The following is a 57,671-nucleotide window of genomic DNA, read 5'->3' as shown; positions in this document are numbered from 1 at the left end:
AGGCATTTAAAAGGTAGACCAATTTATTTTCTCATCTTTTTTTAAAGGAATAAAACAGAAAAAAAGAACCTGAAAATGGAATGGACCATTTTCAGGTTCTTTTTCAAATTATTTCTCTGTGAAATAGTTTCCTGGGACTACGCTAATCGTTTTTGTTTGTGTATCCACATCTTCCACATATAATAGCGAAGTGTAGTCATCGATTGCACGACGGCCATTGAATTTTGACTCAGCAAAAACAGTAATGCCCACAAGTTCTGCTTCAAATTCTTCAATCATACTCTTCATACCATTGACGGTGCCGCCGCCTTTCATGAAGTCATCCACGACTAAAACTTTTGAGCCGCGTTTTAAGCTGCGTTTTGAAAGTTCCATTTTTTCGATACGTTCTGAAGACCCTGATACATAGTTCACGCTCACCGTTGAACCTTCAGTAATCTTAGAATCGCGACGAACAATCACAAACGGAACATTTAAGTAATAAGACACAGCTTGCGCAATTGGCACTCCTTTGGTCGCAACGGTCATTACCGCATCAATTTGTTTGCCTAAATATTTAGAAGCAATAATCCGGCCCACTTGTCTTAATAAATTCGGTTCCCCAAGTAAATCTGAAAGATAAACATAACCCCCAGGTAATAAGCGATCTTGTTCTGACAAACGATCACACAAATCCATAATCAACTGCTTCGCTTCCTCATAAGGAATTTCAGGGATAAAGCGGACACCGCCTGCAGCGCCTGGAATCGTTTCTAAAATACCTGTTCCACGTTCTTTAAATGTTTTTTTAACAATTGCTAAATCTTCACTAATGGAAGACTTGGCAGATTGGTATCGGTCAGCAAAATATGTCAAAGAAACCAATGTATGGGGATGATCTAAAAGATATTGGGTCATATCGATTAATCGTTCACTTCTCCGAATTTTCAAATTCGTCACTCCTTTTCATTCTATCGTTCCTTATTATAAGGGGTTTAACCGAAAAATTCGAGGATTTTTTTCAAATAACTGAAAATAGTTCGCCATTTCTTTAAAAAAAAAGAAATAAAGGAGAAAAACTTTCGTTTTTCTCCTTAGTTTCTTTGCATTTTTTGTTTTCGTTGGACCATGACAACCACTCGGCGATAAATATTGACTAATAAGAATAAACCAATAAAAATTAGGGTAATGCTTGCACTCGGTGGTGTTTCCAAATAATACGAGCTAGTCAACCCTGTTAGCATGCCAATCAAGCCCATAAACACACTGATGATAATCACCGTGTTGAAGCCTTTACCAATTCGCATACCTATCGCAGCTGGTAAGACCATAATTGCTGAAATTAACAAGGCTCCCGCGATCGGAATCATCACAGCAATCGCCACACCAGTAATTACATTAAAAAGCATCGACATCCAATGAATAGGTAGCCCATCAACATGAGCAGTATCTTCATCAAATGTTAAAACATACATTGGGCGTTTAAATAACATAAACAATAGAACTAAAACTACGAATAAGATTGCCAACATAACCACTTGATCCCACGTAATCGTGACGATGGAACCAAATAAATACGATTGAATACTAGCAGCTGAATTGCCTCCTGTTAAATTCATTAAAACTAACGCCAAAGCCAAACCGCCTGACATTAAAATAGCAATCGAAATTTCTGAATAGGTGCTATAAATCATTCGTAAATATTCTAGAATGATTGCAGCCACAATCACGACAATTAAGGTCATTAAATTAGGATTCCAATTAAAAAAGAAGCCTAGTGCCACACCGGCTAATGACACATGTGAAAGGGTATCTGCCATTAAAGATTGTCGGCGAATAACTAGAAAGACGCCGAGCATTGGGGCAATCACTGAGATAAACAGTGCTGCTAAAAAGGCCTTTTGCATAAATGCATAAGAAAGCATTTCTGCCATACGATTCACTCCTTACCGCTAAAATGAACACTACCATTGTAGCGACGTTTAAGCGAATTAATTTTTTAATTCCTGCTTATTTTTTAAATTTTTCCAACATTTCTTTAAGCTGTTCCTAGGCTTTCGTTATTATCGAGCCAGATAACGTTTTATTGGAAAATTTACGTATACGATTCTTCACTCATATGGAAGCAACGCCATTTCGAATCTTCTTTGCGGACAAGACGAATTTGACGATCTACATAGGTTTTGATATCTTCATGATCATGCGTAATCATCAAAATAGCTTTTCCATGTTCATGCGCACTGTGTTGCAACAATTGATAAAATTCGTTTCGCGATTGTTCATCCATACCTGTTGTTGGCTCATCTAAAATAAACAAATCTGGATCAGTCGCAAACACTCGTGCTAAACTAATTCGTTGCTTTTGCCCGCCAGAAAGCTCGCCAATTCGTTTGTGGCGCATTTCCCACATGTCCACTGATTTCAAAGCTTTTTCCACATGAAGATGATCTTTTTTCGTCAACGGTTTGAACCAACGATTTCTGGGAAAGCGACCTGAACGTACTAATTCAATGACGGTGCTAGGAAAGCCCGCATTGAAAGAAGCGACTTGTTGTGGAATGTAGCCAATGCTGATTTTTTCACCAGCACTATTTTTTTTAGCGACCGTAATTTTGCCACTTGTTGGTTTTAATAACCCTAAAGTACTTTTGATCAGCGTTGACTTGGCAGCGCCATTTTCTCCTGTTAAAATAACGAATTCCCCTGGATCAACATAATAAGAAACATCTTCTAAAACAGGTTCATCATCATAATAGAAGGTTAAATTTTCGACTTCAATATAATGCATAAGTTGGCTCCTTTCTGTTGCCAGATTAATGAATGCTTTTTTGTAAAGCAGCGAGGTTTTCTTTCATGACAGACACGTAGTTCTCGCCTGCTTCTTGTTCTTTTTGAGTTAAACTCTCTAAAGGATTCAATACGGCTAATTCGACGCCTGTCTCGTCTGCCAATGTTTTGGCTACTTTTGTAGAAGCCGATGCTTCAAAATAGATCACAGAAACATTGTTTGTTTTAATATATTTTTTTAATTCGGCTAAACGACTTGGCGAAGGTTCTTGGTCTGGAGAAATCCCAGCAATCGGTTCTTGGATCAAGTCATATTGTTTTGCCAAATAGCCAAATGCAGCATGTTGCGTCACAAAGGTCCGATTTTTAGCGCCTGCAAATGCAGCTTGGTATTCCTTATCTAGCGCAGTCAATTTTTCCAAATAAGCAGCGGTATTTTTTTCAAATACGGCTTTTTTCTCAGGATATTTTTTGATAAGCGCATCCCGAATCGCTATCACTTCTTTTTGCGCTAACACGGGATCTAACCAGACATGCGGATCCAGTTCGTGAGAATGGTTATGGCCTTCATGACCTTCTTCGCCAGATTCTTCCTCTTCTGTTCCTTGCATCAATTGAATGGATTGACTGGCTTCCACGATTGAAACTTTTTTCTTGTCCAAGTTTTCAATAACATTCGGAACCCAAGTTTCTAGCTCTTTACTATTATAAACAAAGACATCCGCATCAGTAATTTTCGCTAAGTCTTTTGCGCTTGGTTCATAATCGTGTGGTTCCGTTCCAGCTGGAATCAACAGCTCAACCTCTCCCTCATCACCAACGACTTGTTTTGCGAAGTCGTACATCGGATAAAAAGTAGTCATTACCGTGAGCTCTTTCTTCTCTTTTGGCGATTGTGTGGTTTGCCCACAACTAGCTAAAAGAAAAGCACTGATTGCTAAAGTAACGCCGATTATCAAACGGCGGTAGATTTTCGTCATGTTCTGTCCTCTTTTCGATTTACCTATTATAAACCGTAATATTTACGATTTGCCAGGAATAATGTACCAAATGGATCACGGGACGTCAAGGAATAAATTTAAAAAAACAACAGAGCGTGGGACAAAAATCCAAAGTGATTTTTGTCCCACGCTCTGTTGTTTTTTATTTATTTCAATGTCCGAACCAAATAAACTTCTTCGCAAAAGCCTTTGAGTCCATTATAAATCCGTTGTGCTCGTGTTTTCTTTTCACATAAAGCAAAGACTGTCGGTCCACTGCCGCTCATCAACGCTGCATCAGCGCCGTACTTCAGCATGCGATCCTTGATTTGTTGCACGATCGGATGTCTGGCAATCGTGACACTTTCCAACGCATTGCCGACTGTTTGGGTCATCCCAGTATAATCACCATTTTCAATAGCTATTCTTAGTCCAGCAATATCTGGATGGTGCAATTCATCTACCGCTAAATCATTAAAAACGGTACTAGTGGATACACTAATTCTTGGTTTAACTAACACAATCCAACATTGAGGCATGGTCGGTAATGCTTCAATTTTCTCCCCACGTCCGTTTGCAAAGGCTGTTCCGCCCCTTAAACAATAAGGAACATCCATACCAATTTGGCTGCCAATTTCACAGAGTTCGTCCATCGTCAACCCCAGATTCCACAGCTTGTTCAAGCCTCGTAATGCTGCGGCACAGTCACTGCTACCACCTGCTAAACCAGCTGCCACGGGGATACGTTTTTCAATATATATTTTAATTCCTTTATGAATATTATAGGTACGCTTTAATAAGTCAACTGCTTGATAGACATGATTCCGTCGATCCACGGGTAAAAAAGAGCTGTCCGTTTCAATACGAATGATGTCTTCTTCTAGATTTTCAAAAGTTAAATGATCGGCTAAATCTACACTTGCAAAAATAGATTCAACTTCATGATAGCCATCCACACGTTTATGCAGAACATCTAACCCAAGATTAATTTTCGCAGGAGCTCGTTCGATTATTTCCATCGGTTCCCTGATTCACCTTCCTTAATCTTTTGTCTACCAACATTTTAATCTTTTAGATTCTATCATATGTCCATGAAGAAGTACACCGAAGATTGCTCTTTCTCTGACGACAGATGGCTGAAATTAAAAAGAGCTTAGGAACGAAGGGCTCTTCCTTCACTCCTAAGCGGACTTTCTAAATTATACGGCTTGACCGATGAATTCGATTTCAACGGTGCGTGTTAAAACATCTGAATAGCTATAAGATACACGTTCAAATGAGTTCTCGTCTGGATCCAAGTCAACAACAAAAACAGATGGATAAGTCTCCGTTAAGATTCCTTTACGTTCTGTTTGGCGCTTTCTTCCAGTCTGAGCAACTAACATAATTTCACTGCCGATACGGCCTTCCAAATCTTTCTTAATTGACGATAACGTTGTTGGCATTGCATTCACCTCGAGAAACATTGTATCACTTTTTTTAAAAAATTTCAAGTTTATCATACTAGAAGTCTGTTTGCAACTACTTTTGCTCGACAAACCGGCTGTTTTGTCGAATTTTTATTCATTTTCTAATGTATATTTCATTTTTGCTTTGGCACGATCATAGGCACTTCGGACAGCTGAAAAAGTTCCCCCACGTACTTTAGCGATTTCTTCTAACGTGTAGCCTTTTAAGTATGCGTTTAAAATTTGTTGTTCCAACGAGGAAAGACGTGTCGGAAAAGCTGCCAATTTTTCTTGAATCATTAATTGACCTAATGGATCGGTGGCCGCTGTCCCTAAATAGTCCACTAACTCTTCACCAGCGCTTTCTAAGCGTTGTTCCAGAGAAATAGACAAGGTATCTGTTCGTCGCTTATAGGCGCATTGATGGCGAATTAAGCTATGTACGTGATTTTCAAAATTTCGTTTAAAAAACTTTCCTAATGATGCTTGTTTTTCTGAATCAAATCGTTCTAACGTCCGAAAGAAGACAATTCGCCCTTCTTGAAGCCAGTCCTCAGTATCATAATCTTTTAAATAGTATTTTTTCATGCACTTATAAATCACTGGCTGATATTGCCCATATAAAGCTTGAAATTGTTCTTGGTCTCCTGCTAATGCTTGCTGAATCTGTTCTAACATAAAAAGCCCTCCTTTTCGATAAACGTATCGAATGATTTAGGAGAGCATAGCATGTTAGAAATTTATGACTTAAGCGAACATTTGTTTAATCTTTTTTTTGAGACAATTCTTCTAGCTTCTCAGAAAGTTTTGATAACTGCTCCACGTTCCATGGAGAATTTCGACGAAATTGCTGGAAATGGATATCTGTTGCATGAATGGCAATCGTCTTTTCTGTTTTCTGGACAGCTTTGTAAAGTTCATTGGCCGAAGTCCGCAATGCACCTTGTGAAAAGACCACCCATTGTTCAGCCAAATCACTCGTTGCGACTGTTACTTGCGTTAAACGATCATTTTTTTCACCAGCTAGACGTTCAATATAACTATCTGCTGTTTCATCTTCTTTGGTGAAAACCACGGTCAAAAGGTACTTTTTGTACGTTTGCTGAATACCTGGGACTAATTGGGCATCAAAGACCACAATGATTTCCAACCCTTCATATTTGGCATAATTGGACAGACGACTAAGAAGCAGTTCACGCGCATCCTCTAAACGCTCTTGCTTTTTCAACTGGACCAATTCTGGCCAAGCACCAATCATGTTATAGCCATCAACGATTAACAATTGTTTTTTCATACAATCGCCTTCTTCTATAATGGGTTGCGGCCACGATAGACTTCATACATTAGCAAGCCTGCAGCCACACCAGCGTTTAAGCTTTGAACGTGTCCAGTCATTGGAATCGTTAATAATTCATCCACTTCTTTATGAAGACCTTGACTCATGCCACGACCTTCATTTCCGATGATTAAGGCAATTGCGCCTTGTGTATTCCAGCGACGATAATCCGTCCCAGACATATCTGTACCAAAAATCCAAAATTGATTCTCTTTTAGCGTTGCAATACTTTGCGCTAGATTCGTTACACGAGCCACTGGAATATGTTCCACGGCCCCTGTTGAGGCTTTGGTTACGGTTGGTGTAATTCCCACTGCACGATGTTTCGGAATGATGATACCGTCCACGCCTGTCGCATCAGCTGTTCGCAAAATTGAACCAAAGTTATGTGGGTCCTCTAGACTGTCTAAAATTAGGAAAAATGGTGTTGCTGTCTTTTCTTTTGTTTGTTCCAATAATTCTTCTAAAGTTAAATATTGATACGCTGTGATTGCTAAAACCATGCCTTGATGCACGCCGTGATCACTCATCGTATCTAATTTTGCTTTAGGCACCCATTTGACTGGAACCGCCTGTTCTTTCGCTGCTTGTTTTAATTGCTCAATTTTCTCGCCACGAGCATCTTCTTGTAAAAACAATTTATTCCCGCGTCCTTGCTGCAACGCCTCAACAGTGGCATGGAAACCAAAGACAAAGTTATCTGCTAGCTCTTCTGAGGTTCCATCAGCACCTGCTGTCGCTGGTCGTGGGTTCCGTTCTTTTGAACGCTTATCTGAACGCTCTGGACGTTTCTTACCTATTTTAAAAGGACGAGATTTTTCATTTTTCATTGGTTTCACCTACTTTCTTGATACACCAGTTAATTAATTCTTCTAAACGTTCTTTTTGTTGTGTTAAATGTAAATAACCCATCAAGGATTCGAAACCGGTCGCTACACGATAGGTCGTCACATCAGCATTTTTAGCAAAGGTGTGACTTTTAGCATTCCGACCGCGTTTGTACATCACTTCTTCTTCCTCCGTTAGCATTTCTCCCGCTAACATCGCTTGCATTAAGCTTGCTTGGGCTTTTGCTGACACGTAGTGTGTCGCCATGCGATGCAAAACATTCGGTTTCGTTTGTCCTAAGGAAACTAAATAATCACGAATGTAAATTTCATAAATCGCATCGCCAACATAGGCCAAAGCTAAACCGTTTAATTGTTTGTAATCTCTCATTCACTTCTTCTCCATCTCGTTCCTTGCGGAGTATCTTCTAAAACAATGCCTTGTTCTTTTAATAAATCGCGGATTTCATCACTTCGGGCAAAATCACGGTCTTTCCGTGCTTGGTTCCGTTCTTCAATTAACGCATCTACTTGTGCATCCACTAATTCTTCGTTTTTAAAGAATAAACCAAAAATAGCTAACCAGCCACTGAAAAGCTTATCCATTGCCACTAGAACTGGTTCCGAAACTGTCGCTTGTTCACTGTACTGATTCATCATCTTCGCTAATTCATAAACGACCGTAATCCCGTTAGCTGCATTGAAATCATCATCCATTTCCGTAATAAAACGTTGCTCTAATTCGTTTAATTGCGCTAAATAGTGTTCATCCTCTGGCAAACTTGCGACCGCATCTGCTTGTCTAAAACGTAAATTTTCAAACGCATTTTTCAATTTTTGATAATTGGCTGCTGCCTCTTTTAGAGTGCTTTCGCTATAACGAATCGGGCGACGGTACTGGGTGGTGGACATAAAGAAACGTAAAATTTGCGGATCCACTTTTTGAATCATTTCATGAACAGTAATGAAGTTACCTAGGGATTTACTCATTTTTTCATCGTCTTCACCAATTGTGACATAGCCGTTATGCATCCAGTAATTGGCAAAGGTATGGCCTGTTTTGGCTTCGCTCTGTGCAATTTCATTCTCATGATGTGGAAATTCTAAATCTTGTCCACCGCCATGAATATCAATCGTCTCTCCCAAGTGTTTTGTCGCCATGACAGAGCATTCAATATGCCAGCCGGGACGTCCTTTACCCCAAGGAGAATCCCAAGAAATTTCATCTTCTTTGGCACTTTTCCAAAGAGCAAAATCCAATGGGTCTTCTTTTAATTGTTGTTCAACGCCAGTTCGTTGACTTGCCCCCACTTCTAATTCATCAATCGATTGATGGCTTAATTTACCATAATTAGGGAATTTACGGGTGCGATAATACACATCACCTGCGACCTCATAAGCAAAACCTTTCTCAATTAAAACGTCGATAAAAGCTAAGATATCAGGCATGTGGTCCATCACCCGAGGATGTAACGTTGCTGGTTGGACATTCAATGCTTGCGTGTCTTCTTCAAAGGCTTTGATAAAACGCTCCGCCACTTCCGGCGCAGTAATTTTCAATTCTTTGGCTGCCTTGATAATTTTATCATCGACATCTGTAAAGTTCGAGACATAATTCACTTCATACCCACGATATTCAAAATAACGACGAATCGTATCAAAGGCGATCGCACTGCGCGCATTACCGATATGGATATAGTTATACACGGTTGGTCCGCAGACATACATCCGAACTTTATGCGCCTCAATTGGCGTAAATACTTCTTTTTCTCTGGTCAATGTATTATAAATTTTAATCATGCCCTTTTTCCACCTTTCTTCCATTTAGACGAACGACTTTCGCAGGAACACCCACAGCTGTGGCATCTGCTGGGATGTCTGAAATAACAACAGCACCCGCACCAATTTTTGAACATTCACCAATCACAACTGGCCCTAAAATTTGAGCTCGTGCCGAAATCATCGCTCCTTTTTTCACTGTTGGATGGCGTTTACCCGTATCACGACCGGTCCCACCTAACGTCACTCCGTGAAACAAAACAACATCTTCTTCTATTTCCGCGGTTTCCCCAATCACAATGCCCATGCCGTGATCGATAAAAACTCCCGCACCAATTGTGGCTCCGGGATGAATTTCTACGCCCGTTATGAAACGCCAAAATTGTGCATGAATCTTCGCCAACAAAAACAACTGATGCCTATATAAGAAATGAGACAAGCGATGCCAAAACAGGGCGTGCAAGCCAGGATACGTTAAAAGAACTTCTAGTGTGGTCCGCGCTGCAGGATCGTTTCTTTTAACAGCTGCGACGCTACGTTTCAACCAACTCATAGGGTGAACTCCTTTCTATTATACAAAAATAAAAAACGTCTTTTAAGCAACAAAAAAACGTTGCTTAAAAGACGCCCATGCGTGGTTCCACTTTTCTTCACAAGAACTAGCTCTTGCCTCGATACAGTTAACGCCTGCCGACGTCTTCGGTTACTTTTTTCACCGAAGCCACTCATAGATGCATTTCGACAAAAGATGCTCGCTGTTCTCACCACCCACAGCGTCTCTGAAATCCATCTGATTGTCTACTTCTTCTATTCTTTGTGTTTTTATAACACTTTATTTAAATGATCTAATGCTTTTTCTTTGCCTAATAATTCGATAGTTTCACCTAATTCAGGACCATGCATTTGTCCAGAAACAGCAATTCGAATTGGCATAAACAAGTTTTTGCCTTTAACGCCGGTTTCTTTTTGGACGGCTTTAATCGCTGCTTTAATACTTGGCACATCGAAAACGTCCAAGGCTTCTAATTGTTCTTTAAACGCATGTAACACAGTTGGCACTGTTTCTCCTTGCAAGAATTCTTTCGCAGCATCATCTAAAACTGGATGTTCATTAAAGAACAAGTTTGATAGTTCCACAATTTCAGCTGCATAACTCATTTGTGGTTGATACAAGCTAACTAATTGTTTTAACCATTCGATTTTTTCAGGAGATGGATTTTCTTCAACACGACCGTCAGCGACTAAATAAGGAATACACATATCTGTTAGTTCACTTAAGTCCATTTGTTTCATGTATTGATTGTTAATCCATTCTAATTTTTTCGCATCAAAGGCCGCTGGTGACTTGCTTAAGCGTTGTTCATCAAACAATTTAATCAAGTCTTCTTGTGAGAAGATTTCTTCTTCGCCAACAGGAGACCATCCTAGTAAAGCAATAAAGTTGAACATGGCTTCTGGTAAGTAACCTAATTCACGGTATTGTTCAATAAATTGTAAAATTGTTTCATCACGTTTGCTCAATTTTTTGCCAGTTTCTGAATTAATGATTAAGGTCATATGGCCAAAGACAGGTGGTGTCCATTCAAACGCTTCGTAAATCATTAATTGTTTTGGTGTGTTCGCAATATGATCATCGCCACGTAAAACGTGAGAAATTTTCATTAAGTGATCATCTACTGCAACGGCAAAGTTATACGTTGGCATCCCATCACGTTTTTGGATGACAAAATCGCCACCAATGTTATCTGACTCAAAAGTAATTTCACCTTTCACGATGTCATCAAATTTGTATTCTGTGTTACGTGGCACACGGAAACGAATCACTGGTTCTAGACCAGCCGCTTCTTTGGCTGCTTGTTCAGAAGGTGTTAAATTCGCACAAGTGCCTGCGTAGTGAGGCATTTCCCCACGAGCTTGTTGTGCTTCACGTTCTGCTTCTAATTCTTCTGGCGTACAATAACACTTATACGCACGATTGCTACTTAATAATTGATCAATCAATGGTTGGTAAATTTCTTTACGTTCTGATTGACGATATGGACCATATTCTCCCGGATGAGCAGGTGATTCATCCCATTCCATCCCTAACCATGCTAAGTTTTCCAACTGACTTTTCTCGCCGTCTTCGATGTTCCGCTTTTGGTCGGTATCCTCGATACGAATGATAAATTCTCCGTCATTGTGGCGGGCAAATAAGTAGTTAAATAATGCTGTTCTTGCATTCCCAATGTGCAAGTGTCCAGTTGGACTTGGTGCGTAACGCACACGAACTTTCGTCATGTTCATTCCTCTTTCCATTTTTTAAAAACAGACGGTTTAACGTCGTTTTCAGTTATTTTTCCAATAAAGCAACGGCAATTGCGCCGATTCCTTCTTTTTTACCAACAAAGCCCATCGTTTCCATGGTCGTTGCCTTAATGTTCACTTGTGTGACCGCTAAGTGGCAACTCGCGGCTAGATTCTTTTTCATCTCTGCCAAGTATGGGCTCATCTTTGGCTCTTCCGCTAAAATTGTACAATCAATATTGCCAATAGTAAAGCCCGACCGCCCAACTTTTTCATTTACTTTTTTTAATAAGTTTACAGAATTCGCATTTTTGAACTGCGGATCGGTTTCGGGAAACAGTTGCCCAATATCACCCAGACCAGCGGCACCAAGGATTGCATCAATAATTGCATGTGTTAAAACATCGGCATCTGAGTGCCCTAACAGACCTTTTTCATAAGGAAGAGTAACCCCACCAATAATTAAAGGTCGTTGCGGAACTAATTGATGAACATCAAAACCTTGACCGATTCGAATCATACTAAGTCCTCACTTTGCTTAATTTTTATCGTTTTTAGGATGGTTATCCTTGCGATCATTAATCCCGCGACCCGCATGCGCCGGTTTGGCAAAAATCATACGCCCAGCTGCGGTTTGTAAAGCACTTGTAACGACCACTTCGATTTGCTCATTCATGTAATGCTGGCCATCTTCTACCACAACCATTGTGCCATCATCTAAGTAAGCGACCCCTTGTTGACGCTCTGTTCCAGCTTTTACAACCATCACATTCATCGTTTCACCTGGAATCACCACTGGTTTCACAGCATTAGCTAAAGCATTAATGTTTAAAACAGGCACATTTTGAAATTCAGAGACTTTGTTTAAGTTGTAGTCATTGGTCACAACCACGCCATCTAATAATTTTGCTAATTTGATTAATTTACTGTCTACTTCAGAGATATCCTCGAAATCTCCGTCATACATCTCAACGGAGATACCTTCTTCTTTTTGTAAAGCATTTAAAATATCTAAGCCACGACGACCTCTCACCCGTTTTAAACTGTCTCCAGAATCAGCAATGTATTGTAATTCATATAAAACAAAGTTAGGGATGAGCAAAACACCTTCTAAAAATCCTGTTTTCGCGATATCGTAGATTCTGCCATCAATGATGACACTGGTGTCTAAAATTTTGTATTTATGGAAGTTGTCTTCCACTTTACGTTCCAACATTTGTCCTTCGGCGTCTTCCGTATTTGCTTTCTTTTGGCGAGGTGTGAAAACTTTTTTCCATTCCTCAATCCGTGTTGTTCCCATTCGGAAACCTAAGTAACCCAGAATAATCATAACTAGAATTGGTAGTAAACTATTCACGACAGGAATTTGTAAGTTGTACATTGGAATGGAGATAATGACGCCAATTGTTAAACCAATGATGGCACCAATACTTCCAAATAATAAATAGGTTAAACTCATTTCATTTAAAGCTGCTTCGATTTTTTTGACAGCGGAAACAATATACTTTGCTAACCCTAAAGATAAAATAAAGAAAATAATTGCACCGATTAATCCGTTCGTAAAGTTATTGTTTAACCAACTGTTATTGCCTTGCTTAGCCATTTCCCAAGCCATTGGGAAAAGAGAAATTCCTAAACTTGCACCAGCAATGATCATCAGCAACGTGATGATTCGTTTTTGCATATAGCCATCCTCCTCGTTTATTTAATAAAGACGTCTAGTGTTATGGGGCGTATAAAAATCATACGCCACCAACAACCTAAACGGATTATTTCTACTTTCATTATTTAAAAACTTTTCTTAACGTTTCACCAATTGTTGAAACGCCAATAATTTCAATCCCTTCAGGCGCTTCCCAGCCACCAAGGTTATTTTTAGGGACATAGACTTTTGTAAAGCCTAATTTTTGCGCTTCACGCACTCGTTGTTCAATACTATTCACGCGGCGGATTTCACCAGTTAAACCAATCTCACCAATGAAACATTCTGAAGATGAGGTTCCTTTTTCTTTATAGCTAGAAGCAATACTGATTGCTAACGCTAAATCAATAGCTGGTTCATTAATTTTGACTCCACCAGCCGCTTTTAGATACGCATCCTGGTTTTGTAATAAAAGGCCTGCCCGTTTTTCTAAAACCGCCATGATTAAAGAAACGCGATTAAAGTCCAACCCGGTGGTCGTTCGCTTGGCATTGCCAAACATCGTTGGGGTAACTAACGCTTGGATTTCCACCAAAATGGGGCGTGAACCTTCCATTGCTACCACAATCGAAGACCCAGTGGCTCCTTCTAAACGTTCTTCTAAAAAGACCTGAGAAGGATTCATAACTTCAACCAATCCATGTGTCTGCATTTCAAAAATACCAATCTCATTCGTTGAGCCAAACCGATTTTTGACAGCCCGTAAGATTCTAAAGGTGTGATGCTTATCTCCTTCAAAATAAAGAACCGTGTCTACCATATGTTCCAACATCCGTGGCCCTGCGATAGACCCTTCCTTCGTTACGTGTCCGACAATAAAAATGGCAATCCCATTCGTTTTTGCCAGTTTCAATAATTCGGCAGTTGTTTCTCGGACTTGACTGACACTACCAGCAACGCTGGTAACATCTGGCTGCGTCATTGTTTGAATCGAGTCAATAATGACATAATCTGGTTCTAATTTTTCAATGGCTCGTGATATTTCGTGCATATCTGTTTCTGCGTATAAGTAAAATGTCTCGTTGACGGTGCCTAGACGCTCCGCTCGCAATTTAATTTGCTCAGCACTTTCTTCACCAGAAACATATAAAACCGTGCCACCTGTGGCTGCTAATTGTTGCGATACTTGTAAGAGCAATGTTGACTTACCAATTCCGGGATCGCCACCGATTAAAACTAACGAACCTGGGACAACGCCACCACCTAAAACCCGATTCAGCTCCACTAATTCAGTTTTTACACGAGGCTCTTTTTTAGGTACGACTTCAGATAGCCGTTGTGGTTGTGTCTTTTTACCAGTCAAACTTACTCTAGCACGACGATCAGAAGTATCTTGAATAACCTCTTCCACCATCGAATTCCATTGTCCACAATTAGGACAGCGGCCGAGATATTTTGGAGACACATACCCACAGCTTTGACATTCAAATTGAACTTTTGCTTTTTTTGCCATGTAGAATCTCCTTATCTGTTGTTTATTTTAACATTTATTAAATGGTTTGAATAACGTTGCCTACTGAAAAAATGGGCTTTATTTTTGTCCAGACGAACCAAAACCGCCCGTTCTTTCTGCCTCGACTTGGTCATCATCCGCTAATAAAAACGGCTTAAAAATCCCTTGGCCAATTCGTTCACCTTTTTCAATGACAACATCTTCATATCCAAAGTTTAAAAATTGGAACATGATATGTCCTTCGTTATTCTCGTTATTATAATAATCACTGTCAATGACTCCGACACCATTCGCTAAAAGTAGGAACCGTTTTAGCGGGTTCGAAGAACGACTCACCAATTCTAAATATTCAGAATCAGGCATATACGCCTTAATTCCTGTTTTAACTAAAATTGGTTTGGGATTTTCTCCAGCTTGTTGTAACTTCCAAAGACTTGGTACAACGACCGTTTCGGCTGCTTGAAAATCATACCCCGCGGCACCTTTTGTTGCTCGTTGTGGGACACTCAAGCCCTCTTCTTGATACTTAGAAATAATCTCAAAACCACGTTGTTTCATATTCATTCTCCCCTACTGTCTAAACTACTCCTATTTTACCATAATCTCTGATACTCTGGTTGTTTTTAGTAAGTTTCTCATTTCTAAAAGCCCAGTTAATCTAGACTACGCAAAAAAGAGGAGAATTTTTGTTTATTTTCCTTCTTTTAGTCTATCATCTTCTCTTAAAATAAACAGACCAAATCCCAAAAAGTCCCAAGATTCCCTCAAAAAGTTCACACTTTCATTAAACTTTCTTTACTATTCATTATTTAGCACTTTCTAGTAGCCGCTGATTTTGTTATAATGAGTGTCAAATTTTACTGTAAAAAGAAACGAGGCACTTATGAGAAACAAACTCCAACAGGCCAAACGAATTGTGATCAAAGTCGGAACCAGTTCTCTGATTTATCCCAATGGCAATATTAACTTAAAAGCAATTGATCAATTAGCCTTTACTTTGAGTGATTTAAGCAACCAAGGCAAAGAAATTATTTTAGTTTCTTCTGGCGCAATTGGTGTCGGACTGAATAAATTAAATCTATCTGTGCGCCCAACGACAATTCCAGAACAACAGGCAGTCGCTGCAGTCGGCCAAGCAGAATTAATGAACATTTATAATCAGCGGTTTTCAACCTATAGCCAACAAATGGCACAAGTTTTATTAACTCGTGATGTTATTGAATATCCTGAAAGTCGCAATAATGTTACCAATACTTTTGAACAACTGTTAAAAATGAGTATTATTCCTATCGTCAATGAAAATGATACTGTCGCAATTGAAGAATTGGATCACTTAACCAAGTTCGGGGATAACGATCAATTGTCTGCCATTGTCTGCCAAATTGTTCAAGCTGACTTGTTAGTTATGTTATCAGATATTGATGGTTTCTTTTCAGATAACCCTACTGTCAACAAAGAAGCCACGTTATTCTCTGAAATAAATGAAATTAATGAAGACTTGTTCCAATTAGCCGGTGGTAAGGGGAGCCGCTTTGGCACTGGTGGGATGTCTAGTAAATTAAAAGCCGCTGAACGTGTGTTAGCTAATCAACAGGCGATGATTTTAGCAAACGGAAAACAACCAAAAATCATCTTTGAAATTTTAGAAGGAAAAGATATCGGTACGTTATTTATTAAAGGAGGGCATGAAAGTGACTGATTTAAAGCAACTAGGGCAACAAGCTAAAGAAGCCTCTTATACGCTAGGCTTGATGGATACTCGTCAAAAAAATACTTTGTTAAACAAAATGGCCGCAGCCATTGAAGCCAATGCGCCCCGCATTTTACAAGCAAATGCATTAGACTTAGAGCAAGCCGCTACCCACGGAATTTCTGAAACAATGCAAGACCGCTTACGTTTAACAGAAGAACGGATCACAGCGATGGCCGAGGGCATGCGCCAAGTCGCTACTTTACCCGATCCAATTGGGGAAGTAGATAAAATGTGGCGCAATGAAGCGGGGCTGTTAATTGGGCAACAACGCGTGCCTTTAGGTGTTATTGGAATTATTTATGAATCGCGGCCAAACGTGACAACAGATGCCGCTAGCCTTTGTTTCAAATCGGGAAATGCTGTTATTCTTCGAGGCGGAAAAGAAGCGTTTCACTCCAATCAGATATTGGTGACAATTTTACAAGAAGCGCTAATACAAGAAGCCGTTTCTCCCCATCTCATTCAATTTGTTGATGATACTTCTAGAGAAACAGCCCAACAACTTATGCGCTTAAATGACTACTTGGATGTCCTCATTCCACGTGGCGGCGCCAACTTAATCAAAACTGTTTTGACGACGGCCACTGTTCCTGTTATTGAAACGGGCACAGGCAATTGTCATATTTACGTGGACAAAGACGCTCAGTTAACAATGGCAACTGAAATTATTGTCAATGCTAAATGTCAACGTCCTTCTGTCTGTAACGCCGCCGAAACGTTATTAATTCATCAAGAGGTGGCTGAAGCCTTTTTACCAACAATTGAAAAAGCCTTGAAGGAGTTTCACGTGGAACTTCGGGCAGATGAACGTACGTTAGCGATTTTTGAAGAAGCCATTCCAGCGACTGAACAAGATTGGGAAACGGAATTTCTCGACTTTATCTTAGCAGTGAAAGTCGTTGATTCTTTAGACGAAGCCATCCAGCATATTAATCGCTACAATACAAAACATTCTGAAAGTATTATTAGTGATAATTACTTTGCCACACAACAATTTTTACAACAAGTGGATGCAGCCGCTGTTTATGCGAATGCTTCAACTCGTTTCACGGACGGTTTTGAATTTGGATTTGGCGCCGAAATCGGCATTAGTACGCAAAAATTACATGCCCGTGGACCTATGGGTCTAGCAGAGCTTACTTCGACAAAATATGTTATTTATGGAAATGGGCAAGCACGTTCTTAGAAAGAAAAACCCTTGATTTAAAAATCAAGGGTTTTTCTTTCTCCTCCCCAACGTGCATTTTTACACATAGGATTGTTCACAGTCCCACAATCTATTCTTGATATTTTTTTTGAATCCTCATTATACTTTCTACATATGCTTGTTTCACTTGGACTGGCTCTAAAATTGTCACTTCTTCACCAAAGCCCATAAAATAGTTGGCTAAAAATTGTGTTTCTGTTGGATGAATCTGTCCAACTAAAAAACACTCCGTGGGCGTTTCTTCCAACTGAATATTGTCAAAGCGATGTTTATAAAAAAATTCTTTGCCTTTTTCTGTAATGATTGCTTTAAATGGAATCGTACGTGCCGTCGTTTGTTGATGGCGATACGATTCTTTCAATTCTTCATTCGTAAAATCCAGTGTTTGGTTTAACTGCTGAATAGCCTCCATAAAATCACAGCGGTAAGTACGCCAAGCCTTTTTAGTCACATCATAGCCTGAACAATACCAATACCCTTCTAAAATAGTTAACCGGGTTGGTAAGATTTTTTTCGTTGTTGCTTCATATCTGGTATAGTTAAACTGAATTACTTGTTGCGCCAAAATACAATGAAACAGCTGCTCTAAATTGCCTGGTGCTTCTACTTGTTCAATTCCTTCGTAATAGACGACCTTACTCATTTGACTGATTTTAAATTGGGTTGGTTCATCTAAAGAATGCAATAATTTTTGCTTAATTTGCTGATAGGAATGACCAAACGGTGACTCTGCGACTAATTTCAGTAATTGTAACGAAAAAAAGATCGCTAACACTTCGTTTTCATTAAAATAAATCGGCGGCAACAACGGTTTGTTTAAAACTCGATAGCCACCATAACGACCATTCTCCACATATAGCGGCACGCCTAAATTTTCCAAAGCTTCAATATCCCGCAAAGCTGTGCTTTTAGAAATCCCAAAAGTTTTCATTAACTGATTTAAATTAAACTGAGGATGGGTTCTCAAGAAAAAAAGTTCCTGATTTAAACGTTCTGATTTTTTCATTTTTCCCTCCATCGGTGTCACTTTTTGACACCTTTTATTGTTATGCTTATCTTATCAATCTTAGGAGGTTCAAACAATGAAAAACACACAATTTGCCCTTTTTATGGTCTTAAATGGACGAGCAACGGAAGCCTTGACGTTTTACCAAGAAGCCTTTGCTGGTGATATTCTTTTTAAAATTACTAATCAAGAATTTAAAGAGCGCTTAAATCCTTCTTTGACCATTCCCGTTGGCGAAGAACACTGGCTTTCTCACTCGATTTTACAAATGGACACTTTTCAATTACAACTGGCTGATAATCCTTTATTTGCAGGAATGAATACCACGCCCACAGAACAATTGACCCTCAGCTTAACCGTCAATAGCCGTCACTCTGCCAAAACAATTTTTGAAAAACTCACGTGCCATCCCGAATCCTGTATTATCCAAGAACCAATTGAAAATGAATTTGCAACATTTTATGCGATTGTGAAAGATCCTTTTGGTTTAGTCACTCAAATTACTCATGAAAAACAAGCAGATCCTACCAAGAAAGGACGTTAGCCGAAGAATGCGAACCTATGAATCAAAAGAAGCCTTGATTGAAGCCATTCAAATAGCTTCACAAAAATATTTAGCTGAATTTGCAGAAATTCCTGAAACACTTAAAAATCACCGAATTGAAACAGTAGCTAAAACACCTTCAGAGAACTTAGCCTATCAATTAGGTTGGCTCAACTTGCTGCTTTCTTGGGAAGAACAAGAACAACGTGGTCTGACCGTTCAAACGCCAGCTGAAGGCTATAAATGGAATCAACTGGGCGCTCTCTATCAATCATTTTATCAAACCTATGGACAAATGAGTTTAGAAAGTCAGCTGATTGCGTTGCAAGACATCTTAGAAAAATTACTTCATTGGATTGCCTCGCTTTCCGAAGATGAATTATTTTTACCTCAACAACGGGCTTGGGCGACCACCAAAGCACAATGGCCTCTTTGGAAATGGATTCACATTAATAGCGTTGCCCCTTTTACTAGTTTCCGAACGCAAATTCGCAAATGGAAAAAAGCGTGTCTTTAAAAAGTTATCCACATTTTTTCAAAAAAAGCTTGACAAGCATTTTTAAATTCTCCACAGAAAACTTTGTGGATGAAATTTCTTATTTTTTCCAAAAAACTTTTCCACAGTGTTTATTTGTTCGACATTAAATCTTTGTAAATTCTAGAAAAAAGAAGATGAAAACGTTGTTTTAATAACGTTTTCATCTTCTTTCAACTTTATGGGTTCCTTTACTTTTAGCAAGCAGGACTTCTGAACTTGCGTCTATTTTTTTTAGCAACTCGAAAACTTATCCTTGTGGATAAACCGAGATAAAAAGCTTTTTTGTGGTTTTCAACAGAGTTATACACAAAGTTATCCACAAGGTGTTTTCAGCAATTTTTCGGAGAATATTCGTTGTTTAATCTGGTGATTTAGCATTTGAATGTCAATCTCTTACTACTAATTCTTCTTCACTCCACCCTTAGGATCCTAATAAAATTTTAAAGTTTTTCTTCTATTGGTACATCAAATAAAGAGTATGATAAACTATAGGTACTTTCGAAAAATCAGGTGAGGTTATTTATGAAAAATAAAAGTAGGCAGTTTTTAAAAAACAACTGGCCTTATATGTTAGCCAGTTTCTTCATTCCATTTTTAATTATGGCAATTATCTATTTGAGTATTGGGATTTATCCAGGAAGTAGTCGCAGTGTTTTAGCCAGCGATGCCTTTTCTCAATTTTCAAACTTTCACGCAAGCTTTAACAATGTTCTTCATGGAAAACAAAGTCTTTTCTATACGTGGAATGCTTCTTTGGGATTAAACTACTTGTCCTTAATTTCCTATTATCTTGGTGGCTTATTTACGCCGCTCGTCTTTTTCTTTAACAATCAAAACATGCCTGATGCGCTCTATTTCCTAACGTTGTTGAAAATTGGGAGTGCTGGCTTGAGTTTTTGGTTCTTGGCAAAACAAACCTTTAAGATTCCTAAATGGTCCCATGTGACTTTAAGTGTGTCTTATGCGCTAATGTCCTTCATTGTGGCCCATTCAGAATTAATTATGTGGCTGGATGCCTTTATTTATTTGCCACTCGTAATTTTAGGAATTCATCGTTTAATGGACCAACGAAAACCGACATTATTGTTTGTTAGTTATTTCTTGCTTTTCATTACAAATTATTATTTTGGCTTTATGATTGGGTTGTTTTCCTTCCTGTACTATTTTGCACGAACGTTTACAGACTGGCAACGATATAAATCTCGAATCGTTGCGTATTTTACTACTTCTCTTTTAGCTGGTGGAGCATCCATGATTATGGTCTTACCTGCTGTCTTAGATTTACGAACCAATGGTGAAACTCTTTCTGAAATTACAACCTTTAAAACAGAAGCGACTGCCTTTTTAGATATTATTATGAAAAATATGATTGGCGTTTACGATACAACCAAATATGGGTCCATTCCTTTTATTTACATTGGGTTGTTGCCTTTGATTTTTTGTCTCTTCTATTTCGTTACGAAAGAAGTTCCATTGAAAAACAAACTACTTTTTGGCAGTTTGTTTGTCCTATTGATTGCTAGCTTTTACATCACGCCCTTAAATTTATTCTGGCACGGCATGCATGCGCCGAACATGTTTCTTTTTCGCTATAGTTTCCTCTTTTCATTCTTAGTTATTTTGCTTGCAGGTTATGGTTGGGAGAAATTTGAAAAGGATGATCTCGGCGTCTTAAGCGGCTTGATTTTGATTCTTTTAGCAATTTTTGCTCTTGCAATGGGCACAAAAGGTGCTACTAGTTATACGTATGTGACTTTAACCTCTTTCGTATTAACAGCAACTTTTTTACTATTATACTTTTTCGGAATTGCTTTTTATCAATTGAAAAAAGCGCCTATGCAATACTTAGTGATTTTGTTATTGCTGCTCGTTTCTGGTGAAGCAATCATTAACACACGGGCGATGGTCACTGGTATTTTAGATGATTGGAACTACGCATCACGTAGCTTGTATTCTGAACCTTATCCTGACCTAAAAAATCTAGTCGATCAGACAAAAAAAGAAAATGATACCTTTTACCGCTTGGAAAATCTAAATGGTGTTTCGGCCAATGACGGCATTAACTATGGCTACAGTGGCATTAGCATGTTTTCTTCCGTACGGAACCGACATTCTTCAACATACCTAAACGCCTTAGGTTTCCGCTCACGAGGCACGAATTTAAATATTCGTTACCAAAATAATACCTTGTTAATGGATGCTTTGATGGGCATTAAATACAATATTGCTGAAAACAATCCAATGAAATTCGGCTTTGAACGACAAGCTGCTGCTGGTAAATATCAGCTTTATCGTAACGAAAATGCTTTGCCGTTAGGATTTTTAGCAAACAAAGAGATTTACAATGTCCGGCAACCTCTCAATGATAATTTAGGTAGTCAAACAAATTTACTAAATGCTTTAGCCAATACCAATGAACGGTATTTTACCTTTTATCAACCAACGATGACGCTTCAAAATAACGTGACAATTACGCAAAATACAGCTGGCGTAACTTTTACGGAGAAACAACATAACGTAGCCAAAGAGATTTCTTATACAGTCAATGTGCCCGCCAATACGCAAGCTTATTTGAGTTTATTCCCAACGGATTTTGCTCAATTGGAAAGTTCCACTGCGACGGTCACCGTGAACGGCTCAAGTCAGCAATCACAAATTGGCATTACTGGCCAATATTATAATTTAGGTTACTATCCCAAAGATACAACTGTTAACTTCAAAGTAAGTTTTTATGGAACCAAAGCAGTAAGTTTTGTTCAGCCGCAAGTGGTTGGCTTAAATACCAATGCATTTGAAAAAGCCATTTCCGCCGTACAAGAAAAAGGCGTTGATTTAACCACTGGCAAACGCTCTGCTTCAGGTACTTTTACCGCCGACAACGATCAAGTACTCGTCACTACAATTCCTTATGACAAAGGTTGGCGTGTCAAAATTGACGGCAAAAAAGTTACCCCAAAAGCCTTTAAAGATGCCTTTCTAAGCGTTCCTGTCAGCGCTGGAACCCATACTATTCAGTTCTCTTATTTACCAGAAGGATTGATTCCTGGCATCGTGTTATTCGTTCTATGTACTGGTGGTTTCGTTGCATACGTAACCTTGATTCCTGCTAGACGAAACCGTAAAAAAGAAGACAAATAAAAAATCACGCGATGGCTAAGTCATCGCGTGATTTTTTTAAATTTCAGTCATTGCTTCTTCCACAAGCGAAACACTTTGATGTCTTCCTTTCGTAATCAACAAGGAAAGTTGCACAAAAGCAAAGAGTACACTGGTCCGCTTAGGATAAGCAAAATAACGTGGTTGCCAACTAGTGACATATTGTTCTTTGCGCTTGCGTGTATCTTGAAACGCATAAATTTGATAACTATACTTGTAAAAAATATTAACAAAGCGTTCTTTTAAGAAAGAGTACTTGCTCTCCCCTACGTTAGCCAACGGCGCCATCCCAATATCAATTAATTGATAGCCCTGCTGTTGATAGGTTTCAATAAAATGAGTGAACAAATATTCTCTAGTAAAAGCAGGTGCTTCTGAACGAATACGTAACAAATCATACGAAATACTTTTGCCTTTTTCCATTTCTTTTCCCGTAATAAAACCAATGACCGTTTGTTTCTGTCTCACCAAGCCCACGCTACTGCATTTCAAATACTCGGGATCCAACCGTCCACCAATAAAGTAGCGCTCTTTTTGATTCCGTGACCAGTCCGCAGAAACTCGTTCTATCTCTTGATATAAGGCATCACTAATCGTTTCGGGATAAAATTCAAACTGAAAATCCGCTGCTTCTGCTGCTATTTTTTCAGTCACTGTTTCCGTCCAGGCTGTTTGATTCACTGTTGACGGCTCATCAAATTGAATCAAGCCTTCTTCCCCAACTTTCATAAATTCAAAGCCGCAATCGTGAAGATTCATAACATATTCTTCCGAGATACGATAAAAAACTAATTGATAACCTAACAAATCAGCTTGATCCATAAACGCCAGTGTCGCCGCTGTCCATTTCTCTCGTTGCCCAATTGGATCCGCCAAGACAAAGCATTTATTAAACTTCATTTGAAACCCAAAAAGTACTTGATCTTCGACTTCTTCTTGGTAATAAAAATGACCATAATCCTTTAAATATAAAAATTGACTGCCTTCGTTGCCACCAAATTTTTCCAAAAAGCGTGTCAACCGCGCTTCTTCAAACCCCTCACCTAAAGTAACAGTTGTTTCGGCTAAATATTGATACAAAAAGAATAAACCAATCAAGGAAATACTTAATCCAATCAATCCGTTAAACCAAACATCATCTGACGGAAACAACAAAAAGTGATTGATAACTTGATTGCCACCAGCTGGTCGTGCGGCGTAATAGCCAGCAACCGCATAACCGATAAACAAGCAGCCAAACAAAATACTATCTACCGTTAAAGCGCCCCATGAATAAACAAACTTTTCACGATAAAATTCTTTACGAGCCAAAATAACCGCCAATAAAATAACGGCATAAACAGCAATCAACTGCCACGAAGTCGTTCGTGCCACCGTATTTACAATACAAAATCCTAGTAAAATAATTGTAGGCCAATAAGCTTTTTTCACTTTCATAGAAATGCCTCGAGCTAAACCTAATAACAAGAATCCTACAAATAAATTCAATGTTTGATCTAAAAAATTAAAAGAAAAGGGAAGTAACACTTGGAATAAACGACTGACATTCGACAAATTCGTCACAGTCGATAATAGAACCATCATAATTCCTGCAAAATATAACGCCGCCACCAAAATAAAATGCGCCACTTTTTGTGAAAATAACCGAGGTAAATTATCAAAAAATTGATTAACTTTCATGCCTGCTTGTTGCAAGAACAAAATAACTCCTGTCATAAAGGGCGTCACATAATAGAACAAACGATAATACAACAACCAGACGACCGCTTGTGATCGATCAATCCCTAATTGTGATAAGCCCAAAATCATTAAGACATCAAACGTTCCCATACCACCAGGAACCATAGTTAACATCCCAATCAACGTAGCGATAACAAACATTGGGTAAACAGAAACCATCGAAACTGGCACCTGCATCAAGCGACCTATCATCAAGAAAGCAAACATCCCACCTAGCCATTGACCTAATGAAGCGCCGAATAAAAGGAGCACCGCTTTTGGAAAAAATGTTTTAAACAATGTTCGCCGTTTTAAATACGTGAAAAACCAGAGCGCTGGCGCAATCAGGCTGCCCAATAATAACCAAACCCAATATTCACGAAAAACATTTTGGGTTCGAATAAAAAATAAATCAACAAACGCCACAAAAGATAAAATAGATAACCCTGAAATCAAGAACAGAGCAACTTTTGAGACCGTTGCTACAACCTTGCCCCGCGGTACATCTTTTCCGTAAAAATTAATCCGTAGCGTTGCCCCAACCACGCCGCCAAAACCCGCTAAGTTATTAATGGTATTAGTGACCCAAGCCGAAGTTAACCAATCCATTCGTTTCATTGGTGGCTTACCTTCTTTTTCCAATAATTTAACGACTACATAGTCATAAAGGAGCATCGGAATAACCCCTAATAGTCCTGCCAAGACCATACCAATTAAACGCCCCGTACTTTGTTGTTCCATCGTGGAAAAAATATCCGCCCAGGTCATGCCTTGAGCGATATGTGTCACTTGGTTAGCCACGAAAACTAATACAGAACCAAGAAAAATTAGTTTCAATAATAAACTGTGTTCTTTCAACCACTGCGTTAGTTGGCTAATATTTTTTTTCATCTTATAGCCTCTTTCATATCTCTTTTCTATTCATTTAACTTTCGTTTTATCGATTTTCTTCCATGGTAGCCTATTTGCTGAAAATTTTCCAGCACGGCTAGACATTTTAGCTGAATCGTATTGTTTTATTGAAAAAAAAGAGTGAAAAAAATCTAAGACGATTTTTTCTCACTCTTTTAACTGTATTTTTTACGCCACTACTTCTGCGATAATCTCAATCTCCACCAACACATCCATCGGTAATTTAGAGATTTCAATCGTTGTGCGTGCAGGATATTCCGCACTAAAATACTCAGCATAGACTTCATTGAATGCCGTGAAATCCGCCATATTTTGTAAATAGCATGTCGTTTTGACTACATGAGCAAAATCACTACCAGCTTCTGTTAAAAGCCCTTGAATATTTTTCAGTACTTGATTGGTTTGTTCTTTAATCGTTGTCCCAACCACCTTGCCTGTTTCAGGATCCAGTGGAATCTGACCAGAAGTAATCAATAAACCATTCACAATTTTTGCTTGTGAATATGGCCCAATTGCTTGTGGTGCTTGCTTTGTTTTAATTGTTTTCATTTCTTTTCCCCCAGTAAATGACAAGTTGTTACTTTTTGTTATTTTATTTGTTTCTATTTTTCCATTGTACTGCAACCATTTTCGGAATGCTATCTTTTCTCAATTATTCCCAAGCGCTGATGTTGTGCCATCCTTTTGTAAAACAGCTTCAAAACCTTGGCGCATCCTTTCAAGTCCCTCGTGTAGTTTTGCTTGCGAACAGCCAATATTTAACCGTAAAAATCGCTGTCCATTACCGCCATAAATTGAGCCGTCCATAATGGCGACTTTCCCCACAGAAACTAAAGCCTCTTGTAAGCGGGCCACATCTGGAACTGCCGCTGATACGTCCAACCACATTAAGTAAGTGGCTTCCAGCTCCGTCACTTTAATTTTTGGCAAATATGTCTGTAAAAAATCTTTCACGTAACGTTGGTTCTCCGCTAAATAATCATTCAACTCGTCAACCCAAGTACCACATTTTTGATAGGCCGTCATGGTTGCTAGCATTCCCAAAATACTTGTTGATGATAAACCATCGGCATTTTTTAATTTGAGCTGAAAAGCGTCACGTAATTCGTTATCTGGAATTAGGGCGTAAGCAAAAATCAGCCCTGGAAAATTAAAGGTTTTCGTGCCACTGGTAATAATGGCAGATTTTTTATAACCAAATTGCGTAATTGGTCGATGAACTTGGCCTTTATTAACGATATCCATATGAATTTCATCAGAAAGTAAAAACACATCATACTGTTGGCACAATGAAACCATTCGCTCTAATTCCCATTGCTCCCAAACACGTCCTGTTGGATTATGCGGGGAACATAAAAGCAAACAGCGATTTTCTGGTTGCGCTAGTTTTTTTTCTAAATCAATAAAATCAATGCTGTAGCGCTTCTCTTGATAAAGCAGTTCATTTGCCACTACTTGCCGCTTATTTTCCTGAATAACTTTAAAAAATGCATCATACGCAGGTGTTTGTAAAATAATGCCCTCCCCTTCATTAGTTAATAATTGGATCAACGCAGAAATCCCATAGATAACGGTCGGGGTATACATAATCCAGTGTTCTTCAATCTTCGTCTGGAATCTTGTCTGGTACCACGTTTGAATTGCTTCTTTTAATTGTGGATGGTTCCACCTCGTATAGCCAAATACGGGATGTTTCAAACGCTCCTGTAATGTTGCCAGAACTGCCTCTGGCACAGCAAAATCCGTATCGGAAATAGTGAAGGGAAGCAAGTCCGCTTCCCCAAATCGATCTTCTACAAAATCCCACTGTGTACAATACGTTCCTCGTCGATCAATTGCTTTATCAAACGACACACTCTTCACCTTCTGTCTTTTTTCTAACCTAAAATCATCTCTAATTGATTACGGACCGTTGTCACTTTGGTTCCGATAATCACTTGCACATTCTGCGCATCTAAATGCACGACGCCTAAAGCCCCTAATTGCTTTAATTTGTCATCATCTACTTTATTAGCATCTGCTAACACTAAACGTAAACGCGTAATGCAATTATCAATAGCTTGAATATTCTCTTGCCCACCCAAAGCCGCTAAAATCCCAGGCGCATCATAGCCACCCGTTTTCTTATATTGAACTTCTTGATCGGTATATTCAGTCTCATCTAAGACCTTGTCTCGTCCAGGTGTTTTTAAATCAAAGGTTACAATGACTGTTTTAAAGACGAAATAATAAACAACAAACCAGATAGCGCCGACAATGAGAACCCACCACCATTTTGTATAAGTTCCTTGTAACAAGCCAAAAATAACAAAGTCCAGTAGCCCGCCATCAGTGTTTCCAATCACAACACCCAATAAAGCCATTACCATGAAACCTAGACCAGTCATAATGACATGAAACAGCCATAATAATGGACTAATAAATAAGAATAAAAATTCAATTGGTTCTGTAATGCCAGTGATAGCCGTAGCAATTACACCTGAAAGGAGTAAGCCTTTAATCTTATGTCGATTCGCCGGAGCTGCAGTATGATACATCGCAAGCGCCGCCGCTGGTAAGCCAAAAATAAAGGTCGGCATTTTCCCTTGTGACAAGAAAGCTGTTGCGCTTGGTGAAATCGGTAAATTATTTTGCAATTCTGCATAGAAAATATTTAACGCACCAAACACTTCTTTGCCAGCCACCACCGCTGAACCCCCTGCTTCAGTAAAACGAATCATGGAAACCAAAATATGATGCAACCCAAACGGCAACAGTAAACGTTCCCCTGACCCAAACAGAAAAGGCCCAAAAATACCAGAACGTTGGATAAGTTGGCCAATCGCCATAATCATTAGCGCGAAAAGTGGCCAAACTAACGGAATGACTAATCCCACGAAGGCCATCACTAATGAAGTAATAATTGGCACAAACCGTGCGCCAGAAAAGAAGGCAAAACTATCTGGTAGTTGCACCGTATAAAATCGATTATGCAACTTATAGACAATAAGCCCCGCGATAATTCCACCGAGAACGCCCATTTCAATCGTTTGAATCCCAAAAACCATTCCTTGGCCGGCTTCCCGCAACTGTTCAGGATCCACGAGGCGATTCGTCTGCACTAAATAGAAATTAATCGCTAAATTCATCACCGTATAGCCTACGAAACCTGAAAACGCAGCAATTCCTTTTTCTTTCCGAACTAACCCCAACGGAATGGCCATTGCAAACATGACAGGTAAATAGGCAAACGCAAAACCACCAATTGTCGACATAAATTGGAAAATAATTTTTACTGCGGGCTTTCCTAAAAACGGGATTGTTTCAATCATAGATTCACTGGAAAAAGAACTTCCTAATCCCAACAAAATCCCCATAAAAGCTAATAAAGCCACTGGCAACATAAACGTTTTGCCTAATCCTTGGAAAAACTCCCAGAAAGTCGCTTTCTTTTTCTTTACTGCCATTTCTTAACTCCTCCATTCATTCTTTACAAAACTAAAAATGATTGCGTTTACATTCATTGACCTCATTATAACTAGCCCAAAACAAAGAAAAAAGAGGCTACACTTTTTCTGTATCCCCTTACATCATTTAGTATGGTGTTGCATAAAATTACCGCGGCTGCTTTGCCTCTGCGTACATTAATAAAACCGTATCGAACAAACAAATGACAGCAATTCTTGAACTTAAATCCACGCGCTGATGATAACGTGTCGTCCCTTTGGCAAATAACGTCGTCGTCGACAATTTTTCCAAGGTGCTTCCTTTAGTCGAAATCAAACTAATCATCGGCACTTGCTGTTCCTGCGCTACACATGCATACGCTAAAATCCCCTTAGTTTCTCCTGTATAACTGACAAAAATGGCTAAATCCCGTCCATCCAGATTCTTAACTGCTGCCGCTTGTTCATCCCAATCAGATCGTGCATAGGCTTTTTTTCCTAAAAATGTTAGCTTTCGTGCAAAATCAGTACAAATAGGAAAACTGCCACCAACACCGAACACTTCAATCGTATTCGCGCACTCAATCATTTTTAGCATTTCCGCGACTTTGGCTTCATCCATCTGTTGAAAACTATCTTGCACGTTGGCGATCAACTGTTGCGTAATGGCTTGAAAACTACGACTATCGCTTTCTGTGCTCTCGCTCTGCACCGATTGGACGATCGCATATTTTAATTCTTGGAAGCCTCGATAACCTAAGTGTTTGGCTGTCCGAGAAATAGTGGCTGTTGAAACAAACAACGCCTGCGCCACCTCATAAATGGTTTGTGAACTAATTTCCGTCATATGCGTCAAAATATAATCCAGTACTTGATTTTCAATTTTACTTAAATCATTTCGTTTCTTTTCTAACAAAGCGATTAATCCCTCAGTCGTCATCCAATCCCTCACTTTAAATCCTTTTTTATAATTATACACCAGAATATTCTGATTATTTCAATCAGAAAGTCCAAAATAACCAACAGCGGCTCCATCATTCGCCAGAGAAAAAAATCAGCCTTCCGATGGAGGTGCTTGTTGCGCATTCTTGCTATACTCTGTATATAGAAAACAGGAAAAATTTGGAGGTAGTACGTATGAATAATCAACGACCAATGTTTATAAATATTCTTTTAGTGGTCCTTTTATTTTTAGTTGTCGGTTCACTCTTTAGTGCCGTTGTCGGTATCGTGGGAAGCTTATTGTGGCTAGCAGTAAAAATTTTAGTTCCCGTAGCGATTATCGTGTGGCTTGTTCGAACAATTTCGGGAAATAATGGCAACTGCCACCGTCGTTATTAAAAAAAACCAGGTTTTCCTTTTCGGAAAACCTGTTTTTTTACTTCTTTTATCTAAAAGCATATACAATATTGCTAATACCAAACATCATAAAGTAAAAGCCAACTAAGAAGCTTAAAGTTAATGCTGAAGACAATGGATTAAATAATAACATTACACCTAAGATAATCCCTAAAACATCAACAATTAATGTGAACCAGAAGTAACCTGTGCTTACTCGTTTAGCAAAATCTAAAGTAAATAAGCCGAAAATTGAGTCGAATAAAAACCAAATTGCAAAAACAAATGGTAACACAGCGACACCAATATTTAAGTTAAACAATAAGTAAACACCAATTAGGATATCAATAATCCCTAAGATGATTGGTGCATAAGCTTTGTAGCCTAGCAATTCTTTCATACGATTACGTACAAAAATTTCGAAAATCCCTTTAATAATAGCAAAAATCGCAAAAACCATCACAATGGCAATTAAATTACCGGCAGGATTTTGGAAGGAAATTAATGCAGTCAGAACAAATAGAATTCCTAATACTAATGAACCCCAGTCTATTCCATGATGTTGTCGTTGTTCCATGACACTCACTCCTCTATAAAATAATTTATTACACTTATTATGTTACTACTATTTTATATGTTGTCAAATATTTTTTATATTTTATAAAAACTACTCTTACAATAAACATATTTAAAAAAACAAAAAAACATTAATTATCTTTTTTTGTATAAAATTCAGACATTTTTGTATAAATAAAAGTAACATCACCATTGCTTTCCGTCAATTTATCCCACAAAAAAACCGCTACTTTTTCATCTAGTTTATAAAAAAGTAACAGTTATAAATTATTTTTTCTTTTTCCCAATCGAGAGGATCCCTCTTTTTATGACATCAAAGAAACTCAAAGATTGGACCATGTGATCTGGATCAACATATTCACGAATAGCTCGTAACACTCGCTTCGGCTCTTTTGAAGCAAACGTATACGTCCCATTTTTCTTGGTTTGAATCGCATAACGAGGAATCCATTTTCCTTTGAACATTACTGAAGCCAACACGTAATCGACTTCTTCCCACGGAATTTGGATAAACTTACGTGGATCTTTGGCATGGTAAAATTCAAACCCGCGGTCACCTATCATAATTTGTCCATAATCTGTTAATCCTGTAAATGCCGTCGCATCTATAACTAAATCAACTTTTGTGTTTAATGATTGTACCATGTTATCTGCTCCATTTCATTCGACTAATTCCTCTTTATTATACGTTTCTTTCCTGATCGAAACAAACAAAATTACATCTTTGTTTAAAAAAGCGGAAGAAAAGTTTCTCGACTTCTCTTCCGCTTTTTTTGTTCCAGAATCAAAAACTGATAAACGGCGGAAACAGAACCAGCTCCTTCGGAAATAAGCCGAAATTCTCCAAAAATTAAAGAGCAATTTTCGAAAATTTCTTCTTATTTCTCGGAGCTAAACGGTGCTGTCCCGACCTCGTCATTCTTATAATAAGCCGATTAAGTGGCCGACAACGCCGACTACGAATAAACCAAGAATGATAACGATTGGGCTAACTTTTTTCTTCAATAACCACATACATAAGAATGTAAGTAGTAATGGTGCTAGACCTGGAATCAATTGATCTAAGTTATCTTGTAAAGTAGTAACTTTCGTTGGTGAAAGCGCCAAGCCTTGGTTCACTTGTTCAAAGGCTTTATGCATTCCTTCACCGCCAGCAGGAAGTTTATCCCACTCGATATAAGCACCTTTGTCTAACTTAACTTGTGAAACAATTGGTAAGAACTTAATCGATACCCAACGTTGAACTAATGCGGCCAGTACGAACATCCCTAAAATAGAAGCACCTTTTGTAATATCTTGTAGTAAACCACCTGAAAGGTCATCAGTAATTTTAGAACCTGCTTTGTAACCAAACTCTTGTGTATACCACATGAATGACCAACGAATTAAGTTCCAAGCAACGAAGAATAAGATTGGGCCTAAGATGTTACCACCCATTGCTAAGGAAGCACCTAAAGCGCCTAACATTGGACGAACAGTAAACCAGAAAACTGGGTCACCGACACCGGCTAAAGGACCCATCATCCCAACTTTAACCCCTTGAATCGCTACGTCATCAACTGGTGCGCCATTGGCACGTTCTTCTTCCAAAGCTAATGTTACACCAAGAATTGGTGAGGCAATGTATGGGTGTGTATTAAAGAACTCTAAGTGACGTTTTAACGCCGCTGAACGTTCTTCTTTCGTTTTATATAATTTTTTGATTGCTGGAATCATTGAGAATGCCCAGCCGCCGTTTTGCATACGTTCATAGTTCCAAGAACCTTGGATAAATGTTGAACGCCAAGCTACAGCTAAACGATCTTTTTTAGTTAATTGAATTTTTTCTGCCATTTTCTTTGCTCCTCCTTCAGAATTAGTAGTCGTTTAAAATATCGCCTAATGGGTCGCCAGAGTTGCCTCCGCCATTTGAGTTAGAAGAACCGCCCATTTTAGATAAGTTCAAGTAAATAAGAGCTAAAGCGACACCTAAAGCACCTAATGCGATTAATGTTAATTGAGAAATCGCTGCGACTACGAAACCGATAATGAAGAATGGCCATACTTCTTTTGTTGCCATCATGTTGATTACTAATGCATAACCTACGGCAACGACCATACCACCACCGATAGCCATACCATCAGTTAACCAAGCTGGCATTGATTCTAAGAAATTACGAACAGTGTCAGCAGGAATGAATAGTAAAGCACCTGCTGGAATCGCAATACGAATACCTTGTAAACATACAGCGAAAATGTGTAACATTTCAACTTGTTTAATGTTGCCTTTTTCAGCAGCCGCGTCCATCATGTGAACGATTGGAACCGCAACTGTCCGAACGATCATTGCTAAGAACAAACCTGCAACCGCTAAAGGAACTGCGATGGCAATCGCTGAAGGAACACCTTTAACACCTTGGCCACCTAAAACTAAAATAATTGCTGAGGCAACAGATGCTAAAGCGGCATCCGGTGCAACGGCAGCCCCGATGTTTGCCCAACCTAACGCGATCATTTGTAAAGTACCACCTAAAACAATTCCGGCTTCTAAATTACCAGTAACTAATCCGATTAATGTACATGCTACTAACGGTTGGTGGAATTGGAACTCATCCAAAATCCCTTCCATACCAGCTAGAAAGGCAACGAGTAAAACTAAAATAATTGATATAACAGACATGATAAGCCTCCTATTTTGATTTGTATTTGGCGAGTTACGCGTTTGCTAACTCATTTTTTGCTTTTTTCAAAATTTCGTCCATATTCGCTTTTGAATCATTTGGCACTTTACGCACATCAAATTTGATGCCTTTGGCTTTTAATTCATCAAACGTATCAACGTCTTCTTGACCCATTGATAATACTTTGCTTACAACGACTTTTCCAACAGAGTGAGCCATTGAACCAACGTTTACTTCTGGGATTTCTACGCCGCCTTCAACCACTTTTAAGACGTCTTCAGGATTTTCAAATAATAATAATGCTTTTGTATTGCCAAAACGCGGATCTTTCGCTACTTCAATCATTTTACTGATTGGAATAACATTGGCTTTTACTCCTGGAGGAGCTGCTTGTTCGATTAATTTCTTACGTAAGTCATCTTTTGCAACGGCATCAGAAACAACAATAATTCTGTTTGGTTGTGTTGCTTTTGTCCAAGCTGTTGCTACTTGACCATGTAATAAACGTGAATCAATACGTGCTAGCACGAATTTAATTTTGCCATCGCCAACAACTGTACCTGGTGGTAACGAACCTTTTGGCTGTGCATCTTCTGTCGCAGCAGCTTTTGGTGCTTCTGCTGGTTGTAACTCTTCTGGTTTAACTTTGACACCATCTTTTGCTGTTTCAAGAATGTGTGTCGCAATTTCTTGTGCTGATTCCATAGAGAAACGAGAAGCATATGCTTCAATAACCATTGGTAAATTCATACCTGCAACGATTGCCCATTTGTCTTTATGATCTTCTAACAATGAGTTTGCTTGGTTAAATGGTGTTCCTCCCCATAGGTCAACTAAAAATAGTACTTCGTCTTGATTGTCAAACGATGCAATGGCTTCTTGCATTTTTGCTTTTACATAATCGGGACCTTCGCTAGGCATTAACGTAACTGCTTTTACATTTTCTTGTTCGCCAAAGATCATTGCACCAGATTGCAAGATCCCTTCAGCAAATTCACCGTGACTTGCTAGGATAATTCCTACCATTTTTATACCTCCTGTATAATTGATGTTTTTTTTCATGGTTGTACTGCTAAACGCTTTCACTTTTTGAAAAAAATCAGATAAATCAGATTCTGACAAAAATAAATGAAAAAATTTCAATAGTTCTTGATTTTTTTCAACATCAGCACTTGCCTTTATCAATACAGTTCATGAAGCAATGATGTTGGTCCTAGGCCACCACATCCTTTCAATGTCTTTCGTCTGTAAAAATAAACGTCAGCTGGCGTTATTTTCTTTGCTACGCTCTTTTTTCAGTAAATCCATCAAATTCACTTGGCTGTCTGCTGCGACTTTTCGAATTTCCAATTCAATACCTTGTTCATTTAAAAACAGAAATGCTTTTAAATCGTTGGCATCCACTGCGACTGCATTCGTAATCATTCGCTTGCCTGTGCTGAAACTCATTCCGCCAATATTCACAGAAGTTAGTTGTACACCGCCTTCGACCACTCGTTTCACGTCCAAAGGATTAGTGAATAACAACATGGCTCGAAACGAATCAAAACGAGGATCAGGGTAAACATCAATCATTTTTTGAACAGTGATGACATTTACTTTGACACCAGGTGGAGCAGCTTGGACCAACAAGGCTTTTCTCAAATTGTCATGAGCAACGGAATCACTAACCACTAAAATGCGATTAATGTTCGTCAATTTTGCCCAAACAGTTGCTACTTGGCCATGAATTAATCGATCATCAATTCGAGCTAAACGAATATCCATTACCATCGGGAATGCTCCTTTAAATTCATTTTTAAAGGTTAGGACCTTTGTCTTTTTACTTAAAAATTTTAGGTAAAAAGGGACACCTTATTATAAGCAAGTTTCGTGCCAACTTTAGTGTATCGGTTCGAAACCTAGAAAATTATAGGTTTTTTTAAGAAAATCAAAAAATAGATACACTAATAAATAGTGTATCTATTTTTCTGTATTAATCTAGTGTATCAATTTCGGTGATTTTATCTTCGATACACTGGGCATTTTTGACTAACTGTGCGATAAAATAAATTTCTTCTGCTGGAACATCCATATTAAGAGCTTCTTCCATAGTCTCAATTGAGGCCACAATCACTGGATAAATTGGCTCTTGAACCAATTGACCAAGTTCCTTTTCTGAAACCGTCAGTGTATCATTCCGTAAAATACGCTCCAACATGCCCGATGTGTGCATAATCAAATTAATGTAAAATGTGTACTCTTCTGGCATCGCTAATTGGGTTTGGATATTTTTAGCGAATGACCACAACAGATCAATGATTTTTTTTCCATTAATAAAAGTGAAACTTTGCTCCATATATTTGAGACAAATTTCTTTTGCTGCCGCTTCGTCCAACGGCTTATTCATTACTTCTTCTTTCCGCTCTGCTAGTAATTGCTGAATAATTTTTTCTGCTTCACCGGAAAAGAAATTTTCCATGGAAATATAAGGAACTCCAATTTTGGGATTGGTAATCCCAGTTGTCGCAATAATTTCATAGTCTTCTTGAATTTTAGGCAAGACTTCTTTCATATTTACAATGGACAAAGGAATCACTTCTAAATGCCAGTCTATTTGTGGCAAGACAGCTTCCTCAATAAGCTCTTTCATTCGGCGCGCAGTTCCTTCTCCAGAAGCGCAGATAGCAATAATTGCTCTTGTTTTCCAATTTTCAATGATTTGTTTCGTTTCACTTTGGCGAATATCGGCATAGCCATGAAAGTTTTTTAAGGACTCGTGAAGTGTTTCCAATTGTGTATCAATTAATGCGGTTTTGCGGGCCGCTTCAAGCACAATTGGCGTGGTCACCATGTCTACTGTCCGCACATCAATGCCTGTCTGGCGTACAATTTCTTCTGAAAACGTACTTAATGAACCCATATCCACCAATAATAGTACGCCATTCTCTTCATTCACTTCACCAACTGCTTCAACGATTTTACGCAAAGCTTCTTTCGGTGGCATATCTAACGGCATATCCACAGCCTTCAAATTATCAACATTTAACAATTGAGAAACCACTTGTACCATACTGCTAGCGGTACTATTTCCGTGCGCAGCCACGACAATGCCAATCCGGCCAGCCTCAGGATTTTCTCTTAAAGAAATGAGCAAAACAGCTAAATAGTAACTTTCAGATTCAGGAATCTCCATCTGATAACTACTTTCAATAATATTTTTAATTTCTTTCGCTATTTCAAACTCTGTTGGATAATCTAAAACCATATTTCGAATACTTTCATTTAAAGGATGCTTAGGATCTTTGCCTAATTGGATGCGTTTCAAGAAAGAACTAATGTGTAAACTCATTGCATAAATAAAGTTGGGTTGAAACGAATACGATAACCGCTTCGCTGCAAAATTATAAATTTTCTTAGTGACATCAATAATTCGTTGGTCAACAATTTCAGCCAATTTATTTTCTGTATCAAAGGTGAATCCATAATCTTTGTAGAAAGATTTTAAATGAACATTGATATCCGTTGTAATAAAATTATTAATTAGTTCTTGGTCCAAGCCGTCTGCTTTTAAGAGAGCCGCTTTATCTCCAATAATCTCATATAGATTGTAAGGCAATTCATAGGCATCTGACTGAATAGCTACTAAAGATTCATTTGGTGATACCACTAATTGCGGTTCCAGATATTTCGATAACTCCGACAATACTTCTCGATTACTGGCAAGTTGCATAATGCCTTCTTTAATATTGTCCGTTAATTCGTCCATCGTAATCATTAATTCCTCTTGTTCCATCTGATTAAGGAACCCTCGCGCAGTCACAAGTTGCACATTCGATTTTAGCTGACCGACATTTCCATAAGAAACACTTCCGATTAACGCTTTGACCACATCTTCTGACAAAGAGATTCGCCGTTGAATCCGCGCTGCTTCCATTGAAACCATCACTTTTAGGAGGTCAATTTTTTCTTTCGCAGGACGGTCACTGAAGTTCGGTAATTGAATGATAATCGGAATGCGTCGCACAAAAGTATTCAATAAAGAAGAAGTAGGATTCTCCGTCGTAGCACAAATAATCCGAACATCTGCATGATGTGATTTCACTGTTTCACCTAAACGCGCGTACACGCCGTGATCCATAAAATAAAAAATCATTTCTTGTCCTTCGGGTGGTAACCGATGTACTTCATCTAAAAACAGAATGCTGCCATCTGCTTCATCAATAATCCCTTCTTTCGCTTTCGTAGCGCCTGTGAAGGCCCCTTCTACATACCCAAATAAATGCGACATCAAAAGTTCTGGATTATGCGCATAGTCTGCACAGTTAAACACCACAAACTCTTTTTCTTTGGCCACAATTTGGTTCAACTTCGCAAATTGAAACATGGCATGAGCAAAATAAGTTTTCCCAGAACCTGTTGGTCCAGTAATTAAACAATTCAAGCCTTTTGGCGGATATAAAATCGCTGCTTTGGCTTGTTCAACCGGCGTTTTCATGCTTCCAGCTGAACCGATAATTTTTTTGAAAATATCTTCAACTTCTGGGGTTTTACTGGTCGTGACTACTGGTTCAACCAATGGTTCGATAAAAGTTTTTGTGGAGTGATCCATTGATTTTTCCCGATAACTTTTAACTGGCTTGGTTAATGGTCGATGCTGAAACGCCACCTGCGCGACATATTTTACTGGACGACCAGATAATTTTTTCAAGCGCCCTTCACGAACGAGTTGATTCAAATCTTTACTAGCATTGGTCCGCTGAATGTTTAAACGTTCTGAAATTTCTTGTGTCGTGACTCCCGCATCACTTGTTAAGATCATTGGCGTTAAATTCTTCGTTTGCTCTTTAACATATTGATAGATTTTTTCAATCCGCTTCATTTTTGATGGCTCCTTTAATCGATACACTAATTAATTTACATGATACAGTGTATCATTAAAAAAATACACTAAAAACCCTTTCATGAAAAAATTTTCTGTTTCACATGAAACATTTTAAAAAAACGCCTTTTTTTCTATAAAAAACCCACCTTTTTATTCGTTTCTGTAAAAAGATTGAAACTCCTTGAAAAAAGGTTCTGTAGCCGATATAATGCAGAGAGGTTCAAGAATATATTAAAAGTGAGGAAAACAATTGATTACTGTTAATGATGTAAGTTTACAATTTCCAGATCGTAAACTTTTTGAAGAAGTGAATATTAAATTTACTCCTGGCAACTGTTACGGCTTAATCGGCGCAAACGGTGCAGGAAAATCAACGTTTCTTAAAATTTTATCAGGTGAGATTCAACCGACAACTGGCGTGGTTTCAATGGGTCCTAATGAGCGACTAGCAACGCTGAAACAAAATCACTTTGACTACGAAGACTACACTGTTTTAGAAACTGTAATTATGGGACATAAACGTCTTTACGAAGTAATGAAAGAAAAAGATGCTATCTATATGAAAGAAGATTTTTCAGATGAAGATGGGATTCGTGCCGCAGAACTAGAAGGCGAATTTGCTGAACTTGACGGTTGGGAAGCAGAACCTGAAGCAGCTGTTTTACTCCAAGGGCTAAACATTCCAGAAGAATTACATGATCAAAAAATGAGCGAATTAACAGCTGGTCAAAAAGTCAAAGTATTATTAGCTCAATCTCTTTTTGGTAAACCAGATGTCTTACTATTAGACGAGCCGACAAATGGTTTAGACACCCGCTCAATCAATTGGTTAGAAGAATTTTTAATCAACTTTGAAAATACCGTTATCGTGGTTTCCCATGACCGTCATTTCCTAAACAAAGTCTGCACCCACATGGCAGATTTAGACTTTAGTAAAATCAAACTTTACGTTGGTAACTATGATTTCTGGTTGGAATCAAGCCAACTAGCGACAAAATTGCAAGCACAGTCTAATGCCAAAAAAGAAGAACAAATCAAAGAATTACAAGACTTTATCGCTCGTTTTAGCGCCAATGCCTCAAAATCAAAACAAGCAACGTCACGTAAAAAAATGTTAGATAAAATTACCTTAGATGACATTCAACCTTCCTCTCGTCGTTATCCATTCGTTGGTTTTACACCAGAACGTGAAATCGGCAATGACTTATTACAAGTTGAAAATGTCTCTGTAACGATTGATGGCAAAAAAATCTTAGATAATATCTCGTTCAACTTAACAAAAGATGATAAAGTGGCATTCATCGCTGACTCAGATATTACAACGACTACGTTATTCAAAGTGATTATGGGCGAAATTACTCCCGATACAGGTTCTGTTCGTTGGGGCGTTACAACTAGCCAAGCTTATTTACCAAAAGACAACAGCAAAGACTTTGAAGAGCCATTAACTATTTTAGATTGGTTACGTCAATTTGCTGGTAAAGAAGAAGATGACAATACGTTCTTACGTAGTTTCTTAGGTCGGATGTTATTCTCTGGTGAAGAGGTACTAAAACCAGTCAATGTTCTTTCCGGAGGCGAAAAAGTGCGTGTCATGCTTTCAAAATTAATGCTTTCCAAAGCCAATGTCTTAGTTTTAGATGATCCAACGAACCACTTAGACTTAGAATCAATCACTGCGTTAAATGATGGGTTGATGGCTTTCACTGGTTCAATTCTTTTTGCTTCACATGACCACCAATTTATCCAAACATTAGCAAACCGAATTATTGCTGTTTCTGATAAAGGGGTCATTGATCGGGCAGAAACAACCTATGATGAATTCTTGGAAAACCCAGAAATTCAAAAACAAATGGACGTTTTATTCAGTTCAGATTATTAAAAAATGAGGTCGGGACAGAAACGTTTAACTCCGAGAAATAAGAAGGAATTTCCGAAAATTGTTCTATAATTTTTGGAGAATTTCGGCTTATTTCCGAAGGACCTTCAACTCTTAGAGCTTTAGCTCTTAGAAGTTGTTGAGATCGGAGCAACGCGTAGTGTTGCTTCTGTTCCCGCCGTTTATCAATTTTTAAGCCTAGGACAAAAATCCAAAGTGATTTTTGTCCCAGGCTCATTTTTTATTTTCTTTTTTCACCAAAAGAAAACACAGCAATACAACCTATTCCAGTATGACTAGTAATAGTGGGTCCTAGAGGATAAATCAGTATCTCATTAACTTCTATTTCTTTTTCAATTAATTCTTTGACTTTTTCCGCGTCATCTTTCGTTCCTGCATATGCAATCAATAGTGTTTGTTTCATTGGCTCTACAATGCCTTGAATCGTTTCTTGCGCAATCTTTTGCAAGGACTTGTTTCGTCCACGAGTTTTACCAACGGATGCTAGTTTACCCGCCGCATCCACGCGAATAATTGGTTTAATGTTCATTAAGCCACCAAGCGCTGCCGCTGTTTTAGAAATCCGTCCGCCACGTTCTAAATGTTTTAAATCATCTACCGTTACCCACGAGTGAAGTTTCATTTTTTGCTCTTCAAGATAGGCAACAACTTCTCCTAATGAATGACCATCTGTTTGTAATCGAATGGCTTCTCGGACTAACATCCCTTGACCTAAGCTAGCTGCTTTTGTATCAATAATATGAATTTCTACATTATCGTACTCTTCTTTTAACATCTCTACTGATTGCAACGCACTTTGATAAGAGCCACTTAACCCAGATGAAAAAGCTAAATAAATTACCGGTAACCCTTGCTCCACAAAAGGACGGAAAAATTCATTGTAGCGTCCTACATTAACTTGAGAGGTAGTGGGCATACTTCCATTTTTAACGGCCGTTAAGAAGTTCTGATAATCAAACGTTTCGCCTAAATCATCGCGATATTCTTTCCCGTCAATTTGAATATTCATGCTAATAAAAGGTACTTGGTTTTCTTTTAAGTATGTATACGGCAAGTCACAACAAGAATCTGTCACTAATTGATAATTCACGGACAATTGCCCCCTTCATGTTTTCTTTTATTTTACCATAGTTTTTCATTTTTATATAAAATTAAAAAAGAACGTAAAGGCTGAATTGGCATAAGCCATCCTTTACGTTCCCTTAAAAATCTGCTTAAATTTGTGCCCAAACGCTTTCTAAAACGTTCGTTTGGTTACGGTCTGGACCTACAGAGAATGTTGAAATGCGCACACCAACTAATTCTGAAATCCGATGCACATAGTTACGAGCATTAGCTGGTAAATCAGCTAAAGTTTTGCAACCAGTGATATCTTCAGACCAACCTGGTAATTCTTCATAAACTGGTTTACAGCGGCTTAATTCTTTCAAGCTTGCTGGATAATGATAAATTAATTCACCATCAAGTTCATAAGCTGTACAAATTTTCACCGTTTCTAAACCACTTAACACGTCAATCGAGTTTAATGACAAGTTTGTAATCCCTGATACACGTTTTGAATGACGCATAACTACTGAATCAAACCAACCGACACGACGCGGACGTCCTGTTGTTGTTCCGTATTCTTTACCGACACGACGAATGGTTTCTCCTGTTTCATCAAATAATTCTGTTGGGAATGGGCCGTCACCGACACGTGAAGTGTACGCTTTGCAGACACCAACCACTTTATTAATTTTTGATGGACCAACGCCACTACCGATAGTTACGCCACCAGCTACTGGATTAGAGGAAGTAACAAATGGATAGGTTCCTTGATCGATATCCAACATGACACCTTGTGCCCCTTCAAATAAAACCCGTTTTCCAGCATCTAATGCATCGTTTAAAATAACCGAAGTATCTGTAACATATTGTTTAATTTGTTGTCCGTATTCATAGTATTCTTCAAAAATATCATCAAATTCAATGGCTTCGCTATCAAACATTTTAACGAATTGACGATTTTTTTCTTCTAAATTAATTTTCAAACGTTCCGCAAAAATTTCTTTATCCAATAAATCAGCGATACGGATTCCCACCCGTGCTGCTTTATCCATGTAGGCTGGGCCAATTCCTTTAATCGTTGTCCCAATCTTGTTTTCACCTTTCGCATCTTCTTGCAATTGATCCAATTTAATATGATACGGCAAGATGACATGGGCACGATCTGAAATACGTAAATTATCAGTGGCAACATTATTTTCTTTTAAATAAGCTAATTCTTTTACTAAAGATTTTGGATTCACAACTACGCCGTTACCAATTACACTAATTTTTTCTTTATAGAAAATCCCTGAAGGAATTAAATGTAATTTATACGTTACGCCGTCGAATTTAATGGTATGTCCGGCGTTATCTCCGCCTTGGTAACGAGCGATCACTTCTGCGTTTTCACTTAGAAAGTCTGTAATTTTTCCTTTACCTTCGTCGCCCCATTGCGTTCCAACAACTACTACTGATGACATTCGAACACCTCGTTCATAATTTTTTTGTCCTGAATCATTGTACCAGTAAAACCAGTCCCTTTCAAGGGTAAAAATCGAATATTCTTTCACAATCAAAAGCGTTTCTGTTAAAAATACGAACATTTTTAGTTATGTTTTTGTAAAATAATAAAATATACGAATATTGTTCGTGTTTTACTCTCTGATTTTAATCCCTTAATAAGCAAAAAAACGAACTCAAAAAATGAGTTCGTTTTTTTAAAATTCTGTCCTCGGCGAAAGCGAAGAAAATTTATTATATTCTTTAATGAAAAGTAATTCGACCGTTCCACGCGCACCACTACGGTTTTTCTCAATGATGACTTCTACAACATTGTCAACTTCTGGTGGCTCATGATCGCCGTCTTCTCCTTCACCACGATCATAGTAATCATCACGATAAAGAAAGGCAACGATATCGGCATCTTGCTCAATGGAACCTGATTCACGAATATCACTTAACACAGGACGTTTATCTTGACGTTGTTCCACGCCACGAGAAAGCTGTGACAAAGCGATAACCGGGACTTTTAATTCTTTCGCTAATTTTTTTAATTGACGTGAAATATCAGAAACCTCCTGTTGGCGGTTCTCTTTTCCAGTTCCTTCAATCAATTGTAGGTAGTCGATCAAAATTAGACCTAAGTTGCCTTTTTCTTGTGCTAATTTACGACATTTCGCACGAATTTCGGTAATTTTAATCCCTGGTGTGTCATCAATATAGATATTCGCACGGGACAAACTACCCATCGCAATAATTAAGTTTTGCCATTCTTCTTCAGATAATTGCCCTGTTCTTAAATGGCTAGCCTCAATGGATCCTTCTGCACAAAGCATCCGGTTCACTAATGATTCTGCCCCCATTTCTAAACTAAAAATAGCGACAGCTTTATCTGTTTTGGTGCCGACATTTTGGGCAATATTTAATGCAAAAGCGGTTTTCCCTACCGCTGGACGGGCCGCTAAAATAATTAGCTCTTCCGCTTGCAAGCCGGCAGTCATTTTATCCAATGCTTGATAGCCTGTAGGTAAACCAGTAATCTCTTCATCATTTTGGTATAATTGGTCAATATTCGCAATAGTTGTATTTAGAACATCTGAAATTGATAAAAAGCCACTACGATTCCGCTTTTCGGAGACTTCTAAAATGCTGCGTTCTGCATCATCCAAAATAGATTCAACATCTTCACCTTGCTCAAAGCCTTTAGTTACAATCTCTGTAGCGGTTTGGATTAAGTTGCGCAGCAACGATTTTTGTTCAACAATTTTTGCATAATAAATGACATTGGCAGCTGTCGGTACAGCTAAAGCTAAATCTGACAGATAACTTAGTCCACCAACATCTTCTAACAAATTCTCTTGTTCTAGGCGATCTTTGATTGTTACCACATCAATCGCTTCATTTCGGTCGCTTAAGGTCATCATCGTTTGGAAAATCAACTGATGACTACGACGATAGAAATCTTTAGGTTCCACATATTCCATCGCTTCTATTAGCACATCTGCATCTAAGAAAATAGAACCTAAAACGGCTTGTTCCGCTTCAATATTTTGTGGCGGTACCCTATCTTGCAATAATTCATTCATTTTGTTCTCTCCCACGATGTCTTACTTTCTGGTTCATTTAGTCTATCCATTTTAACACAATTTCATTAAAAAAAGTACATTTTTTCTCTGCTGATTTCTCTATTTTTAGTTCACTTTCCAATTTTAAAAAATACACAATTAATAAAAATATAATATTTTTATTAATTAAAAGTGTTATTCATTTCATTTTAAAAAAATAATAAAAATAAACCGAGTAATTTATTTTATATAAAAAAGAAGCCGGAGAAATCGGCTTCTTTTTTATCGATTGTATTATTCCGCTACGACATGAACTTTAATTTTCGCTGTAACTTCATGATGTAGTTTGACTGGTACGTTAGTGTAACCTAGAGAACGAATTGGGTTGGCTAATTCGATTTTGCGTTTATCCAATTTTACATTGTATTGTTTGTTTAAGGCTTCTGCAATTTGTTTTGAAGGAATTGAGCCAAATAAACGGCTGTCTTCTCCAGCTTTTGCCTTGATCTCTACAACAGTCTTTTCATCTTCTAAAAAGGCTTGCATTTCTTTTGCTTGTGCTAAAACTTCTGCTTCATGTTTTTCTTGGGCTTTCTTTTGACCCGCTAACGCACTCATGCTTCCTTTATTGGCTTCTTTCGCATAACCATTTTTAATTAAAAAGTTTTGGGCGTAACCAGTTGGAACTTCTTTTACGTCCCCTTTTTTTCCTTTTCCTTTAACATCTTGTAAAAAAATGACTTTCATTTCCTTCACTCCTGTTCATACATTTCATTAATATTTTGACGAATTACATCAAGTAGTTGCTCTTTTACTTCTGCTACTGTTACATTTGATAATTGTACTGCCGCATTAGTAAAGTGACCGCCACCACCTAAATTTTCCATAATAATTTGGACATTAATTGAACCATTACTCCGAGCACTAATGCCAATCTGTTGATCCGTCCGCTTGGTAATGACAAATGCTGCATTAATCCCTGCCATAGAAAGTAATGTGTCCGCTGTTTTGGCAGCTGTGACACTATCATATTCTTTGTCTTCACTCCCGGCAACAACGACGGTATCTTTTGTGACATATTCGCTTTTAGAGATTAAGTTGTTCATTTCCAGATAGCTTGTAAGATCAGAACTTAATAGATATTGTACTAAAGATGAGTCTGCTCCACAAGTTCGTAAATAACTAGCCACATCAAATGTTCGCGCCGTCGTTCGTGTATTGAAACTTTTCGTATCAACCACAATTCCCGCCAACATCATGGTTGCTTCAAAGGCCTGCAGTTTATTTGCGCTATTACTTTGGTATTCGATCAATTCTGTGACTAATTCTGAAGCAGAAGAGGCAGAAGATTCAATATAAGAAAGCAAGGGTTTTGCTGGAAATTCGTCTCCTCGTCGATGGTGATCAATGATTACCACTTTATCAAAACGCTCATAGAGCTCTTGTGAGATCGATAGAGACGGTTTATGGTAATCTACCATAACTAATAAGCTACTTTCTTTCTTGCGCTTCATGGCCTCTTTAGGACTAATAATGCGCTCTTCTAATTCTGGGTACTCTTTAATCGCCTCTAACACTCTTTTGACATCGGGAATGATTTCATTTTCATCTAAAACAATCCACGCTTTTCGATTATTAAACGAAGCTAAACGAGCAACACCAAATGCTGAACCTAACGCATCCATATCTGGATAACGATGGCCCATAATATAGATGTCAGCTGATTCCGCAATAATTCCCTTAATTGCCATGCTCATTGCACGAGAACGTACTTGGGAACGTTTCGTCGTTACTGCCGTTTTTCCACCAAAAAATAACGGCTTCGCTTCATCTTTGGCTTCTTTTACAACCACTTGATCGCCACCACGTACTAAAGCTGTATCTAGGTTTGTTTGAGCCGTGGTCCCGGTTTGATCTAAGGTTGGCCCCCCATAAGCAATCCCCATACTTAACGTAATGGCTACTTCATGGTTAGCTGATTCCTTACGGATCGTATCCAAAATAGAAAATTTTTCGTCCATCATTTTTTGAATATCTTCCCATTGGGCAATGAAAAAATAACGTTCTGCGTTGATTCGCTTATAAAAAACTTTGTATTGGTCCATCCAATCAGAAACCATCGTCGTAATGAAACTATTCAAATAAGAAATTTCTTTCTCGTCCATTGTATCGGTGACATCATCATAATTATCGACAGACACAATGCCAATAGCCGTTTGCATTTCGACTTTTTCTTGATACAAATTACTTTCTTTAGTGATATCTTCAAAAGTAATTGTATGTTGTTCTTTATTGACGCTAAAGCGATAGGTATTTTCATCAATCGTAAAGATATCTTGGTTTCGTTCTGCTAATTCTAAATAGGACGTCACTTGGCTAGCGGTTAACGTTAGCTGATTGTCTTTATTAAAAATAGAAGCAGCATAAGGATTAAGCCATTCTACCGCGCGTGTTTCCCCATTATACGTAATAATTCCCACAGGTACTTCATTCACAACATAATCCAACGATTGTTCAGCAATGGAACTTGCTTCTTGAATCTTTTCTACGTTCGTAATTTCTACATCTCTAATCAACAGCCGAATAACCACTAAGAGAAAGATATCTAATGCGATAATTACCGCCAATAGCAGCCATTTATTTGTTAGTAAGAAATAGAGGAGAAATTCTACTAAGAGAAGACCCACAACAATTAAGAAACCGTTTTTTTGAATTCTCTTCTTTTGCATTTTTTTGCCTCCAATGTTTCTGCAGACCTTTGAGGCGACTTGTTCCAACGAGCATATTGCTCTGGTGATTCACTAGTTATTTCATCCTTTATTTTATCACAAAACACTTCATTCTGCGAACCTTGTTATGTTTCACGTGAAACACTAGTCAAGATAAAAAAGAACCAAAGAGCCTGCTCTTTGGTTCTGGAAATTGTCATAAAATTATTGTTCGTCACTAACGAATGGTAATAATCCCATGATACGTGCGCGTTTAATAGCAATCGTTAATTTACGTTGGTTTTTAGCGCCAGTACCTGTAACACGACGTGGTAAAATTTTGCCACGTTCTGAAATGAATCGTTTTAACAATTCAGTATCTTTATAGTCGATGTATTCGATGTGGTTTGCTGCGATGTAGTCGACTTTACGACGTTTACGTCCGCCTCTTCTTTGTTGTGCCATTCTTGTTCCCTCCTATCAAATTCGTTTAGAATGGTAAATCATCATCTGAAATGTCGATAGATGAACCTGAGCCACCAAATGGATCAGAATCTTTATCGAAATCAGGCATACCGTTATTGTTTTGCGACTGAGAAGATGATGGATTGAAACTATTGTTGTTGTTATTAAATCCAGAACCGGCATTGTTATTACCAAAGCTACGATTTTGTGATTGATAACCATTTTCGTTGTTATTAAAGCTACCGCCGCCAGTTCCTCTTTGTTCTGAAGCAGAACGAGATTCTAACAATTGGAAGTTTTCACAAACCACTTCAGTTACGTAGACACGTTGACCTTGTTGATTCTCGTAGTTACGAGTTTGAATTCTTCCGACAACACCTAATAATGTACCTTTACGGGCATAATTAGCCATTGTTTCTGCGGGTTTACGCCAAATCACACAGTTGATAAAGTCTGCTTCACGGTCACCATTTTGATTCGTAAAGTTACGGTTTACAGCAAGTGTAAAGGTCGCAACAGCTGAACCACTAGCGGTGTAACGTAAGTCAGGATCTTTTGTCAATCTTCCGACTAATACAACGTTATTAATCATTCAAAACATCTCCTTTCGTCAATAAATGTTTCATGTGAAACAAATTATGCTTCTACCTTCACGATCATATGACGGATAATATCGTCATTGATTTTTGCTAAACGATCAAACTCGTTGATTGCGCCAGCTGTTGATGGAGAAGTAACGTTAACGATATGATAGATGCCTTCACGGAATCCGTTCATTTCATATGCTAAGCGGCGTTTTTCCCAATCTTTAGATTCGATAACTTCTGCTCCGTTATCTTTTAAGATTGTGTCGAAACGTTCTACTAAAGCAGTTTTTGCTTCTTCATCAATGTTCGGACGAATAATGTACATGATTTCGTACTTCGTATCTTGACTCATTGATTTTCACCTCCCTATGGACTTCAAGGCTCTTAGTTGGCTAAGAGCAAGGAGAACATACCTAAAAAGGTAGTTCACAATCTCTAATTATATGCTAATTGATGGACAAAAGCAAGAAATAGTTTTGAAAAGCCCCAATAAAAAAGTTTCGCCAACTGGCGAAACTTTTTTATGTTATTCTTCTGTTTCTGATGTTGTTTCGTTTTCTGTTGTTTCTACAACTTCAACGATTTCTTCTTCCACTTCTTCTGGTTCTACAACAGCCATTGTTACCACTTTGGCACCATCTTCCATTCTCATTAAACGAACCCCTAATGTTGCGCGTCCTGTTTGAGAAACAGAATCAACGTTAAAGCGGATAATGACGCCTTTGTTCGTAATCAATAAGATATCTTCATCCCCATTGACCGTGGTTAAACCAGCTAATGGACCATTTTTCTCAGTGATATTTGCTGTCTTAATCCCTTTACCGCCACGTCCTTTAACTGGATATTCAGAAGCTTTTGTACGCTTACCATAACCATTTTCAGTAATGACTAGGACTTCTTTATTTTCATCCAGAATCGCTGCGCCGACCACATAATCATTTTCGCGGAGACGGATTCCCCGAACACCTGATGCTGTCCGGCCCATATCACGTACAGTATTTTCATCAAATGTGACAGAGTATCCTGCATGTGTTCCGATAATCATCTTCTGATTGCCATTAGTCGTTACCACGTTAACTAACTCATCATCTTCTTTTAAGCTAATGGCGATTAATCCATTACTACGGATATTAGAAAAAGCTGTTACGGCTGTCCGTTTGACGGTTCCTTTTAAGGTTGTGAAGAACAAGTATTTACCTGCTTCCGCTTTGCCCTCAACAGAAATAATCGCTTGAATTTTTTCTGCAGAATCAATTCCCAGTAAGTTGATCACTGGAATTCCTTTTGCTGTTCTACCGTACTCAGGGATTTCGTAACCTTTTGCTCGGTAAACTTTCCCAGTGTTCGTAAAGAATAATAACGTGTCGTGTGTTGAACAAGAAACTAGGTTTTTCACGAAATCATCATCATGAACGCCCATGCCTTGGACACCACGTCCGCCACGGCGTTGCGCCCGGAATTCAGAGTTTGCCATCCGCTTAATGTAGCCGTTATTGGTTAACGTAATCACGACTTCTTCTTCTTCGATTAAATCTTCATCTTCAAGACTTAAGACTTCACCTACTAATAATTCTGTGCGTCGTGCATCACCAAATTTTGTACGAACGTCATTTAACTCTGTTTTAATGATTTCAATGACGCGTTCTGGGCGGGCTAAAATGTCCTCTAAGTCCGCAATGAATTTCAATAGCTCTTGATATTCATTTTCAATTTTGTCGCGTTCTAAGCCTGTTAAACGGCGTAAACGCATATCTAAAATCGCTTGCGCTTGACGATCTGAAAATTCAAAGCGTTCAATTAACGTTGCTTTTGCTTCGTCATCTGATTGTGATCCACGAATAATGGCAATGATTTCATCGATATGATCTAAGGCAATTCGGAGACCTTCTAAAATATGTGCCCGTGCTTCTGCTTTGTTTTTGTCAAAAATCGTCCGGCGAGTAATGACTTCTTTTTGATGCTCGACGTAGTTTTCTAAAATACGTTTCAAGCTTAAAATTTTCGGTACACCTTTTTCAATGGCTAACATGTTAAAACCAAAAGATGTTTGTAAGGCAGTCATTTTGTACAAGTTGTTTAACACAACAGAGGCACTCACATCTCGACGAACATCGATGACAATCCGCATGCCTTCACGAGAAGATTCATCCCGCAAATCAGTAATTCCTTCAATTCGTTTATCTCTGTGTAATTCAGAAATTCGTTCGATTAATTTGGCTTTATTCACCATATAAGGCAATTCAGTTACTAAAATACGTTCTTTTCCATTCGGCATTTCAGTCAATTCAACTTTTGCACGAACTGTAATCGAACCTTTCCCCGTTTCATATGCTCGGCGAATCCCTGATTTCCCCATCACTAAACCGCCTGTTGGAAAATCTGGTCCAGGTAACACTTCCATCAATTCATTCGTCGTTACATCAGGATTGTCCATCAATAAACTTGTTGCATCAATCACTTCACTTAAATTGTGTGGTGGAATATTTGTTGCCATCCCCACCGCAATCCCCGTTGTTCCGTTAACTAGTAAGTTTGGAAAACGAGCAGGTAAAACTACTGGTTCTTGTTCTGAATCATCATAGTTTCCTTGGAAATCGACTGTATTTTTGTTAATATCTCGTAGCATTTCTAAAGCAATTTTACTCATACGTGCTTCGGTATAACGCATAGCGGCAGCGCCGTCACCATCGACAGAACCGAAGTTTCCGTGGCCGTCAACTAACATAGCCCGATAACTAAAAGGTTGTGCCATCCGCACCATTGATTCGTAAATCGCACTGTCCCCATGGGGGTGATATTTACCCATAACATCCCCAACAATCCGGGCTGATTTTTTGTGTGGTTTATCAGGGGTTACCCCTAATTCGTTCATTCCATATAAGATTCGGCGATGAACAGGTTTTAAACCGTCACGAACGTCAGGTAACGCGCGGGCTACGATAACACTCATTGCGTAGTCAATGAAAGATTCTTTCATTTCGCTGGTCAGATTGACGTCTTGAATGTTTTCTTTAATTTCTTCACTCATGAATTTTTTCCCCTCTAAATATATGTTCTAGCGTCTCTTACAACGTTGCGACACATTAAATATCCAAGTTTTTCACGTAATGGGCATTTTCTTCGATAAACGCACGACGTGGTTCCACACGATCGCCCATTAGCATTTCAAAAATTTGGTCAGCTTCAATGGCATCATCGACACTCACTCGCGCCATTAATCGTTTTTCTGGGTCCATTGTTGTTTCCCAAAGTTGGTGATCATCCATTTCACCCAACCCTTTGTAACGTTGAACACTTGGTTTTGGTGAAGCAGGTAATTCTTCTAACACTTTTGCTAGTTCCTCTTCAGCATGTTTGCCCGGTTGAACGTAGGTGATGTTTTTCCCTTGTTTCACACCATATAGTGGTGGTTGGGCAATATACACATAACCAGCTTCAACAATTGGCCGCATGAAGCGATAGAACAAGGTTAATAACAACGTTCGAATATGCGCACCATCGACATCGGCATCGGTCATAATCACTAGTTTGTGATAACGTGCTTTAGAAACATCGAAATCTTCGCCGAAGCCTGTTCCCATAGCTGTAAATAATGACCGAATTTCTTCATTGGCTAAAATTTTATCCATGCTGGCTTTCTCGACATTCAAGATTTTCCCACGAATTGGTAAAATGGCTTGGAATTCACGGCTACGGCCTTGTTTTGCTGAACCGCCGGCCGAGTCTCCTTCGACGATAAATAATTCGCATTTTTCCGGATCTTTACTTGAGCAATCAGCCAGCTTCCCTGGCAAGTTGCTAATTTCTAAAGCGCCTTTACGACGGGTGACTTCACGGGCTCTTTTAGCGGCTAAACGAGCTTTTGAGGCCAACATACCTTTTTCGACAATTTGTTTACCGACTGTTGGATTTTCCATCAAGAATTTTGTAAAGTATTCTGAGAATAAACGATCCGTGACGGTCCGTACTTCTGAGTTTCCTAATTTCGTTTTGGTTTGTCCTTCAAATTGAGGATCTGGGTGTTTGATGGAAACCACTGCGGTTAAGCCTTCACGAACATCTTCCCCAGTTAATTTTTCATCGTTTTCTTTCATCAATTTTTGTTTACGTGCATAGTCATTAATCACACGTGTTAAAGAAGTTTTAAAACCAGATTCATGCGTTCCGCCTTCATAAGTATGAATATTGTTGGCAAAACTTAAAATATTTGAGTGGTAGCCATCTGTATACTGCATTGACACTTCCACTGTAATATCTTGTTGCTCTCCTTCAATGAAGATTGGCTCTGGGAAAATAACGTCTTTATTGGCATTTAAATGCTCAACATAACTCTTAATCCCGCCTTCATAGTGATACTCTTTTTTATCTTCTTGTCCTTCACGACGGTCTTCAATTGAAATGTGTAAGCCTCGATTTAAAAAGGCTAATTCACGAACCCGTGTTGCTAATTTATCAAAATCATAAACGGTTGTTTCTGTAAAAATTTCAGGATCTGGAATAAAGTGAACAGTGGTTCCGTGGCGATCCGTTTCTTCGATAACTTTTAGGTCATCAACAACCGCACCACGACGATATTCTTGGTAATACACTTTGCCATCTTTATAAACACGAACATCTAAACTGGTCGATAAAGCATTAACAACAGAGGAACCAACACCGTGCAAGCCACCTGATACTTTATAGCCGCCACCGCCAAATTTCCCGCCGGCATGTAGCACTGTAAACACTGTTTCCACAGCTGGGCGACCTGTTTTGGCTTGAATCCCGACTGGAATTCCACGACCATCATCGATAACAGTAATACTATCGTCTGGTTCGATAATTACTTGAATTGATTTAGCAAATCCTGCTAAGGCTTCGTCGATAGAGTTGTCAACGATTTCCCATACTAAGTGGTGTAACCCTTCGCCACTAGTAGAACCTATGTACATACCAGGACGTTTCCGGACAGCTTCTAAGCCCTCCAAAACTTGAATCTGACTAGCGTCATATTCTTGCGCACGTTCTCTCATGTTTTTTTCTTCTTCTGTCATGTCGCTGAATTCCTTTCTATCTTGCCTTGTTGAACATAAAAAATATCTGGTTCAACTGTTAGCTTGTCTTTTATGTGATCTAAACTAGTTGTCGTTAAGAACGTTTGAACTTTGCCTTCAATCGTTTCTAACAAGTGAATTTGACGTTCATTATCTAATTCACTCATGACATCATCTAGTAATAACACAGGATATTCTCCTGTTTCTGAATGCATCAAATCAATCTCTGCCAATTTAATACTTAAAGCTGTCGTTCGCTGTTGGCCTTGTGAGCCATACGTTTGAACATTTTGACCATTGACAATAAACAGCAAATCGTCACGATGAGGGCCTAAAAAAGTATTCGCTTTAAACAATTCACGCTTACGATTGTTCATTAATTGTTGGAGCAATTGATTTTGAAGTGCTTCTAAGGAAAGATCCGTGTTGTCAATTGGGATGCTTGATGCGTAGTCAATGGTGAGCGTTTCGCGTCCATGACTAATTTTTTGATGGAGTAAGTTTGCCCAGTGTTCTAATTTTTTAAGAAAACCTAACCGAGCGTATAGAACTTTCCCGCCAAATTCAGCTAGCTGTTCTGTCAAAATATCCAGATAAACAGTATCTGTTTGTTTCTTTTCAGCTAGTTGTTTTAGGTATTGGTTCCGTTGCTTTAAAACAGACTGATATTGGACAAGATCATAAAGATAAATAGGACTCACTTGTCCGAGTTCCATGTCAATAAATTTCCGGCGGACTTGAGGTGAGCCTTTCACCAAAGATAAATCTTCTGGGGCAAATAAAATAACATTCAGTTGCCCAATGTACGCACTGAGCCTTTTTTGCTCAATGTGGTTAACCTTGGTTTTACGTCCTTTGTTGGAAATTAAAATTTCCAACGGCACGGTGCCTGTCTTTTTTTCAACCACACCGCTAATTTTAGCTGCTGCTTGTTCCCAGCCAATTAATTCTTTTTCATTGCTGGTTCGATGACTTCGTGTCATTGCTAGAACATAAATGCTTTCTAACAAGTTGGTTTTTCCTTGGGCGTTTTCGCCTAAAAAAAGATTTAACGTTTTTGGAAAATCTAAGCTGACTGTTTCATAATTACGATAATGCTGAAGTGTCAGCTCATTCAGCCGCATCGTCGGACTCGTTTCCGTTTTTCACCATAAAAAAAGTACCTTCTTCAGGTATCTCAATCATCATGCCCGCATAAAGTTTCCGTCCGCGACGATTTTCCAACTCGCCATCAACAAACACGCTATTGTCTGCCAAATACCATTTGGCTTGGCCGCCACTACCAATGACGTTGATTTCTTTAAGAAACTGACCAAGCGTTATATACTCAGTTGCTAAAACAAACGTTTTTTTCAATGTGCATCCCTCTTTTTTCTAATACGTTCTCATATATATTATACCCTTTTTCATAAGAGAAAACAAATTTATCTGTCTAATTTTCATTCTAAGCAATTTTAATTCTAAATGACCGAAAATATTATTAGGATAAAAAAACTCTTAAAAAGCATTTTAAAACGGAAATTGATATTTTCTTGAGAAAAAAGGGGCCTGATTTGGCAGAAATGACGAGTAGCGTTTAACTAAAAAACAATTTGGGGTAACTCAAAGACAAACGAAGAGGGCATGCATTGAAGAAAAGTAGCTTGTAGAGGTCTGAGCGTCGTTTTAAGCAACGTAAACTTCTTTCACTAGGAAATGTTCATAAAAAAATGAACAGCTCTTAAACGAAAAATTAAAGGGCTTTTTTCTTTATCCACGAAAAAAAAAAGCAGAATTTATTCGTCAAACGATAGTTCAAATATTCACAATCATATTAGCGTAAAAGCTATTCTAGTTTTAAAAAGCTTATCTAGCAGCGTTTATCGGCTTTAAATAGACGACAAAAAAGAACCTTCGGCGATCATAGTGATTTTCCGAAGGTCTTTTTTAAACATGATTAATTTGTACGAACCGGTGTAATTAGTTGAATGAAATCTAGTTCTGTTTCGGTTGGCTCCAATGTAAACGGACGAATTGGAGAAAGGAATTTCACGGTAATATTCATATCGCCAAACGCTCGCAACGCATCTTTCATATAATCTGGGTTGAAAGAAATATCCAACGCTTCACCAGAAACATTTTCATAGTTTAACGCTTCTTCGACTTTTCCAATTTCAGGTGAATTTCCATATAAAACAACAGAATCTGGTGAAATCGAAAGGCGAACAATATTGTTACGTCCTTCATGAGAAAGTAAAGAGGCACGTTCGATTGCTGAAAGCAATTCTGGTACATAAAATTCAATTTGCGTGTTATGGCTAGTTGGAATTAAACGGTTGGTATCAGGATAATTACCTTCTAACAAACGAGAATAGAAGTACATTGTTTCTGTTTTAAATAGCACTTGATTTTCCATAATGCTGATTTCAACCATTTCTTCTTCATTGGTTAATGAACGAGAAAGTTCAGTTAAACTTTTTCCTGGAATTACAATGTTAAAGTCTTCTACTGCTTGTTCTGTCGGGATCACACGTTGACTTAAACGATGTGAATCTGTCGCAACGGCAAGTAATTTTTGATTTTCTAAAATAAAGTGGACCCCAGTTAAAATTGGACGACTTTCGTGCATCGAGACAGCAAAACCTGTTTCACTAATAATTTTTGTCAATAAATGAACAGGTAATTTCATTTGGTTTTGAGTATCAATTACTGGTAAGTGCGGATAATTGTCAGCATCTAATCCATTAACCGTAAAATCAGCTTTTCCTGAAGTAATTGCAACTTGATTGTTATCTAGAACTTCCATTGTGAACATATCTTCTGGTAATTTACGAATAATTTCGCCAAAGAAACGAGATTGTAAAACGATGCTACCTGTGCGTTCAATGGTCATTTGAGCTTTTTCATCATCTTTACTTAAAAAACTTTCAATTGAAATATCCGCGTTACTCCCAGTAAGTGATAAGCCATCTTCTGATAACACAATTTTAACACCTGTTAAGATTGGAATCGTTGTTTTAGAAGAAATTGCTCGTTGAACAGTTTGTAATTCTTGTAAAAAGACACTTCGTTTGACCGTTAATTTCATAATGTAAACTCCTTTTTAAGTATTTTCAATACGTTCTAATTTTGTATGCCACTGTTTTGTATATTATATATAAATAAATAATAAAAGTAATAGGGCATGTTGATTCTGTGGAAAAGTCAAAAGAGCATTGTTTTTACTAAGTTATCCACTTGTGTATAAGTTGTGGATAACTTTGTTCTTTTTTGTTTAGTTTTCCACATCCTAAGAGTTCAATAAATTTTTAATTTCACTGACTTCTTTTTGAATCGCTGGATCTTTTTCCAATAATTGCTGAATCTTTTCGTGCGCATGAATCACCGTTGTATGATCTTTGCCGCCAAATTCGGCACCAATTTTTGGCAAGGAATTGTCGGTCATTTCTCTAGCAAGATACATTGAGATTTGACGAGGAACCACAATTGTTTTCACTCGTTTTTTCCCTTTTAAATCCTTAAGAGGCACATGATAATATTTGGATACTTCTTCTTGAATTTGTAAGATGGACAATTGATTTTTACTACCAACTGATTTTAGAGATTTCAAGGCGTCCGCCGCTAAACTAGTGGTAATATCTTCTCCATTAATAGTTGCAAAGGCTTGAACGCGGACCAAAGCACCCTCTAATTCACGGATATTAGAATCGATTTGACCAGCGATATAACTTAGTGTATCATCCGGAATTTCTAAACGCTCGGCATCTGCTTTTTTGCGCAAAATTGCAATCCGTGTTTCTAAATCAGGCGGGGTGATATCGACAGACAAACCCCAAGCAAAGCGAGAAACTAATCGTTCAGGTAATTTTGGAATATCATTCGGCGGGCGATCACTTGTTAAAACAATTTGTTTATTTTCATTGTAAAGATCGTTGAAGGTATGGAAAAATTCTTCCAATGTTGCTTCTTTTTCCGCCAAAAATTGAATATCATCGACTAATAATAAGTCAACATTGCGATATTCTTTCCGAAATTGTTCGGATGTCTTTGTTTGAATTGAGTTGATAAATTCATTCGTAAACGTTTCGCTACTAACATATTTGACTTTGGCATCTGGTTGATTCACTAACATTTGATGACCAATGGCATGCATCAAATGGGTTTTCCCTAACCCTACACCACCATAGAAGAAAAGGGGATTGTAAATCGAACCCGGATCCTCGGCAACAACAAGCGCTGCAGCGTGAGCCATTTGGTTTCCTTTACCAATAACGAAGGTGTCGAAAGTGTACTTAGGATTAAGCATCGCTTTTTTACTTTGTTCACTAAAAACAACTTCTTCTTCGGCAGGTTCTTCGAGTTCTTGTGCCAGTGCTGCGTCTTTTTCATCGGCAACAACAAAATGGGGCATCACTTCTGCACCGGTCAATTTAAATCCAGTTTCGACAATTTTTGCCGAAAGATTTTTTTCCCAGTAATCACGATGAACTGCAGAAGGGACTTCTAGCCACAATTGATTGTTGTCTAATTTCAAAGGGCGTGTGGTTTTAATCCAAGCATCAAAACTTGGCGCCGACAAAATCGCTTGATAGGCTTCTTCAAGGCTATGCCAAAAACTTTCCACGTCGGGCAT

The 57,671-nt window shown here is 38.4% G+C and carries 52 protein-coding genes and 1 other annotated feature; of the genes, 7 read left to right on the top strand and 45 right to left on the bottom strand.

Features of this window, described 5'->3' with window-relative positions; genetic code table 11:
- Nucleotides 1-108: 108 nt before the first annotated feature.
- From purR to IGJ63_RS00180, 17 genes are all read right to left on the bottom strand, one after another.
- Nucleotides 109-930 carry a pur operon repressor gene (purR, locus tag IGJ63_RS00260; RefSeq protein WP_010816234.1) on the bottom strand — a complete coding sequence of 274 codons (822 nt, stop codon included), beginning with the start codon at nt 928-930 and terminating at the stop codon, nt 109-111.
- Between the two features lie 143 nt (nt 931-1,073).
- The gene (locus IGJ63_RS00255; protein WP_002383493.1) at nt 1,074-1,913 is read right to left on the bottom strand and encodes a metal ABC transporter permease; all 840 of its coding nucleotides are present in this window, start codon (nt 1,911-1,913) and stop codon (nt 1,074-1,076) included.
- Nucleotides 1,914-2,074: 161 nt separating this feature from the next.
- The gene (locus IGJ63_RS00250; RefSeq protein ID WP_002356064.1) at nt 2,075-2,767 is read right to left on the bottom strand and encodes a metal ABC transporter ATP-binding protein; all 693 of its coding nucleotides are present in this window, start codon (nt 2,765-2,767) and stop codon (nt 2,075-2,077) included.
- 25 nt (nt 2,768-2,792) lie between these two features.
- Nucleotides 2,793-3,746, bottom strand: coding sequence for a metal ABC transporter substrate-binding protein (locus IGJ63_RS00245; protein WP_101731968.1), 954 nt, complete (start codon nt 3,744-3,746; stop codon nt 2,793-2,795).
- A 167-nt stretch (nt 3,747-3,913) separates the two neighbouring features.
- Entirely contained in the window at nt 3,914-4,765 is an 852-nt protein-coding gene (ispE, locus tag IGJ63_RS00240; protein WP_002356061.1) for a 4-(cytidine 5'-diphospho)-2-C-methyl-D-erythritol kinase, read from the bottom strand.
- Nucleotides 4,766-4,945: 180 nt separating this feature from the next.
- A complete protein-coding gene (locus IGJ63_RS00235) occupies nt 4,946-5,248 on the bottom strand; it encodes a Veg family protein (protein ID WP_180758910.1) in 303 nt (100 codons plus the stop codon).
- A gap of 57 nt (nt 5,249-5,305) precedes the next feature.
- A complete protein-coding gene (locus IGJ63_RS00230; RefSeq protein WP_002356059.1) occupies nt 5,306-5,872 on the bottom strand; it encodes a sigma-70 family RNA polymerase sigma factor in 567 nt (188 codons plus the stop codon).
- An 85-nt stretch (nt 5,873-5,957) separates the two neighbouring features.
- On the bottom strand, nt 5,958-6,488 hold the full coding sequence (locus tag IGJ63_RS00225) for an NYN domain-containing protein (RefSeq protein ID WP_002356058.1): 531 nt from the start codon (nt 6,486-6,488) through the stop codon (nt 5,958-5,960).
- A 14-nt stretch (nt 6,489-6,502) separates the two neighbouring features.
- Nucleotides 6,503-7,360: a 23S rRNA (guanosine(2251)-2'-O)-methyltransferase RlmB gene (gene rlmB, locus IGJ63_RS00220; protein WP_101732150.1), complete on the bottom strand. Its 858-nt coding sequence runs from the start codon at nt 7,358-7,360 to the stop codon at nt 6,503-6,505.
- The gene (locus IGJ63_RS00215) at nt 7,350-7,748 is read right to left on the bottom strand and encodes a Mini-ribonuclease 3 (RefSeq protein WP_002356056.1); all 399 of its coding nucleotides are present in this window, start codon (nt 7,746-7,748) and stop codon (nt 7,350-7,352) included. Before IGJ63_RS00215 ends, rlmB begins: the two co-directional genes overlap by 11 nt.
- Nucleotides 7,745-9,157 carry a cysteine--tRNA ligase gene (gene cysS / locus IGJ63_RS00210; RefSeq protein WP_002370606.1) on the bottom strand — a complete coding sequence of 471 codons (1,413 nt, stop codon included), beginning with the start codon at nt 9,155-9,157 and terminating at the stop codon, nt 7,745-7,747. The genes IGJ63_RS00215 and cysS overlap by 4 nt, the downstream gene beginning before the upstream one ends.
- Complete coding sequence (epsC, locus tag IGJ63_RS00205) at nt 9,150-9,689, bottom strand: serine O-acetyltransferase EpsC (protein WP_101732149.1); 540 nt, start codon at nt 9,687-9,689, stop codon at nt 9,150-9,152. Before epsC ends, cysS begins: the two co-directional genes overlap by 8 nt.
- Nucleotides 9,690-9,753: 64 nt before the next feature.
- Nucleotides 9,754-9,960, bottom strand: a binding site (T-box leader).
- Nucleotides 9,959-11,416, bottom strand: coding sequence for a glutamate--tRNA ligase (gltX, locus tag IGJ63_RS00200; RefSeq protein ID WP_010706819.1), 1,458 nt, complete (start codon nt 11,414-11,416; stop codon nt 9,959-9,961). It overlaps the preceding feature by 2 nt.
- A 52-nt stretch (nt 11,417-11,468) precedes the next feature.
- Nucleotides 11,469-11,942, bottom strand: a complete 474-nt coding sequence (gene ispF, locus IGJ63_RS00195; protein WP_002367570.1) for a 2-C-methyl-D-erythritol 2,4-cyclodiphosphate synthase — start codon at nt 11,940-11,942, stop codon at nt 11,469-11,471.
- Nucleotides 11,943-11,960: 18 nt separating this feature from the next.
- The gene (locus IGJ63_RS00190) at nt 11,961-13,106 is read right to left on the bottom strand and encodes a PIN/TRAM domain-containing protein (protein WP_002383500.1); all 1,146 of its coding nucleotides are present in this window, start codon (nt 13,104-13,106) and stop codon (nt 11,961-11,963) included.
- Between the two features lie 100 nt (nt 13,107-13,206).
- A complete protein-coding gene (radA, locus tag IGJ63_RS00185) occupies nt 13,207-14,577 on the bottom strand; it encodes a DNA repair protein RadA (protein ID WP_002356050.1) in 1,371 nt (456 codons plus the stop codon).
- Nucleotides 14,578-14,655: 78 nt separating this feature from the next.
- On the bottom strand, nt 14,656-15,141 hold the full coding sequence (locus IGJ63_RS00180; protein WP_002361472.1) for a dUTP diphosphatase: 486 nt from the start codon (nt 15,139-15,141) through the stop codon (nt 14,656-14,658).
- Nucleotides 15,142-15,460: 319 nt separating this feature from the next.
- On the opposite strand from IGJ63_RS00180, the gene proB reads away from it, so the two are divergent.
- Nucleotides 15,461-16,276, top strand: coding sequence for a glutamate 5-kinase (gene proB / locus IGJ63_RS00175; RefSeq protein ID WP_101732148.1), 816 nt, complete (start codon nt 15,461-15,463; stop codon nt 16,274-16,276).
- Nucleotides 16,263-17,516 carry a glutamate-5-semialdehyde dehydrogenase gene (locus IGJ63_RS00170; RefSeq protein WP_438745768.1) on the top strand — a complete coding sequence of 418 codons (1,254 nt, stop codon included), beginning with the start codon at nt 16,263-16,265 and terminating at the stop codon, nt 17,514-17,516. The genes proB and IGJ63_RS00170 overlap by 14 nt, the downstream gene beginning before the upstream one ends.
- A 91-nt stretch (nt 17,517-17,607) precedes the next feature.
- On the opposite strand, the gene IGJ63_RS00165 is transcribed toward IGJ63_RS00170, so the two are convergent.
- Entirely contained in the window at nt 17,608-18,555 is a 948-nt protein-coding gene (locus IGJ63_RS00165) for a helix-turn-helix transcriptional regulator (RefSeq protein WP_002383504.1), read from the bottom strand.
- Between the two features lie 64 nt (nt 18,556-18,619).
- On the opposite strand from IGJ63_RS00165, the gene IGJ63_RS00160 reads away from it, so the two are divergent.
- The 3 genes from IGJ63_RS00160 (at nt 18,620) to IGJ63_RS00150 (ending at nt 22,763) form a co-directional block, all read left to right on the top strand.
- Complete coding sequence (locus IGJ63_RS00160; protein WP_101732147.1) at nt 18,620-19,087, top strand: VOC family protein; 468 nt, start codon at nt 18,620-18,622, stop codon at nt 19,085-19,087.
- Between the two features lie 7 nt (nt 19,088-19,094).
- Nucleotides 19,095-19,604: a ClbS/DfsB family four-helix bundle protein gene (locus IGJ63_RS00155; RefSeq protein WP_101732146.1), complete on the top strand. Its 510-nt coding sequence runs from the start codon at nt 19,095-19,097 to the stop codon at nt 19,602-19,604.
- Nucleotides 19,605-20,147: 543 nt separating this feature from the next.
- The gene (locus IGJ63_RS00150) at nt 20,148-22,763 is read left to right on the top strand and encodes a YfhO family protein (protein ID WP_002383507.1); all 2,616 of its coding nucleotides are present in this window, start codon (nt 20,148-20,150) and stop codon (nt 22,761-22,763) included.
- Nucleotides 22,764-22,799: 36 nt separating this feature from the next.
- Here IGJ63_RS00150 and mprF read toward each other — a convergent pair whose 3' ends face one another.
- From mprF to IGJ63_RS00125, 5 genes are all read right to left on the bottom strand, one after another.
- Nucleotides 22,800-25,391 (bottom strand): bifunctional lysylphosphatidylglycerol flippase/synthetase MprF, encoded by a 2,592-nt coding sequence (gene mprF / locus IGJ63_RS00145; protein WP_101732145.1) that lies wholly within the window; start codon nt 25,389-25,391, stop codon nt 22,800-22,802.
- A gap of 189 nt (nt 25,392-25,580) precedes the next feature.
- Nucleotides 25,581-25,961, bottom strand: coding sequence for a RidA family protein (locus IGJ63_RS00140; protein ID WP_010714971.1), 381 nt, complete (start codon nt 25,959-25,961; stop codon nt 25,581-25,583).
- Between the two features lie 99 nt (nt 25,962-26,060).
- Nucleotides 26,061-27,275 (bottom strand): MalY/PatB family protein, encoded by a 1,215-nt coding sequence (locus tag IGJ63_RS00135; protein WP_025189151.1) that lies wholly within the window; start codon nt 27,273-27,275, stop codon nt 26,061-26,063.
- A gap of 14 nt (nt 27,276-27,289) precedes the next feature.
- The gene (gene malX, locus IGJ63_RS00130) at nt 27,290-28,858 is read right to left on the bottom strand and encodes a maltose/glucose-specific PTS transporter subunit IIBC (protein ID WP_002378674.1); all 1,569 of its coding nucleotides are present in this window, start codon (nt 28,856-28,858) and stop codon (nt 27,290-27,292) included.
- 148 nt (nt 28,859-29,006) lie between these two features.
- The gene (locus tag IGJ63_RS00125) at nt 29,007-29,777 is read right to left on the bottom strand and encodes a MurR/RpiR family transcriptional regulator (RefSeq protein ID WP_101732144.1); all 771 of its coding nucleotides are present in this window, start codon (nt 29,775-29,777) and stop codon (nt 29,007-29,009) included.
- Between the two features lie 197 nt (nt 29,778-29,974).
- Between IGJ63_RS00125 and IGJ63_RS00120 the strand changes: the two genes are divergently transcribed.
- Entirely contained in the window at nt 29,975-30,178 is a 204-nt protein-coding gene (locus IGJ63_RS00120; protein ID WP_002383512.1) for a hypothetical protein, read from the top strand.
- A 46-nt stretch (nt 30,179-30,224) separates the two neighbouring features.
- Here IGJ63_RS00120 and IGJ63_RS00115 read toward each other — a convergent pair whose 3' ends face one another.
- The 8 genes from IGJ63_RS00115 to IGJ63_RS00080 form a co-directional block, all read right to left on the bottom strand.
- The gene (locus IGJ63_RS00115) at nt 30,225-30,752 is read right to left on the bottom strand and encodes an HdeD family acid-resistance protein (RefSeq protein ID WP_002383513.1); all 528 of its coding nucleotides are present in this window, start codon (nt 30,750-30,752) and stop codon (nt 30,225-30,227) included.
- A 266-nt stretch (nt 30,753-31,018) separates the two neighbouring features.
- On the bottom strand, nt 31,019-31,396 hold the full coding sequence (locus IGJ63_RS00110) for a DUF956 family protein (RefSeq protein ID WP_002356033.1): 378 nt from the start codon (nt 31,394-31,396) through the stop codon (nt 31,019-31,021).
- 15 nt (nt 31,397-31,411) lie between these two features.
- Entirely contained in the window at nt 31,412-31,612 is a 201-nt protein-coding gene (locus tag IGJ63_RS00105) for a hypothetical protein (protein WP_002416878.1), read from the bottom strand.
- 60 nt (nt 31,613-31,672) lie between these two features.
- The gene (locus tag IGJ63_RS00100; RefSeq protein WP_002356032.1) at nt 31,673-32,584 is read right to left on the bottom strand and encodes a PTS system mannose/fructose/sorbose family transporter subunit IID; all 912 of its coding nucleotides are present in this window, start codon (nt 32,582-32,584) and stop codon (nt 31,673-31,675) included.
- Nucleotides 32,585-32,606: 22 nt separating this feature from the next.
- Nucleotides 32,607-33,410 (bottom strand): PTS mannose/fructose/sorbose transporter subunit IIC, encoded by an 804-nt coding sequence (locus IGJ63_RS00095; protein ID WP_101732143.1) that lies wholly within the window; start codon nt 33,408-33,410, stop codon nt 32,607-32,609.
- Between the two features lie 34 nt (nt 33,411-33,444).
- Nucleotides 33,445-34,437 carry a mannose/fructose/sorbose PTS transporter subunit IIA gene (locus tag IGJ63_RS00090; RefSeq protein WP_101732151.1) on the bottom strand — a complete coding sequence of 331 codons (993 nt, stop codon included), beginning with the start codon at nt 34,435-34,437 and terminating at the stop codon, nt 33,445-33,447.
- 234 nt (nt 34,438-34,671) lie between these two features.
- The gene (locus IGJ63_RS00085) at nt 34,672-35,184 is read right to left on the bottom strand and encodes a mannose/fructose/sorbose PTS transporter subunit IIB (RefSeq protein ID WP_002385473.1); all 513 of its coding nucleotides are present in this window, start codon (nt 35,182-35,184) and stop codon (nt 34,672-34,674) included.
- Nucleotides 35,185-35,386: 202 nt separating this feature from the next.
- Nucleotides 35,387-38,272, bottom strand: a complete 2,886-nt coding sequence (locus IGJ63_RS00080) for a sigma 54-interacting transcriptional regulator (protein WP_101732142.1) — start codon at nt 38,270-38,272, stop codon at nt 35,387-35,389.
- A 253-nt stretch (nt 38,273-38,525) separates the two neighbouring features.
- Here IGJ63_RS00080 and IGJ63_RS00075 point away from each other — a divergent pair, with 253 nt between their 5' ends.
- Nucleotides 38,526-40,157: an ABC-F family ATP-binding cassette domain-containing protein gene (locus IGJ63_RS00075; protein WP_002359215.1), complete on the top strand. Its 1,632-nt coding sequence runs from the start codon at nt 38,526-38,528 to the stop codon at nt 40,155-40,157.
- 238 nt (nt 40,158-40,395) lie between these two features.
- Here the strand turns inward: IGJ63_RS00075 and IGJ63_RS00070 are convergent, their stop codons facing one another.
- The 14 genes from IGJ63_RS00070 to dnaA all read right to left on the bottom strand — a co-directional run bounded on the left by IGJ63_RS00070 (nt 40,396) and on the right by dnaA (nt 57,671).
- A complete protein-coding gene (locus IGJ63_RS00070) occupies nt 40,396-41,265 on the bottom strand; it encodes a DegV family protein (protein WP_101731812.1) in 870 nt (289 codons plus the stop codon).
- Nucleotides 41,266-41,389: 124 nt separating this feature from the next.
- Complete coding sequence (locus tag IGJ63_RS00065; protein ID WP_002376293.1) at nt 41,390-42,682, bottom strand: adenylosuccinate synthase; 1,293 nt, start codon at nt 42,680-42,682, stop codon at nt 41,390-41,392.
- Between the two features lie 237 nt (nt 42,683-42,919).
- Nucleotides 42,920-44,287 carry a replicative DNA helicase gene (gene dnaB, locus IGJ63_RS00060; protein WP_002381331.1) on the bottom strand — a complete coding sequence of 456 codons (1,368 nt, stop codon included), beginning with the start codon at nt 44,285-44,287 and terminating at the stop codon, nt 42,920-42,922.
- A 273-nt stretch (nt 44,288-44,560) separates the two neighbouring features.
- The gene (gene rplI / locus IGJ63_RS00055; protein ID WP_002356023.1) at nt 44,561-45,013 is read right to left on the bottom strand and encodes a 50S ribosomal protein L9; all 453 of its coding nucleotides are present in this window, start codon (nt 45,011-45,013) and stop codon (nt 44,561-44,563) included.
- Nucleotides 45,014-45,018: 5 nt separating this feature from the next.
- The gene (locus IGJ63_RS00050) at nt 45,019-47,043 is read right to left on the bottom strand and encodes a DHH family phosphoesterase (protein WP_180758871.1); all 2,025 of its coding nucleotides are present in this window, start codon (nt 47,041-47,043) and stop codon (nt 45,019-45,021) included.
- 156 nt (nt 47,044-47,199) lie between these two features.
- Complete coding sequence (rpsR, locus tag IGJ63_RS00045) at nt 47,200-47,439, bottom strand: 30S ribosomal protein S18 (protein ID WP_002356021.1); 240 nt, start codon at nt 47,437-47,439, stop codon at nt 47,200-47,202.
- A 25-nt stretch (nt 47,440-47,464) separates the two neighbouring features.
- Nucleotides 47,465-48,031, bottom strand: coding sequence for a single-stranded DNA-binding protein (gene ssb / locus IGJ63_RS00040; RefSeq protein ID WP_002364599.1), 567 nt, complete (start codon nt 48,029-48,031; stop codon nt 47,465-47,467).
- 44 nt (nt 48,032-48,075) lie between these two features.
- Entirely contained in the window at nt 48,076-48,378 is a 303-nt protein-coding gene (gene rpsF / locus IGJ63_RS00035) for a 30S ribosomal protein S6 (protein WP_002356019.1), read from the bottom strand.
- A 174-nt stretch (nt 48,379-48,552) separates the two neighbouring features.
- Nucleotides 48,553-51,054: a DNA gyrase subunit A gene (gyrA, locus tag IGJ63_RS00030; protein ID WP_002361457.1), complete on the bottom strand. Its 2,502-nt coding sequence runs from the start codon at nt 51,052-51,054 to the stop codon at nt 48,553-48,555.
- A gap of 55 nt (nt 51,055-51,109) precedes the next feature.
- Nucleotides 51,110-53,059 carry a DNA topoisomerase (ATP-hydrolyzing) subunit B gene (gyrB, locus tag IGJ63_RS00025; RefSeq protein WP_002359210.1) on the bottom strand — a complete coding sequence of 650 codons (1,950 nt, stop codon included), beginning with the start codon at nt 53,057-53,059 and terminating at the stop codon, nt 51,110-51,112.
- Nucleotides 53,056-54,183 (bottom strand): DNA replication/repair protein RecF, encoded by a 1,128-nt coding sequence (gene recF / locus IGJ63_RS00020; protein WP_002356016.1) that lies wholly within the window; start codon nt 54,181-54,183, stop codon nt 53,056-53,058. The genes gyrB and recF overlap by 4 nt, the downstream gene beginning before the upstream one ends.
- A complete protein-coding gene (gene yaaA, locus IGJ63_RS00015) occupies nt 54,170-54,415 on the bottom strand; it encodes a S4 domain-containing protein YaaA (RefSeq protein ID WP_002356015.1) in 246 nt (81 codons plus the stop codon). Before yaaA ends, recF begins: the two co-directional genes overlap by 14 nt.
- Nucleotides 54,416-54,995: 580 nt before the next feature.
- Nucleotides 54,996-56,126 carry a DNA polymerase III subunit beta gene (gene dnaN / locus IGJ63_RS00010; protein ID WP_002356014.1) on the bottom strand — a complete coding sequence of 377 codons (1,131 nt, stop codon included), beginning with the start codon at nt 56,124-56,126 and terminating at the stop codon, nt 54,996-54,998.
- A gap of 201 nt (nt 56,127-56,327) precedes the next feature.
- Entirely contained in the window at nt 56,328-57,671 is a 1,344-nt protein-coding gene (gene dnaA, locus IGJ63_RS00005; RefSeq protein ID WP_002356013.1) for a chromosomal replication initiator protein DnaA, read from the bottom strand.

The sequence above is a fragment of the Enterococcus sp. DIV1375a genome, from assembly GCF_051712205.1.
In the GTDB taxonomy this organism is placed as follows: domain Bacteria; phylum Bacillota; class Bacilli; order Lactobacillales; family Enterococcaceae; genus Enterococcus; species Enterococcus faecalis.
The sequence above is the reverse complement of the archived record's forward strand: the minus strand, read 5'-3'. Positions and strand labels throughout refer to the sequence as shown.

Coding starts and splice junctions, on each gene's coding strand:
- IGJ63_RS00255 (WP_002383493.1), bottom strand. CDS start 1,913: ATGGCAGAAATGCTTTCTTATGCATTTATGCAAAAGGCCTTTTTAGCA.
- IGJ63_RS00250 (WP_002356064.1), bottom strand. CDS start 2,767: ATGCATTATATTGAAGTCGAAAATTTAACCTTCTATTATGATGATGAA.
- IGJ63_RS00245 (WP_101731968.1), bottom strand. CDS start 3,746: ATGACGAAAATCTACCGCCGTTTGATAATCGGCGTTACTTTAGCAATC.
- ispE (WP_002356061.1), bottom strand. CDS start 4,765: ATGGAAATAATCGAACGAGCTCCTGCGAAAATTAATCTTGGGTTAGAT.
- IGJ63_RS00235 (WP_180758910.1), bottom strand. CDS start 5,248: ATGATAAACTTGAAATTTTTTAAAAAAAGTGATACAATGTTTCTCGAG.
- IGJ63_RS00230 (WP_002356059.1), bottom strand. CDS start 5,872: ATGTTAGAACAGATTCAGCAAGCATTAGCAGGAGACCAAGAACAATTT.
- IGJ63_RS00225 (WP_002356058.1), bottom strand. CDS start 6,488: ATGAAAAAACAATTGTTAATCGTTGATGGCTATAACATGATTGGTGCT.
- rlmB (WP_101732150.1), bottom strand. CDS start 7,360: ATGAAAAATGAAAAATCTCGTCCTTTTAAAATAGGTAAGAAACGTCCA.
- IGJ63_RS00215 (WP_002356056.1), bottom strand. CDS start 7,748: ATGAGAGATTACAAACAATTAAACGGTTTAGCTTTGGCCTATGTTGGC.
- cysS (WP_002370606.1), bottom strand. CDS start 9,157: ATGATTAAAATTTATAATACATTGACCAGAGAAAAAGAAGTATTTACG.
- epsC (WP_101732149.1), bottom strand. CDS start 9,689: ATGAGTTGGTTGAAACGTAGCGTCGCAGCTGTTAAAAGAAACGATCCT.
- gltX (WP_010706819.1), bottom strand. CDS start 11,416: ATGACGAAAGTTCGTGTGCGTTACGCACCAAGTCCAACTGGACACTTG.
- ispF (WP_002367570.1), bottom strand. CDS start 11,942: ATGATTCGAATCGGTCAAGGTTTTGATGTTCATCAATTAGTTCCGCAA.
- IGJ63_RS00190 (WP_002383500.1), bottom strand. CDS start 13,106: ATGCAAAAACGAATCATCACGTTGCTGATGATCATTGCTGGTGCAAGT.
- radA (WP_002356050.1), bottom strand. CDS start 14,577: ATGGCAAAAAAAGCAAAAGTTCAATTTGAATGTCAAAGCTGTGGGTAT.
- IGJ63_RS00180 (WP_002361472.1), bottom strand. CDS start 15,141: ATGAATATGAAACAACGTGGTTTTGAGATTATTTCTAAGTATCAAGAA.
- proB (WP_101732148.1), top strand. CDS start 15,461: ATGAGAAACAAACTCCAACAGGCCAAACGAATTGTGATCAAAGTCGGA.
- IGJ63_RS00170 (WP_438745768.1), top strand. CDS start 16,263: ATGAAAGTGACTGATTTAAAGCAACTAGGGCAACAAGCTAAAGAAGCC.
- IGJ63_RS00165 (WP_002383504.1), bottom strand. CDS start 18,555: ATGGAGGGAAAAATGAAAAAATCAGAACGTTTAAATCAGGAACTTTTT.
- IGJ63_RS00160 (WP_101732147.1), top strand. CDS start 18,620: ATGAAAAACACACAATTTGCCCTTTTTATGGTCTTAAATGGACGAGCA.
- IGJ63_RS00155 (WP_101732146.1), top strand. CDS start 19,095: ATGCGAACCTATGAATCAAAAGAAGCCTTGATTGAAGCCATTCAAATA.
- IGJ63_RS00150 (WP_002383507.1), top strand. CDS start 20,148: ATGAAAAATAAAAGTAGGCAGTTTTTAAAAAACAACTGGCCTTATATG.
- mprF (WP_101732145.1), bottom strand. CDS start 25,391: ATGAAAAAAAATATTAGCCAACTAACGCAGTGGTTGAAAGAACACAGT.
- IGJ63_RS00140 (WP_010714971.1), bottom strand. CDS start 25,961: ATGAAAACAATTAAAACAAAGCAAGCACCACAAGCAATTGGGCCATAT.
- malX (WP_002378674.1), bottom strand. CDS start 28,858: ATGGCAGTAAAGAAAAAGAAAGCGACTTTCTGGGAGTTTTTCCAAGGA.
- IGJ63_RS00125 (WP_101732144.1), bottom strand. CDS start 29,777: ATGACGACTGAGGGATTAATCGCTTTGTTAGAAAAGAAACGAAATGAT.
- IGJ63_RS00120 (WP_002383512.1), top strand. CDS start 29,975: ATGAATAATCAACGACCAATGTTTATAAATATTCTTTTAGTGGTCCTT.
- IGJ63_RS00115 (WP_002383513.1), bottom strand. CDS start 30,752: ATGGAACAACGACAACATCATGGAATAGACTGGGGTTCATTAGTATTA.
- IGJ63_RS00110 (WP_002356033.1), bottom strand. CDS start 31,396: ATGGTACAATCATTAAACACAAAAGTTGATTTAGTTATAGATGCGACG.
- IGJ63_RS00100 (WP_002356032.1), bottom strand. CDS start 32,584: ATGGCAGAAAAAATTCAATTAACTAAAAAAGATCGTTTAGCTGTAGCT.
- IGJ63_RS00095 (WP_101732143.1), bottom strand. CDS start 33,410: ATGTCTGTTATATCAATTATTTTAGTTTTACTCGTTGCCTTTCTAGCT.
- IGJ63_RS00090 (WP_101732151.1), bottom strand. CDS start 34,437: ATGGTAGGAATTATCCTAGCAAGTCACGGTGAATTTGCTGAAGGGATC.
- IGJ63_RS00085 (WP_002385473.1), bottom strand. CDS start 35,184: ATGGTAATGGATATTCGTTTAGCTCGAATTGATGATCGATTAATTCAT.
- IGJ63_RS00080 (WP_101732142.1), bottom strand. CDS start 38,272: ATGAAGCGGATTGAAAAAATCTATCAATATGTTAAAGAGCAAACGAAG.
- IGJ63_RS00065 (WP_002376293.1), bottom strand. CDS start 42,682: ATGTCATCAGTAGTAGTTGTTGGAACGCAATGGGGCGACGAAGGTAAA.
- dnaB (WP_002381331.1), bottom strand. CDS start 44,287: ATGAATGAATTATTGCAAGATAGGGTACCGCCACAAAATATTGAAGCG.
- rplI (WP_002356023.1), bottom strand. CDS start 45,013: ATGAAAGTCATTTTTTTACAAGATGTTAAAGGAAAAGGAAAAAAAGGG.
- rpsR (WP_002356021.1), bottom strand. CDS start 47,439: ATGGCACAACAAAGAAGAGGCGGACGTAAACGTCGTAAAGTCGACTAC.
- ssb (WP_002364599.1), bottom strand. CDS start 48,031: ATGATTAATAACGTTGTATTAGTCGGAAGATTGACAAAAGATCCTGAC.
- rpsF (WP_002356019.1), bottom strand. CDS start 48,378: ATGAGTCAAGATACGAAGTACGAAATCATGTACATTATTCGTCCGAAC.
- gyrA (WP_002361457.1), bottom strand. CDS start 51,054: ATGAGTGAAGAAATTAAAGAAAACATTCAAGACGTCAATCTGACCAGC.
- gyrB (WP_002359210.1), bottom strand. CDS start 53,059: ATGACAGAAGAAGAAAAAAACATGAGAGAACGTGCGCAAGAATATGAC.
- recF (WP_002356016.1), bottom strand. CDS start 54,183: ATGCGGCTGAATGAGCTGACACTTCAGCATTATCGTAATTATGAAACA.
- dnaN (WP_002356014.1), bottom strand. CDS start 56,126: ATGAAATTAACGGTCAAACGAAGTGTCTTTTTACAAGAATTACAAACT.
- dnaA (WP_002356013.1), bottom strand. CDS start 57,671: ATGCCCGACGTGGAAAGTTTTTGGCATAGCCTTGAAGAAGCCTATCAA.